Annotated in this window: 59 protein-coding genes and 2 pseudogenes (2 of these 61 only partly in view); 17 read left to right on the forward strand and 44 right to left on the reverse strand. The window is 70.4% G+C overall.

Annotated features, from left to right (window positions below):
• The 3 genes from ACX25U_RS14150 to ACX25U_RS14160 all read left to right on the forward strand — a co-directional run.
• Positions 1 to 22, forward strand: partial view of an MOSC domain-containing protein gene (locus ACX25U_RS14150; protein ID WP_454392113.1) — the end only. 659 nt of this gene lie to the left of the window's left edge; 22 of the gene's 681 nt are visible here — the last part of the coding sequence; its start codon lies off the left edge, out of view; the stop codon is at positions 20 to 22.
• Positions 23 to 120: 98 nt separating this feature from the next.
• Positions 121 to 894 carry an SDR family NAD(P)-dependent oxidoreductase gene (locus ACX25U_RS14155; protein ID WP_454392115.1) on the forward strand — a complete coding sequence of 258 codons (774 nt, stop codon included), beginning with the start codon at positions 121 to 123 and terminating at the stop codon, positions 892 to 894.
• A gap of 117 nt (positions 895 to 1,011) precedes the next feature.
• Positions 1,012 to 1,719 (forward strand): ester cyclase, encoded by a 708-nt coding sequence (locus ACX25U_RS14160; RefSeq protein WP_454392117.1) that lies wholly within the window; start codon positions 1,012 to 1,014, stop codon positions 1,717 to 1,719.
• Positions 1,720 to 1,733: 14 nt separating this feature from the next.
• Here ACX25U_RS14160 and ACX25U_RS14165 read toward each other — a convergent pair whose 3' ends face one another.
• The 5 genes from ACX25U_RS14165 to ACX25U_RS14185 form a co-directional block, all read right to left on the reverse strand.
• A complete protein-coding gene (locus ACX25U_RS14165; protein WP_454392119.1) occupies positions 1,734 to 2,258 on the reverse strand; it encodes a hypothetical protein in 525 nt (174 codons plus the stop codon).
• Between the two features lie 161 nt (positions 2,259 to 2,419).
• On the reverse strand, positions 2,420 to 4,045 hold the full coding sequence (gene groL / locus ACX25U_RS14170) for a chaperonin GroEL (protein ID WP_454392120.1): 1,626 nt from the start codon (positions 4,043 to 4,045) through the stop codon (positions 2,420 to 2,422).
• A 114-nt stretch (positions 4,046 to 4,159) separates the two neighbouring features.
• Entirely contained in the window at positions 4,160 to 4,468 is a 309-nt protein-coding gene (groES, locus tag ACX25U_RS14175; protein ID WP_009190181.1) for a co-chaperone GroES, read from the reverse strand.
• A 386-nt stretch (positions 4,469 to 4,854) separates the two neighbouring features.
• Complete coding sequence (locus ACX25U_RS14180) at positions 4,855 to 5,697, reverse strand: polysaccharide deacetylase family protein (RefSeq protein ID WP_454392122.1); 843 nt, start codon at positions 5,695 to 5,697, stop codon at positions 4,855 to 4,857.
• Positions 5,694 to 6,632, reverse strand: coding sequence for a polysaccharide deacetylase family protein (locus ACX25U_RS14185; RefSeq protein WP_454392124.1), 939 nt, complete (start codon positions 6,630 to 6,632; stop codon positions 5,694 to 5,696). Before ACX25U_RS14185 ends, ACX25U_RS14180 begins: the two co-directional genes overlap by 4 nt.
• A 91-nt stretch (positions 6,633 to 6,723) precedes the next feature.
• Between ACX25U_RS14185 and ACX25U_RS14190 the strand changes: the two genes are divergently transcribed.
• Positions 6,724 to 7,905 (forward strand): THUMP-like domain-containing protein, encoded by a 1,182-nt coding sequence (locus tag ACX25U_RS14190; RefSeq protein WP_454392126.1) that lies wholly within the window; start codon positions 6,724 to 6,726, stop codon positions 7,903 to 7,905.
• A 5-nt stretch (positions 7,906 to 7,910) separates the two neighbouring features.
• Here the strand turns inward: ACX25U_RS14190 and ACX25U_RS14195 are convergent, their stop codons facing one another.
• From ACX25U_RS14195 to ACX25U_RS14205, 3 genes are all read right to left on the reverse strand, one after another.
• Positions 7,911 to 8,546 (reverse strand): Uma2 family endonuclease, encoded by a 636-nt coding sequence (locus ACX25U_RS14195; RefSeq protein ID WP_454392128.1) that lies wholly within the window; start codon positions 8,544 to 8,546, stop codon positions 7,911 to 7,913.
• A 133-nt stretch (positions 8,547 to 8,679) separates the two neighbouring features.
• Positions 8,680 to 9,783, reverse strand: coding sequence for an LCP family protein (locus ACX25U_RS14200; RefSeq protein WP_454392130.1), 1,104 nt, complete (start codon positions 9,781 to 9,783; stop codon positions 8,680 to 8,682).
• Between the two features lie 101 nt (positions 9,784 to 9,884).
• Positions 9,885 to 10,913: a LacI family DNA-binding transcriptional regulator gene (locus ACX25U_RS14205; RefSeq protein WP_454392132.1), complete on the reverse strand. Its 1,029-nt coding sequence runs from the start codon at positions 10,911 to 10,913 to the stop codon at positions 9,885 to 9,887.
• Between the two features lie 186 nt (positions 10,914 to 11,099).
• Between ACX25U_RS14205 and ACX25U_RS14210 the strand changes: the two genes are divergently transcribed.
• From ACX25U_RS14210 to ACX25U_RS14225, 4 genes are all read left to right on the forward strand, one after another.
• Positions 11,100 to 12,419, forward strand: coding sequence for an ABC transporter substrate-binding protein (locus ACX25U_RS14210; protein ID WP_454392134.1), 1,320 nt, complete (start codon positions 11,100 to 11,102; stop codon positions 12,417 to 12,419).
• A gap of 77 nt (positions 12,420 to 12,496) precedes the next feature.
• Complete coding sequence (locus tag ACX25U_RS14215) at positions 12,497 to 13,312, forward strand: carbohydrate ABC transporter permease (protein WP_454394271.1); 816 nt, start codon at positions 12,497 to 12,499, stop codon at positions 13,310 to 13,312.
• 124 nt (positions 13,313 to 13,436) lie between these two features.
• Positions 13,437 to 14,234, forward strand: coding sequence for a carbohydrate ABC transporter permease (locus ACX25U_RS14220; RefSeq protein WP_454394273.1), 798 nt, complete (start codon positions 13,437 to 13,439; stop codon positions 14,232 to 14,234).
• A gap of 35 nt (positions 14,235 to 14,269) precedes the next feature.
• A complete protein-coding gene (locus ACX25U_RS14225; protein WP_454392136.1) occupies positions 14,270 to 16,582 on the forward strand; it encodes a beta-xylosidase/alpha-l-arabinosidase in 2,313 nt (770 codons plus the stop codon).
• Between the two features lie 664 nt (positions 16,583 to 17,246).
• Here the strand turns inward: ACX25U_RS14225 and ACX25U_RS14230 are convergent.
• Genes ACX25U_RS14230 through tsaB form a run of 4 tightly spaced genes read right to left on the reverse strand, consistent with a single transcriptional unit; the run spans position 17,247 to position 19,795 of the window.
• A complete protein-coding gene (locus ACX25U_RS14230; RefSeq protein WP_454392138.1) occupies positions 17,247 to 17,513 on the reverse strand; it encodes a hypothetical protein in 267 nt (88 codons plus the stop codon).
• Positions 17,510 to 18,610 (reverse strand): tRNA (adenosine(37)-N6)-threonylcarbamoyltransferase complex transferase subunit TsaD, encoded by a 1,101-nt coding sequence (gene tsaD, locus ACX25U_RS14235; RefSeq protein ID WP_454392140.1) that lies wholly within the window; start codon positions 18,608 to 18,610, stop codon positions 17,510 to 17,512. The genes ACX25U_RS14230 and tsaD overlap by 4 nt, the downstream gene beginning before the upstream one ends.
• Entirely contained in the window at positions 18,603 to 19,085 is a 483-nt protein-coding gene (gene rimI, locus ACX25U_RS14240) for a ribosomal protein S18-alanine N-acetyltransferase (RefSeq protein WP_454394275.1), read from the reverse strand. Before rimI ends, tsaD begins: the two co-directional genes overlap by 8 nt.
• A 56-nt stretch (positions 19,086 to 19,141) precedes the next feature.
• The gene (gene tsaB / locus ACX25U_RS14245) at positions 19,142 to 19,795 is read right to left on the reverse strand and encodes a tRNA (adenosine(37)-N6)-threonylcarbamoyltransferase complex dimerization subunit type 1 TsaB (RefSeq protein ID WP_073948321.1); all 654 of its coding nucleotides are present in this window, start codon (positions 19,793 to 19,795) and stop codon (positions 19,142 to 19,144) included.
• Between the two features lie 112 nt (positions 19,796 to 19,907).
• On the opposite strand from tsaB, the gene ACX25U_RS14250 reads away from it, so the two are divergent.
• Entirely contained in the window at positions 19,908 to 20,465 is a 558-nt protein-coding gene (locus ACX25U_RS14250) for a hypothetical protein (RefSeq protein ID WP_454392142.1), read from the forward strand.
• Between the two features lie 17 nt (positions 20,466 to 20,482).
• Here ACX25U_RS14250 and ACX25U_RS14255 read toward each other — a convergent pair whose 3' ends face one another.
• The 8 genes from ACX25U_RS14255 to ACX25U_RS14290 form a co-directional block, all read right to left on the reverse strand.
• A complete protein-coding gene (locus ACX25U_RS14255; RefSeq protein WP_454392144.1) occupies positions 20,483 to 20,668 on the reverse strand; it encodes a hypothetical protein in 186 nt (61 codons plus the stop codon).
• A gap of 129 nt (positions 20,669 to 20,797) precedes the next feature.
• Positions 20,798 to 21,322, reverse strand: coding sequence for a tRNA (adenosine(37)-N6)-threonylcarbamoyltransferase complex ATPase subunit type 1 TsaE (gene tsaE, locus ACX25U_RS14260; RefSeq protein ID WP_454392146.1), 525 nt, complete (start codon positions 21,320 to 21,322; stop codon positions 20,798 to 20,800).
• An 88-nt stretch (positions 21,323 to 21,410) separates the two neighbouring features.
• Entirely contained in the window at positions 21,411 to 22,622 is a 1,212-nt protein-coding gene (locus ACX25U_RS14265; protein WP_454392148.1) for an alpha/beta fold hydrolase, read from the reverse strand.
• A gap of 112 nt (positions 22,623 to 22,734) precedes the next feature.
• Entirely contained in the window at positions 22,735 to 23,934 is a 1,200-nt protein-coding gene (alr, locus tag ACX25U_RS14270; protein WP_454392150.1) for an alanine racemase, read from the reverse strand.
• A gap of 85 nt (positions 23,935 to 24,019) precedes the next feature.
• A complete protein-coding gene (locus tag ACX25U_RS14275) occupies positions 24,020 to 25,459 on the reverse strand; it encodes an NAD(P)H-hydrate dehydratase (protein ID WP_454392152.1) in 1,440 nt (479 codons plus the stop codon).
• Between the two features lie 69 nt (positions 25,460 to 25,528).
• A complete protein-coding gene (locus tag ACX25U_RS14280; protein ID WP_454392154.1) occupies positions 25,529 to 25,900 on the reverse strand; it encodes a holo-ACP synthase in 372 nt (123 codons plus the stop codon).
• A 24-nt stretch (positions 25,901 to 25,924) separates the two neighbouring features.
• Entirely contained in the window at positions 25,925 to 26,137 is a 213-nt protein-coding gene (locus tag ACX25U_RS14285; protein ID WP_454392156.1) for a DUF4287 domain-containing protein, read from the reverse strand.
• Between the two features lie 71 nt (positions 26,138 to 26,208).
• The gene (locus ACX25U_RS14290; RefSeq protein ID WP_454392158.1) at positions 26,209 to 26,622 is read right to left on the reverse strand and encodes an ATP-binding protein; all 414 of its coding nucleotides are present in this window, start codon (positions 26,620 to 26,622) and stop codon (positions 26,209 to 26,211) included.
• Positions 26,623 to 26,845: 223 nt separating this feature from the next.
• Here ACX25U_RS14290 and ACX25U_RS14295 point away from each other — a divergent pair, with 223 nt between their 5' ends.
• Genes ACX25U_RS14295 through ACX25U_RS14305 form a run of 3 tightly spaced genes read left to right on the forward strand, consistent with a single transcriptional unit; the run spans position 26,846 to position 28,123 of the window.
• On the forward strand, positions 26,846 to 27,697 hold the full coding sequence (locus tag ACX25U_RS14295) for a helix-turn-helix domain-containing protein (RefSeq protein WP_454392160.1): 852 nt from the start codon (positions 26,846 to 26,848) through the stop codon (positions 27,695 to 27,697).
• A gap of 7 nt (positions 27,698 to 27,704) precedes the next feature.
• Positions 27,705 to 27,908, forward strand: coding sequence for a DUF397 domain-containing protein (locus ACX25U_RS14300; RefSeq protein ID WP_454392162.1), 204 nt, complete (start codon positions 27,705 to 27,707; stop codon positions 27,906 to 27,908).
• On the forward strand, positions 27,905 to 28,123 hold the full coding sequence (locus ACX25U_RS14305; RefSeq protein ID WP_454392163.1) for a DUF397 domain-containing protein: 219 nt from the start codon (positions 27,905 to 27,907) through the stop codon (positions 28,121 to 28,123). Before ACX25U_RS14300 ends, ACX25U_RS14305 begins: the two co-directional genes overlap by 4 nt.
• Here ACX25U_RS14305 and glmS read toward each other — a convergent pair.
• Complete coding sequence (gene glmS, locus ACX25U_RS14310; RefSeq protein WP_454392165.1) at positions 28,084 to 29,931, reverse strand: glutamine--fructose-6-phosphate transaminase (isomerizing); 1,848 nt, start codon at positions 29,929 to 29,931, stop codon at positions 28,084 to 28,086. The two genes, ACX25U_RS14305 and glmS, sit on opposite strands and share 40 nt — an antisense overlap.
• Before the next feature lie 100 nt (positions 29,932 to 30,031).
• Positions 30,032 to 30,823, reverse strand: coding sequence for a hypothetical protein (locus tag ACX25U_RS14315; RefSeq protein WP_454392167.1), 792 nt, complete (start codon positions 30,821 to 30,823; stop codon positions 30,032 to 30,034).
• A gap of 210 nt (positions 30,824 to 31,033) precedes the next feature.
• Between ACX25U_RS14315 and coaA the strand changes: the two genes are divergently transcribed.
• The 4 genes and pseudogenes from coaA to ACX25U_RS14335 all read left to right on the forward strand — a co-directional run bounded on the left by coaA (position 31,034) and on the right by ACX25U_RS14335 (position 37,961).
• Positions 31,034 to 32,002: a type I pantothenate kinase gene (gene coaA / locus ACX25U_RS14320; protein ID WP_454392169.1), complete on the forward strand. Its 969-nt coding sequence runs from the start codon at positions 31,034 to 31,036 to the stop codon at positions 32,000 to 32,002.
• Positions 32,003 to 32,102: 100 nt separating this feature from the next.
• Positions 32,103 to 32,276, forward strand: a pseudogene (locus tag ACX25U_RS14325) (DUF389 domain-containing protein); the annotation flags it as partial.
• Positions 32,277 to 32,973: 697 nt separating this feature from the next.
• Positions 32,974 to 37,221, forward strand: coding sequence for an RICIN domain-containing protein (locus ACX25U_RS14330; RefSeq protein ID WP_454394277.1), 4,248 nt, complete (start codon positions 32,974 to 32,976; stop codon positions 37,219 to 37,221).
• Complete coding sequence (locus tag ACX25U_RS14335; RefSeq protein ID WP_454392170.1) at positions 37,218 to 37,961, forward strand: hypothetical protein; 744 nt, start codon at positions 37,218 to 37,220, stop codon at positions 37,959 to 37,961. Before ACX25U_RS14330 ends, ACX25U_RS14335 begins: the two co-directional genes overlap by 4 nt.
• 166 nt (positions 37,962 to 38,127) lie before the next feature.
• Here the strand turns inward: ACX25U_RS14335 and glmM are convergent, their stop codons facing one another.
• From glmM to rplM, 3 genes are all read right to left on the reverse strand, one after another.
• Positions 38,128 to 39,486 (reverse strand): phosphoglucosamine mutase, encoded by a 1,359-nt coding sequence (gene glmM / locus ACX25U_RS14340; protein WP_454392172.1) that lies wholly within the window; start codon positions 39,484 to 39,486, stop codon positions 38,128 to 38,130.
• Between the two features lie 191 nt (positions 39,487 to 39,677).
• Positions 39,678 to 40,190 carry a 30S ribosomal protein S9 gene (rpsI, locus tag ACX25U_RS14345; RefSeq protein ID WP_454392174.1) on the reverse strand — a complete coding sequence of 171 codons (513 nt, stop codon included), beginning with the start codon at positions 40,188 to 40,190 and terminating at the stop codon, positions 39,678 to 39,680.
• A 42-nt stretch (positions 40,191 to 40,232) separates the two neighbouring features.
• A complete protein-coding gene (gene rplM, locus ACX25U_RS14350; RefSeq protein WP_454392176.1) occupies positions 40,233 to 40,676 on the reverse strand; it encodes a 50S ribosomal protein L13 in 444 nt (147 codons plus the stop codon).
• A 406-nt stretch (positions 40,677 to 41,082) separates the two neighbouring features.
• Here rplM and ACX25U_RS14355 point away from each other — a divergent pair, with 406 nt between their 5' ends.
• Positions 41,083 to 41,958 (forward strand): hypothetical protein, encoded by an 876-nt coding sequence (locus ACX25U_RS14355; protein WP_454392177.1) that lies wholly within the window; start codon positions 41,083 to 41,085, stop codon positions 41,956 to 41,958.
• Between the two features lie 4 nt (positions 41,959 to 41,962).
• Here the strand turns inward: ACX25U_RS14355 and ACX25U_RS14360 are convergent.
• The 19 genes and pseudogenes from ACX25U_RS14360 to rplE all read right to left on the reverse strand — a co-directional run.
• Positions 41,963 to 43,271, reverse strand: a pseudogene (locus ACX25U_RS14360) (UDP-glucose dehydrogenase family protein).
• A gap of 102 nt (positions 43,272 to 43,373) precedes the next feature.
• Positions 43,374 to 44,228, reverse strand: coding sequence for a tRNA pseudouridine(38-40) synthase TruA (truA, locus tag ACX25U_RS14365; RefSeq protein WP_454392179.1), 855 nt, complete (start codon positions 44,226 to 44,228; stop codon positions 43,374 to 43,376).
• Positions 44,229 to 44,321: 93 nt separating this feature from the next.
• Positions 44,322 to 44,864: a 50S ribosomal protein L17 gene (gene rplQ, locus ACX25U_RS14370; RefSeq protein ID WP_454392181.1), complete on the reverse strand. Its 543-nt coding sequence runs from the start codon at positions 44,862 to 44,864 to the stop codon at positions 44,322 to 44,324.
• A gap of 177 nt (positions 44,865 to 45,041) precedes the next feature.
• A complete protein-coding gene (locus ACX25U_RS14375; RefSeq protein ID WP_062640332.1) occupies positions 45,042 to 46,064 on the reverse strand; it encodes a DNA-directed RNA polymerase subunit alpha in 1,023 nt (340 codons plus the stop codon).
• Between the two features lie 253 nt (positions 46,065 to 46,317).
• Positions 46,318 to 46,722, reverse strand: a complete 405-nt coding sequence (gene rpsK / locus ACX25U_RS14380; protein WP_003956432.1) for a 30S ribosomal protein S11 — start codon at positions 46,720 to 46,722, stop codon at positions 46,318 to 46,320.
• A 69-nt stretch (positions 46,723 to 46,791) separates the two neighbouring features.
• Positions 46,792 to 47,172: a 30S ribosomal protein S13 gene (gene rpsM, locus ACX25U_RS14385; protein WP_454392183.1), complete on the reverse strand. Its 381-nt coding sequence runs from the start codon at positions 47,170 to 47,172 to the stop codon at positions 46,792 to 46,794.
• A 200-nt stretch (positions 47,173 to 47,372) separates the two neighbouring features.
• Positions 47,373 to 47,486 carry a 50S ribosomal protein L36 gene (gene rpmJ / locus ACX25U_RS14390; protein ID WP_003998809.1) on the reverse strand — a complete coding sequence of 38 codons (114 nt, stop codon included), beginning with the start codon at positions 47,484 to 47,486 and terminating at the stop codon, positions 47,373 to 47,375.
• A gap of 63 nt (positions 47,487 to 47,549) precedes the next feature.
• Positions 47,550 to 47,771 carry a translation initiation factor IF-1 gene (infA, locus tag ACX25U_RS14395; RefSeq protein ID WP_003948620.1) on the reverse strand — a complete coding sequence of 74 codons (222 nt, stop codon included), beginning with the start codon at positions 47,769 to 47,771 and terminating at the stop codon, positions 47,550 to 47,552.
• 286 nt (positions 47,772 to 48,057) lie between these two features.
• A complete protein-coding gene (gene map, locus ACX25U_RS14400; RefSeq protein WP_454392185.1) occupies positions 48,058 to 48,894 on the reverse strand; it encodes a type I methionyl aminopeptidase in 837 nt (278 codons plus the stop codon).
• A gap of 241 nt (positions 48,895 to 49,135) precedes the next feature.
• Complete coding sequence (locus ACX25U_RS14405; RefSeq protein ID WP_454392187.1) at positions 49,136 to 49,786, reverse strand: adenylate kinase; 651 nt, start codon at positions 49,784 to 49,786, stop codon at positions 49,136 to 49,138.
• Positions 49,786 to 51,099: a preprotein translocase subunit SecY gene (gene secY / locus ACX25U_RS14410; protein ID WP_454392189.1), complete on the reverse strand. Its 1,314-nt coding sequence runs from the start codon at positions 51,097 to 51,099 to the stop codon at positions 49,786 to 49,788. The genes ACX25U_RS14405 and secY overlap by 1 nt, the downstream gene beginning before the upstream one ends.
• A gap of 182 nt (positions 51,100 to 51,281) precedes the next feature.
• The gene (gene rplO / locus ACX25U_RS14415; RefSeq protein WP_073951479.1) at positions 51,282 to 51,737 is read right to left on the reverse strand and encodes a 50S ribosomal protein L15; all 456 of its coding nucleotides are present in this window, start codon (positions 51,735 to 51,737) and stop codon (positions 51,282 to 51,284) included.
• A gap of 2 nt (positions 51,738 to 51,739) precedes the next feature.
• Positions 51,740 to 51,922 (reverse strand): 50S ribosomal protein L30, encoded by a 183-nt coding sequence (rpmD, locus tag ACX25U_RS14420; protein ID WP_073951480.1) that lies wholly within the window; start codon positions 51,920 to 51,922, stop codon positions 51,740 to 51,742.
• Positions 51,923 to 51,924: 2 nt separating this feature from the next.
• Entirely contained in the window at positions 51,925 to 52,530 is a 606-nt protein-coding gene (gene rpsE, locus ACX25U_RS14425; protein WP_073951481.1) for a 30S ribosomal protein S5, read from the reverse strand.
• 40 nt (positions 52,531 to 52,570) lie between these two features.
• Positions 52,571 to 52,954, reverse strand: a complete 384-nt coding sequence (rplR, locus tag ACX25U_RS14430) for a 50S ribosomal protein L18 (RefSeq protein WP_454392192.1) — start codon at positions 52,952 to 52,954, stop codon at positions 52,571 to 52,573.
• A 3-nt stretch (positions 52,955 to 52,957) separates the two neighbouring features.
• Positions 52,958 to 53,497: a 50S ribosomal protein L6 gene (gene rplF, locus ACX25U_RS14435; protein WP_454392194.1), complete on the reverse strand. Its 540-nt coding sequence runs from the start codon at positions 53,495 to 53,497 to the stop codon at positions 52,958 to 52,960.
• 24 nt (positions 53,498 to 53,521) lie between these two features.
• On the reverse strand, positions 53,522 to 53,920 hold the full coding sequence (rpsH, locus tag ACX25U_RS14440; RefSeq protein WP_073951484.1) for a 30S ribosomal protein S8: 399 nt from the start codon (positions 53,918 to 53,920) through the stop codon (positions 53,522 to 53,524).
• Between the two features lie 211 nt (positions 53,921 to 54,131).
• Entirely contained in the window at positions 54,132 to 54,317 is a 186-nt protein-coding gene (locus ACX25U_RS14445) for a type Z 30S ribosomal protein S14 (RefSeq protein WP_003948630.1), read from the reverse strand.
• 5 nt (positions 54,318 to 54,322) lie between these two features.
• Positions 54,323 to 54,358 carry the 3' portion of a 50S ribosomal protein L5 gene (rplE, locus tag ACX25U_RS14450; protein WP_030745251.1) on the reverse strand. 522 nt of this gene lie beyond the right edge of the window, so only the last 36 of its 558 coding nucleotides appear in the window; its start codon lies beyond the right edge, outside the window; the stop codon is at positions 54,323 to 54,325.

The raw sequence follows: 54,358 nt of genomic DNA on the forward strand, positions 1-54,358 counted from the left end.
CACGCGCGCGTACACGGGCTGACCGCGCGTCACGGCCGCCGTCCTCCATCTGTCCGTCACCCGCCGGAAGGACCCGTGCGGAAATCGGAGCCGGACGCTCCGGACCACTAATCTTTCGGCATGACAACAGCTCTGATCACGGGATCGACCGCGGGCATCGGCGCCGCGTTCGCGCGGCGGCTGGCGGCCGACGGGCACAACCTCGTCCTGGTGGCGCGCGACACCAAGCGCCTGACGGAACAGGCGACCGAACTGCACGACCGGCACGGCATCGAGGCGGAGGTGCTGACGGCCGACCTGGCGACGGACGACGGCATCGACGCGGTCGCCGCCCGGCTGCGCAACCGCACGAACCCCGTGGACCTGCTGATCAACAACGCGGGCTTCGGCAACAAGGGCCGCTACCTCGACGTACCGATGAGCGACGAGCTCAGGATGATCAAGGTGCACATCGAGGCGGTGCTGCGGCTGACGTCGGCGGCGACGGAGGCGATGCGCGAGCGCGGCCGGGGCGGGGTGGTGAACGTGGCCTCGGTGGCGGCCTTCGTGCCGCGCGGCACCTACGGGGCGTCGAAGGCGTGGGTCGTGCAGTTCACCCAGGGTGTGGCGCGCGACCTGGCCGACAGCGGCGTACGGCTGATGGCGCTGTGCCCGGGTTTCGTCCGCACCGAGTTCCACCAGCGGGCCAGCATGGGCACGGACAACATCCCGAACTGGATGTGGCTGGACGCGGACAAACTGGTCGCGGCGGCGCTGGCGGACCTGGCCCGCGGCAAGACCCTGTCCATCCCGGACCCTCGCTACAAGGCGCTGATGGGCCTGGCGAAGGTGACGCCCCGCGGCCTGCTGGGCGGCGTCACGTCGAAGACGGGCCGCAAGTACGGCCCGCAGTGACCGTACGACCAGGCCGACGGTACGGAGGTGACGAAGGCGCCCCGGTGGGAAAATGGCCGTGACGGACAACCCCGACGGAAAACCGGACCGGGCAGGCCGGGGGACCGGAGGCGTGTCATGACCTTCGTACAGCTCATCGAGTGCAGGACGAGCCGGTTCGACGAGATGAACCGGCTGCTGGACACCTGGGTCGAGCAGACCGGGGGCAGGCGGACGGCGACGCACGCGGTCGTCGGCAAGGACCGGTCGGACGAAGCACACATCGTCGAGCTGGTGGAATTCCCGTCCTACGAGGAGGCGATGCGGAACTCGAACCTGCCGGAGACCGACGAGATCTTCCGAGGCCTGGTCGCCCTCTGCGACGAGATGCCCACCTTCACCGACCTGGACGTCGTACGCGACGAGCAGCTCCACGACGCCGTCGTACGCCGCTTCTACGACGCCCTGACGGCACCCGGCGAACTGTCCCCGCTCAACGGTCTGATCGACGAGGACTGCCACAGCCATGACCCCGTCAACCCCCAGGTCACCATCGGCCTGGACGCCGTCCGCCGCGACTTCCGCATGTGGCGCGACGCCTTCGACGCCACCTTCACCCTCGAGGACCTGATCCCCCAGGGCAACCGGGCCTGCACCCGCTGGACCTGGACGGCCACGCACCGGGGCGAGTTCCTCGGCATCGCCCCCACCGGCAAGCAGGTCACGATGACCGGCATGACCCTCTTCCACTTCGGCGACAACGGCAAAATAACGGAACTGTGGTGGCAGCACGACCAGTTGGGCCTGCTGCAACAGCTGGGAGCGCTGGAGGAGCTGGAGAGCTAGACCGGCGCCCTGCCTCACGGTGCCGGGCAGGTGCCGTCCGTGACGGAGATGGTCACCGAGTCGTAGCGCGTCGCCGTTTCGCGCTTCATGGCGTGGACGTGGACGCAGAAGGCGGCGTCCGTGCCCTCGGCCGTGACGGTGTAGTCGCCCTGTTCCGAACTACCGTTCGACAGGGCGGACTTCGGCTGCTTCGAGGCCGGGGTGACCGACAGCCCGTCCTGCACGCCGCGACCGTGCGCGACGATGCTGTCCCGCAGGACGTATTCGAAAGGGAGGAGGCTCCCCGGGCCGAACGTCGCTTCATGCGAGAGCTCGGCACTCGCCTCGGTGACGGCGGAACGCAGTTCGTCGCGGCCCCATGCCCCGGAGTCGGAGTTCTGGCCCTGGCGGTGGAGCCAGTACACGCCGCCGAAGGCCAGCAGCAGTGAGCCGACGATGAGGGCACGGCCCACGGGGTTGTGCGGGTTGTAGACGTAGCGGTTGGTGCCCCATCTGCTGCGGACGAACACGCGGTCCGCGTCGTCGCGGTCGTTGGTCATGCTCCCCGCCGGGAGTACACGTCCATGCCCATACCCGTGTTCATGTCCATGCCCATGCCGGTGTTCATGGAGGAAGTCAACCAGACGTCAGGTACGCCGACGCACCGGTGCCCGGCGCCCCGAGGGGGTGCCGGGCACCGTCGCTCAGCTCAGCGCGGCGATCAGTGGGCGTGGCCGTGGCCGTGGCCCGCTGCGGCCGGCTCTTCCTCTTCCTTCTTCTCGACGACCAGGGTCTCGGTCGTCAGCAGGAGGGAGGCGATGGAGGCGGCGTTCTCCAGGGCGGAGCGGGTGACCTTCACCGGGTCGATGACGCCGGCCTTGACCAGGTCGCCGTACTCGCCGGTGGCGGCGTTGTAGCCGCTGCCCTTCTCCAGCTCCGCCACCTTGGAGACGATGACGTAGCCCTCGAGGCCGGCGTTCTCGGCGATCCAGCGCAGCGGCTCGACGGCGGCGCGGCGGACGACCGCGACACCCGTGGCCTCGTCGCCGGTCTTGCCGAGGTTGCCCTCCAGGACCTTCACGGCGTGGACGAGCGCGGAGCCACCACCGGAGACGATGCCCTCCTCGACCGCGGCGCGGGTCGCGGAGATGGCGTCCTCCAGACGGTGCTTCTTCTCCTTCAGCTCCACCTCGGTGGCGGCGCCGACCTTGATCACGCACACGCCGCCGGCCAGCTTCGCGAGGCGCTCCTGGAGCTTCTCGCGGTCCCAGTCGGAGTCGGTGCTCTCGATCTCGGCCTTGATCTGCGCGACGCGGCCCTCCACGTCCTCCTTCTTGCCGGCGCCGTCGACGATCGTGGTGTCGTCCTTGGTGACGGTGACGCGACGGGCGGAGCCGAGGACGTCCAGACCGGCCTGGTCGAGCTTGAGGCCGACCTCCTCGGAGATGACGGTGGCGCCGGTGAGGACCGCCATGTCCTGCAGCATCGCCTTGCGGCGGTCGCCGAAGCCGGGAGCCTTGACCGCGGTGGCGTTGAACGTGCCGCGGATCTTGTTCACGACCAGGGTCGACAGGGCCTCGCCCTCGACGTCCTCGGCGATGATCAGCAGCGGCTTCGAGGCGTTCGCCTGGATGATCTTCTCGAGGAGCGGGAGCATGTCCGCGATGGCGGAGATCTTGCCCTGGTGGATCAGGATGTACGGGTCGTCGAGGACGGCCTCCATACGCTCCTGGTCCGTCACGAAGTACGGCGACAGGTAGCCCTTGTCGAAGGCCATGCCCTCGGTGAAGTCCAGCTCCAGACCGAAGGTGTTGGACTCCTCGACGGTGATGACACCGTCCTTGCCGACCTTGTCCATCGCCTCGGCGATGAGCTCGCCGACCTGCTGGTCCTGGGCGGACAGCGCGGCGACGGCGGCGATGTCGGACTTCTCGTCGATCGGGCGCGCCGAGGCGTGCAGGTCGTCGGAGACGGCCTTGACCGCGGCGTCGATGCCCTTCTTCAGGGCGGCCGGGGAGGCACCGGCGGCGACGTTCTTCAGGCCCTCGCGCACCAGCGCCTGGGCGAGCACGGTGGCGGTGGTGGTGCCGTCACCCGCGATGTCGTTGGTCTTGGTCGCCACCTCCTTCACCAGCTGGGCGCCGAGGTTCTCGTACGGGTCCTCGATCTCGACCTCGCGGGCGATGGTGACGCCGTCGTTGGTGATGGTGGGGGCGCCGAACTTCTTGTCGATGACGACGTTGCGGCCCTTGGGGCCGATCGTCACCTTGACCGTGTCGGCGAGCTTGTTGACGCCGCGCTCGAGGGCGCGACGGGCGTCCTCGTCGAACTTCAGGATCTTCGCCATGGCAGCGGGAGCCCTCTCGGAAATCTGGTGGAAAGACACTGCGCCCCGGGCGCCCGGCCTGTTATCGGTCGCGGGGGCCAGGGGCGCAGCTCATGGCAGGAATGCTGAGGTGACTTACTTCTCGATGATCGCGAGCACGTCGCGAGCCGAGAGAACGAGGTACTCCTCGTTGTTGTACTTCACCTCGGTGCCGCCGTACTTGCTGTAGAGCACGACGTCGCCGACCTTGACGTCGAGCGGAAGGCGGTTGCCGTCCTCGAAGCGGCCCGGGCCCACGGCCAGGACGACGCCCTCCTGGGGCTTCTCCTTGGCGGTGTCCGGGATGACCAGGCCAGAGGCCGTGGTCTGCTCGGCGTCCAGCGGCTGGACCACGATGCGGTCCTCGAGCGGCTTGATGGCAACCTTGGAGCTGGCGGTCGTCACGATCCGACCTCCCCCTTCGGAGATCTCACGGGGTTAACTGTCTGAGGTGGCGACCAGGTCGATCCGTCGTCGCGGGTGCCGGACCTGCCCGTCGCTTTGTTGGCACTCTCCAGGGGGGAGTGCCAGAGCCGAGACTATGACCGCGGTTAGCACTCGGTCAAGCGGAGTGCCAATTGCCTCGTGGCGCGTCGGCCGAGGGTTCGTTCTGATGTACGTCTGTGCAAGGTGCCGTTTCTTGCGGTGACCGTCCCTGGGGGCTGCGCCCCCAGACCCCCGCTTCGGCCTGGACGGCCTCGTCCTCAAGCTCCCCCGAGCTCTTCGAGCAGGGGGACCCCCAGGACGGGCTGGTTCTGCCGGCCTCGGCTGCAATGCGCCCGTAAGCCGGCTCAGAGGTAGTCCTGCAGGCGGCCCACCGTCAGACCCTCGCTCTGGATCTCGCGGAGCAAGCGCGTCGTGCGTTCGCGCAGCGACGGGCCCACGAGGTCGTCGTCCGAGGCGACCAGGAGGATGTCGCCGCGGCGCAGCTCGTGGGGGCCGTGGGTGAAGCGCAGGCCGGTGTCGGTCGTGGCGGCGCGCCACAGGACCACGGCCGAGACCCCGCAGTCGGCGGCGGCGCGCAGGGTCGTCGTGTCGTATCTGCCGTAGGGCGGCCGGAAGAGGCGGGGGCGGATGCCGAAGCGGGAGCGGAGTTTGTCGCGCTGACCGCAGATCTCGGCGCGCTGGCCGGCGTAGGGCAGGCCGCGCAGCGAGGGGTGGTCGAGGGTGTGGTTCTGCAGGTCCGCGCCGACCGACATCAGGTGCGCGAAGTGCCCGTACCCCGGCCCGACGATGCTGTCCGTGAGGAACATGCTGACCGGCAGCCGCAGTTCACGGACCATGTCGACGAACCGCGGATCCCTCTCCGCCCCGTCGTCGTAGGTGAGGAAGACGACCGGGTCGGACGTCCTGACGCGGTCCACGACCAGGGGCGGGCCGAGGGCCCGGGCGGTACCGGCGGTCCGCCGCGGACGGGCCGGCGGACTCGGCGGCGCGGGCAGCGGAGCCGCCAGGCCCCAGCGGCGGTACGGCGGCTCCGCCGCCGGACTGTGCGGCCGTACTCCCTGTGCCGCCTTCCGGCCGAGCCGCTCGATGGGGTCGACGGAGGTGGCACAGCCGGTCAGGCCGGCCAGCAGCGAGGCCGTGAGCAGGACCGCGGCCAGGCGGCCCGGCCGTACGGGCCGCAGCGTCACAGGTAGTCCTCCAGCCGGGCCACCGCGAACCCCTTGGCCGTCACATGGTTGAGGAACCGGCGCATGTCGTCGACCATCGTGCCGTTCCACTCGTTGCGGCCCCGGAAATGGGTGAGGACGATGTCCCCGGGGCGCAGCCGCTGGTCGTCCTCGCGGAACTCCCAGTGATCGACGTAGACCTCCTCGTTCCAGATCGGCGCGTACTCGATGCCGCAGGACTTGGCGGCGCGCAGGGTGTCCTGGTTGTAGTTGCCGTAGGGCGGGCGGAACACCTTCGGGCGCTTGCCGAACTCCTTCCGCATGACGTCCTGCATGCCGCAGATCTCGCGCCTCTGCTCCTCGTAGGACAGGCCCGGCAGGTACGGGTGGCGCAGGGTGTGGTTGTTGAGGGTGATCCCGGAGGCCTGCATCCTCCGGAAGTAGTCGTAGTCGTCCTCGATGAGGTAGTTGCTGAGGAACGCCGTGTACGGGACCTTCAGGTCGTTCATCATGCGCAGGAACGCGGGGTCCTTCTCCGAGCCGTCGTCGATGGTGAGGAAGACGACCTTGTCCTTGGTGGGGATCGTGGTGAAGACCGGGGGCAGGCCCCAGTCCTTCTGGTGGCCCACCTCGAAGCCCGGGCGGGCGGTGATCCTCGGTTTCGTGGCGGGCGGTGGCGGAGGCGTCAGCGGGACCTGCTCCAGGCCCCAGCGCTTGGCGGCCGCCGCCCGCTGCTCGTAGGAGGTGTGCAGGCGGTTGGCATAGGAGTCCAGGGCGCGGGCCGGGGGCGCCGGGAGGCGCTGCTGGCCGGGGGCCGGACTCACCTGTGTGCTCGACCGGGCACAGCCCGAGGTCAGGGCGGCGACGGCGAGAACCGCGAGCACGCCGCGGATCCCCGCCCTGCGAGACAAAGGCCCCCTGGGGCTCTTTTTGTCATTTTGTACTACTGGTCCCATGGCGCCGGATCCTCGCAGGCCGACGCCCGGAACCCGGGACGACACCGCGGCCTTGAGGCACACCATCCACCGGCCGGCCCACAATGAGCCGGTGAACGACCACCTCCACACCTTCGCCTCGCTGCTCACCCCCGAGGGCCGCGCCCTCCTGGACGAGGTGCGCGGCACCGACCCCGCCGACGAACTCGCCGTCGCCACCCGGCTGCGCCGCGAGCACCCCGCCGAGCTGGTGTCGGCGGCGCTCGGTCAGGCCCGGCTGCGGCAGCGGGCGGTGGCGAAGTTCGGGGCCGAGGACGCGGGGCGGATGTTCTTCACGCCGAACGGGGTGGAGCAGTCGACGCGGGCGAGCGTGGCGGCGTACCGGGCGGAACGGATGCGCGAACTGGGCGTGACCTCCGTCGCCGACCTGTGCTGCGGGATCGGCGGCGACGCGATCGCGCTGGCCCGCGCGGGGATCCGGGTCCTCGCCGTGGACCGGGACCCGCTGACGGTGGCCACGGCGCGGGCGAACGCGGAGGCCCTGGGACTCGCGGGCCTGATCGAGGTACTGGAGGCGGACGTGACGGAGGTGGACCCGTCGCCGTACGACGCCGTCTTCGTGGACCCGGCCCGCAGAGGCGGACGCGGCCGTATCTTCGACCCGGAGGCGTACTCGCCCCCGCTCTCCTGGGCCGTCGACACGGCCCTCGAAGCACCGCGCGCCGCCCTGAAGATCGCCCCCGGCATCCCGCACGAGGCGATCCCCCCGCAGGCCGAGGCCGAGTGGATCTCCGACGGCGGGGACGTGAAGGAGGCGGTGCTGTGGTTCGGCACCGAGCCGGGCCTGATCCGGGCCACCTTGCTCCCCGGCCCGCGCACCCTGCGCGCCCGCGGCCTGCCCGACCCCCGAGTCCGCACCCCGGGCCGCTACTTGTACGAACCGGACGGTGCGGTCATCCGCGCCCATCTCGTGGCCGAGGTCGCCGCGGACCTCGGCGGCGGCCTTCTCGACCCGTCCATCGCGTACATCACCGCCGACGAACTCCACCCCACCCCGTACGCCACCGCCTACGAGATCACCGACCAGCTCCCCTTCAACGCCAAGAAACTGAAGGCCCTGCTGCGCGAACGCGAGATCGGCACACTGACCGTGAAGAAGCGGGGCTCGGCGGTCGAACCGGAGGAACTGCGCCGCAAGGTCCTCCCCAAGCCGCAGGGAAGGAACACGGCAACCGTGTTCCTCACCCGCGTCGCGGGGGCGCCGACGATGCTGCTCGGGCACCCGGCGCGCTGACGCCCTCAGGCCGCGACGACGGCCTTGCCGATGGCGAAGCCCTTGGCCGGTCCCTCCGGGATCACCGCGTCGGTGCCGTAAGGAACGCGGTGCTCGTCGGTGTACTTCGCCTTCTTCGGGTCGGGGGACGTCAGAACGAGGACGGCCCCCTCGTCGTCGAAGTCGTCGACGATCACATATACCGGGATCCCCGCCCGGGCGTACTCACGACGCTTGCGGACACGGTCACGCTGGAGGTTCCGGTGTCCCGGCGAGGTGACCTCGATGACCATCCTCACCCCGGCGGCGTCGACGCCGAGGCCTTCCTCGTCGGGGATCTCGTCGAGATCGAGGGGGGCGACGAAGAGGTCGGGGATCCAGGGTTTGTGGCGGTGGATGACGTTGACGTCCTGGTGAGCTGCATACCCGCTGCGTGACAGATGGGCGTCGAGCGCCCGCCGAAGGCGGTTGATGAGCACGCCATGACGACGGCGACCGGTAGGCGACACCTCGATGGCCCCCTCGATGATCTCGGCGCGGTAGCCCTCGGGGAGATCCAGGGCCTTCCACGCCTGCCACAGGACCTCGTCCAGATCTGAACCCGGCTCGGGAACCGGCTCGTCTGCCACCACCGGGGCCACCTCTTCTGCGAGAGCGGTCATCGTTGAAGCACCTCCTCCTTCAAGTGTGGGCGGGAGCGCCACTACGGCACAAGCGACAGCCGTGACGCTACGGACGCGCAGCCCGCTGCGTGTCCTCATCCGTGCTGATCATCCGAACGGGTGGTGGGAGCGGTCACCGCAGCGACTCCCACAGTTCGCCCGCCTCCGGTTCCTGCGGCACCACCCGGTTGGGGTCGTACGGGGCCGTCACCACCGGCAGGGTCACCGTTTCCACGTTCTCGGCCGTCAGGCCCTTCAGGCTCCGGGCGAGGGTCGTCAGCTCGGCGAGCGAGTCCAGGCCGGTGTCCGTGGTCAGGCTGCCGGTGACCGCGTCGGCGACACGGTAGAGCCGGGCGGGGTCGTCCAGGAGGTCGGTGGAGGTGATCTCCTCCAGCATGGCCCTGATCAGCATCTGCTGCAGGCCTATGCGGCCGAGGTCGCTGCCGTCGCCTATGCCGTGCCGGGTGCGGGCGAGGGCGAGGGCCTGGGTGCCGTCCAGGTGGTGGGTGCCGGCCTCGAGGTGCAGGTGGCTCTTGTCGTCGTCGATGTCCTGCTCGGTGGTGACGGTGACCCCGCCGAGCGCGTCCACCAGCTTCGCGAAGCCGGAGAAGTCGATCTCGACGTAGTGGTCCATGCGGACGTCGGTGAGCGACTCGGCCGTCTTGACCGCGCACACCGGTCCGCCCACCGAGTAGGCGCTGTTGAACATCGCGCTGTACGCCGCCGCCGTCGAACCGCCGGAGGCCAGCGGGCAGGACGGGCGCGTCACCAGCGTGTCGCGCGGGATGCTCACCACGGTGGCCGAGGACCGGCCCGCGTCGATGTGCACGACCATCGCGGTGTCGGAGCGCGCGCCCTCGCTGTCGCCGCCGCCGAGCTCCTTGTTCTCCGTGCCGCTGCGCGAGTCCGAGCCCAGTACCAGGATGTTGAGGGCGCCGCTGGGCAGGGCGGATGCCTCGGCCGAGGGCGTCGTCCACGACCCGGGCGGGCGGTTGTCGCCGAGCGCGTTGTTGATGTCGACACCCTTGATGTTCCGGTTCAGGTGCCAGTACGCCCAGCCCGTCGCCGCGATGCCCAGCACCAGGGCGCCGGCCAGGGTCAGACCCACGGCCTTCAGCACCCCCGAGCGCGCCGGGCGCCCCGGGTCCGCCGGTCTGCCGGCCTCCCCGTTGTCCTCATGTCCCCTGTTGTTTCCCCTGTTGTGTCCCCTGTTGTGTCCCCTCACGGAGAGGAACATACGTCCGGGTCATGAGGAGCTCGTCAGGGGGAGGGCGACACAAGGCTTTTCTTCGGAAAATCTCATCTCCGAAAGTTTCGGCGCGACTTGGCGCCACGGCCTCACACCGCCGGCGCCGCCGTACTGCTGCGCACCACCAGGCTCGTGGCCAGCTCCACCCGGGTCGCCACCGGCGACTCCTCCTCGCGCCCGAGGTCCAGCACCAGCTTCGCCGCCGCCTCCGCCATCTCCGTCAGCGGCTGCCGTACGGTCGTCAGCGGCGGTCCCACCCAGCGCGCCACCGGCAGGTCGTCGAAGCCGACCACGCTCAGGTCCTCCGGAATGCGCAGCCCCAGCTCGCGTGCCGCCTCGTACAGGCCGAGCGCCTGCAGGTCGTTGCCCGCGAAGACGGCGGTCGGCCGGTCCTCCCGGCCCAGCAGCTTCAGGCCCAGCCGGTAGCCGGCCTCGTGATGGAAGTCGCCGGTCACGATCAGCGACGGGTCCACCGGCAGCTCCGCCGTCTCCAGCGCCGCCCGGTAGCCGTCGACCCGGGCGCGGCTGCACATCATCCGTGACGGCCCGCTGATCGCGCCGATACGAGTGTGCCCGAGCTCCACCAGATGCCGGGTCGCGGCCAGCCCGCCCTGCCAGTTGGTCGCGCCGATCGACGGAACGTCGGCACCCGGGTCACCGGCCGGGTCCATCACCACGAACGGGATGGAGCGGCTGGTCAGCAGCGCCCGCTGGGACTCGTCGAGCCCCGACAGCACCAGGATCACGCCGTGCGGGCGGCGGGCGGCGACCTGGTCGGCCCAGGTCCGCCCGGGGGTGAGCCGGCCCGCGCTCTCGGAGAGCACGACGCTCAGCCCCGCGTCCCGCGCCACGTTCTCCACACCCCGGATGACTTCCATCGCCCAGGCGCTCTCCAACTCGTGGAAGACCAGGTCGATCAGCGGCGAGCGGGTCGCCTCGGCCCGCCGACGCCGGTAGCCGTGGGCCCGCAGCAGCTCCTCGACACGGCTGCGGGTCGTCGGGGCGACATCGGCCCGCCCGTTGAGGACCTTCGAAACAGTCGGAGCCGACACACCGGCCTCGCGGGCGATCTCGGCGAGCGTGGCGGTCTGTGTTTCTGCGGGCTTCGGAGACTTCATGCGGGCGATCGTATCTCTGCGCGACCCCTTGACGAACCCCCTTGCCCGCCATAAGTTCCCGGAACATTCGAAGAGCCATACGAAACATTCGGCCATACGCGTCTTTCGGCCACCCGCACCGCGGCCACACGCACACACCGGTCGGACGAACATTCGGAAACACGACATCGTGAGAGGTGCCGTCACATGGAGTCCTACAGCAGGCGCTGGTTCCTCGGCGCCGGCGCCACCACCCTCGTCTCGGCCGCCGGACTCACCGCCTGCGGTTCCGGCAGCGGCTCCGGCGGCTCCGGCGGTTCGGGCGGCACCATCACGGCGATGGTGTACGGCGACGACGCGGTGAAGGTGCAGGCCAAGGCCGTCGACCGGTTCAACGCCTCGGCCGCGGCCAAGAAGGCCGACGGCAAGGTCGAGCTGGAAAAAGTACCCGGCTCCGACTACCCCGCCAAGCTGCGCACCGCGATGGGCTCGCCCCACGCCCCCGACGTGTTCTTCAACTGGGGCGGCGGCTCGATCAAGGCGTACAAGGACGCGAACCAGCTCGTCGACCTCACCGACACCATCAAGTCCGACCCCGTCCTCAAGGACGGCTTCCTGCCCTCCGTCCTCGCCGCCGGCGCGCTCGGCGGCCGCAACTACGGCATCCCGATGCGCGGCATGCAGCCGGTGATCCTCTTCTACAACAAGGCGGTCTTCGCCGAGCACAAGCTCCAGCCGCCCACCACCTGGGACCAGCTGCTCGACATCAACGCCAAGCTGAAGAAGGCGAACATCACCCCGTTCGCGCTCGGCGGCGCCGACGTCTGGCCCGAACTGATGTGGCTGGAGTACCTGGTCGACCGTATCGGCGGCCCCGAGGTCTTCGACCGGATCAAGAACGGCGACTCCTCCGGCTGGGGCGACCCGGCCGTCCTCAAGGCCGCCGAGACGGTCAAGCAGCTCATCGACGACGGCGCCTTCGGCAAGGGCTTCAGCTCGGTGGCGTACACCAACGGCGGCGCCCCCGCGGTCTTCGCCAAGGGCAAGGCGGCCATGCACCTGATGGGCTCGTGGGAGTACTCCACGCAGCTCGGCAAGTTCCCGGACTTCGCCAGGAAGAACCTGGGCTGGTGCCCGTTCCCGAAGTTCGAGGGCGGCTCCGGCGACATCCGCAACGTCGTCGGCAACCCCACCAACTACTGGTCCGTGAACGCCCGTACGTCCAACAAGGACGCGGCGATCGCCTTCCTGAAGGACTGCGCCTCCGAGGCGTACGCCAAGGAGCTGATCGCCAACGGTGACATCCCGACCACCTCCAACGCGGCCAAGCTGCTCGACGCCTCCCCCAACCCCGAGTTCGCCAAGTTCCAGTACGAGATGGTGGAGCAGGCGCCCGCGTTCACCCTGAGCTGGGACCAGGCGGTCGACCCGAGCATCCAGACGCCGATGCTCACCGAGATCAACAAGCTGTTCGTGGGCAAGTCCACACCGAGCCGGTTCGTGTCCGCGCTCAAGGGGCTGAAGTGAGCTCGATCGCTCCCACCAGGGCGAAGGGCAGGCCCGGGAAGGGCGTGCGGGCCGGGCGCCCGCACGCCGCCTGGGTCCTGCCCGGCGTCCTGTTCTTCGCCTTCTTCGCCGTCGCCCCCATGGTCCTGGCCCTCTACCTGTCCTTCACGAAGTGGAACGGCCTGGGCGACCCCGAGCCGGTGGGCCTGGCGAACTGGCGGAAACTGATCGACGACCCGCGCCTGACCCAGTCCCTGACGGTGACCGTGCTGCTCACCGTCGTCAGCTGGGCCTTCCAGACCGTCGTATCGCTGCTGCTGGGCGTCTGGGCGGCGGGCCGCCAACGCAACCGCGCCGTCCTGTCCGCGATCTTCTTCGTGCCGTTCCTGCTGTCCTCGACGGCGATCTCGCTGCTCTTCTACGCCCTGCTCGACCCCAACTTCGGCATCGTCCGGGGCGACACCCTCGGCACCACCTCCGGTGCCTTCCTCGCGATCGTCTTCGTCGGCGGCTGGCAGTTCATCCCCTTCCACACCCTGATCTACCAGGGCGGGGCACGGCAGATCCCCGAAGTCCTCTACCAGGCCGCGGCGATCGACGGCGCCGGCCGCTACCGCCAGTTCTTCTCGATCACCCTGCCGCAGCTGCGCAACACGGCGACCACGTCGACCGTGCTGATGATCGTCGGCTCGCTGACGTACTTCGAGACCGTGCTGATCCTGACCCAGGGCGGCCCCGGCACGGACACCGCGATCCTGCCGTACCTGATGTACGAGGCGGGCTTCAAGAGCTACGACTTCGGCTACGCGAGCGCCGTCGCGACCTTCCTCGTCGTGGCCGCCACCGCGCTGTCGCTGCTGCTGGTCCGGCTGACCGGCTTCGGCACCATGCGCAGCACCAGGGAAGGAATGTGACGAAGTGTCATACCGTACGTCACACGACACGCTGCCACGCCGTCCCGTACGGACACCGCCGAAGCCGCCGGTGACCGGGGGCCCCGTCCACCACCGCCGCCACTGGACCAGGCGCCCGAACCCGCTGGCCGGCCTCGGCTCGGTCATCTGGCTGGCCGTCGTGATCATCCCCATCTACGCGATGATCACCACGTCGCTGACCCGCCAGGACGAGGCGCTGGGCCACAACGCCCTCAAGCCGCCCACCGACCCGACCCTCGAGAACTACAACACCGTCCTGCACAGCGGCTTCGGTCACTTCCTCGCCAACACGGTGATCGTCGCGGCGGCGGTCGTGGCGATCGTCCTCGTGCTGTGCGTCCCGCTCGCCTACGTCGCCGTACGCACCCGCGGCATCTGGTCGGGCGCGGCCTTCCGCCTGTTCCTGCTGGGTGTCGCCATCCCCGCGCAGGCGGTCGTCGTCCCGCTGTACCTGATGATCGCCAAGCTGAACCTCTACGACAGCCTGCTCGCGATCATCCTGCCGACCGCGGCCTTCGCGATGCCGGTGTCGGTGCTCGTCCTCACCGGCACCCTGCGGGACATCTCCGAGGAGCTGTACGAGGCGATGGCCCTGGACGGCGCCTCCCCCACGCGGATGCTCTTCCAGCTGGTCATCCCGATGACCAAGGGCGGCATCAGCACGGTCGTCATCTACTCCGCCCTGCAGGCCTGGAACGGCTTCCTCTTCCCGCTGATCTTCACCCAGTCCGACGGCCCGCGCGTGCTGACCCTCGGCCTGTTCAACTACGTCAGCCAGTTCGGCGTGAACATTCCCGCCCTGCTCGCCTCCGTCGTCCTCTCCGGCACCCCGATCTTCGCCGTCTACCTGGTGGCCCGGCGCGCCCTCGTGGGCGGTCTGATGGGCGTGGGCGGCAAGTGAACCCACCCTCTCCCGACGTCTTCGACAGGAGCTCCATGACCACCGCCCCCTGGCGCGACCCCGCCCTGCCCGCCGCCGCCCGCGTCGACGACCTGCTCTCCCGGATGACGCTGGAGGAGAAGACCGCCCAACTGTACGGCGTATGGGTGGGCGCCGCCACGGACGGCGACGGTGTCGCCCCGCATCAGCAGGCGATGAACACGGACTACGACTGGGAGGAGCTGATCGCTCTCGGCCTCGGCCAGCTCACCCGCTCCTTCGGCACCGCCCCCGTGGACCCGACCCTTGCCGCACAGGCACTGGCCCGCGCACAACGGCGTATCGCCGAGGCCGGCCGCTTCGGCATCCCGGCGATCGCCCACGAGGAGTGCCTGGCCGGCTTCACGGCCTGGGGCGCGACGGCGTACCCGGTGCCGCCGGCCTGGGGTGCCACCTTCGACCCGGCCCTGGTGGAGGAGATGGCCGGCCGTATCGGCCGGGACCTGCGCTCGGTGGGCGTGCACCAGGGCCTGGCCCCGGTCCTGGACGTGATCCGCGACCCGCGCTGGGGCCGGGTCGAGGAGACCATCGGCGAGGACCCGTACCTGGTCGGCACGATCGGCGCCGCCTACGTGCGGGGCCTGGAGTCGGCGGGGATCGTCGCCACGCTGAAGCACTTCGCCGGGTACGCCTCCTCCGCGGGCGCCCGCAACCTGGCCCCGGTGCGGGCCGGCACCCGGGAGTTCGCCGACATCACGCTCCCGCCCTTCGAGATGGCGCTGCGCGAGGCCGGCGCGCGGTCGGTGATGGCGGCGTACACGGAGACGGACGGCGTACCGGCCTCCGCGGACCCGCACCTGCTCACCGAACTCCTGCGCGAGCAGTGGGGTTTCACGGGAACGGTGGTCGCCGACTACTTCGGCGTCGACTTCCTGCAGACCCTGCACAGGGTCGCCGGCACCCCGGCCGAGTCCGCCCATCTGGCCCTGACCGCCGGTGTCGATGTCGAACTGCCGACGGTGAAGTGCTACGGCAAGGACCTGGTGGCGGCGGTACGGGAGGGCACGGTCCCGGAGTCCCTGGTGGACCGCGCGGCCCGCCGGGTCCTGCTGCAGAAGTGCGAACTGGGCCTGCTGGACGAGGACTGGAGCGCCGACGCGCCCGCGGAGCCGGTCGACCTGGACTCGGCGGGCAACCGGGCCGTGGCCCGCCGCCTGGCCGAGGAGTCGGTGGTGCTGCTGACCAACCCGGACGGCGTGCTGCCGTTGTCGCCGGACACCCGGATCGCGGTGGTCGGCCCTCGTGCGGCGGACGCCCTGGCGATGCTGGGCTGCTACTCCTTCCCCTCCCACGTGGGCACCCAGCACCCCGAGGTGCCCATGGGCATCGAGATCCCCACGCTGCTGGACGCGCTGCGTACGGAACTGCCCGACGCGAAGGTGACGTTCACGGAGGGCTGCGGCGTGTCCGACCCGGACACCTCCGGCTTCGAGGAGGCGGTCGCCCGGGCGCGGGAGGCGGACGTGTGCGTGGCGGTCCTGGGCGACCGCTCGGGCCTGTTCGGCCGGGGCACGTCGGGCGAGGGCTGCGACGTGGCGGACCTGAGCCTGCCCGGCGTCCAGGGCGAGCTGCTGGACGCGCTGGTGGGAACGGGCGTGCCGGTGGTGCTGGTCCTGCTGACCGGCCGCCCCTACGCCCTGGGCCGCTGGGACGGCCGCCTGGGCGCCGCAGTCCAGGCGTTCTTCCCGGGCGAGGAGGGCGGGTCCGCGGTCGCGGGCGTCCTGTCGGGCCGGGTGAACCCCTCGGGCCGGCTCCCGGTGAGCGTTCCGCGCGGGGCGGGGGGCCAGCCGTGGACGTATCTCCAGCCGCCGCTGGGTCTGGCGGGGGAGGCGAGCAGCCTGGACCCGACGCCGCTGTACCCGTTCGGGCACGGGGTGTCGTACACGACGTTCGAGTGGTCCGGCTTCCAGGGCAACGATGTCACCGAGATCGGCACGGACGGCTCGTACGACGTCTCGCTGACCGTCCGCAACACCGGTGATCGGGCCGGTGCGGAGGTCGTGCAGCTGTACCTGCACGACCCGGTGGCGTCGGTGACCCGCCCGAACGTGCGCCTGATCGGCTACGAGCGGCTGGAGCTGGCTGCCGGCGAGTCCCGCCGGCTGACCTTCCACTTCCACGCGGACGTCTCGGCGTTCACCGACCGCGAGGGCCGCCGGGTGGTGGAGCCGGGCGCCCTGGAACTGCGCCTGGCCGCCTCGTCGTCGGACATCCGCCACACGGCCCACCTGACCCTGACGGGCCCGGTGAGGGAACTGGGCCCGGACCGGCGGCTGCGCTGCGAGACGGAGACCACGGAGGCGCCCTGACCTGCCCCCACGTGGGTTTCCTCGCCCCCGCCGCCCCTACCGTCGCGTCCCTGGGGGCTGCGCCCCCAGACCCCCGCTTTCGGCCTTGACGGCCTCGTCCTCAAACTCCCCCGAGCTCTTCGAGCAGGGGGTACCCCCAGACGGGCCGACTTTCTCCAGCCGCCCGGCGATGGAGGCGCGGGCCTTGGGCCCGAGGGGCTGCGGGAGAAGGCCCAGAGCCCCGAGAGTGGAGGGGGCGGAGCCCCGGAGACGGGACGCCTCCCCCCACCGAGACGGGCGGGCGTGTGGGAAACCGGGGGCGCAGGGGGCGGAGCCCCCGCCGGGGTCCGGGGCGGAGCCCCAGGGCGGGGATCTCTCTCCTCACCGAGACGGGCGGGCCGGGTGGGCAAAGCCGGGGCGGAGCCCCGGGGGACGGGGCCCCTCCCCCCACCGAGACGGCCGGGTGGGCAAAGCCGGGGCCCACCCCCGGCGGTGGCCGAACGCAAAGATCCCGCCCCCGGTCGAACCGGGGACGGGATCCTGTCGAGCGCCGGGCAGGCCTTGCACCTGCATCTCCCCGCAGGAAGCGGGACGTCTTTCCTTGGACCACCAACGCACTGCTCGCGGGCCTTTGTCGGCCGCTTGCGTGTGATGATCATAGCGCATCCGGCGGGCGGCCGACCAATCAGGCGTCCGGCCCCTCACCGACCGACTCGAACCGCCACCGGTGCACCGCCCGGGTGACCAGGTCTCCGGCGGGATCAGGGAGTTCAGGCAGGTCCGCCCCGTACTCCGCATCCCACCACGTGATGACCAGCACCCGGTCCTGCGGAGCCCGGAAGGCCTCCCGGCGCAGAGGTTCCCGCGCGAGCCGCTGCCGCCGCGCCCAGGCGAGGAGTTCCTCCCCCCGGCCCTCGACCGCCCGGGCCTCCCACATCAGCGCCACCGTCACGAGTACAAGTTCTCCTCGCCGACCTCGTGCACATGATCATGGTCGTGCCCCGGCACATGCGGATCCGTCACCGGCAGGGACGAATCCGCCGACAGATCCCAACTGGAAGCGGCCCGCCCCCGGCTGACCATCTCCGCACCCAGCGCCGCCACCATCGCACCGTTGTCGGTGCACAGCTTGGGCCGCGGCACCCGCAGCCGAATACCGGCCGCCTCGCAGCGCTCCTGGGCCAGAGCCCGCAGCCGCGAGTTCGCGGCCACGCCGCCGCCGATCATCAGATGGTCGACGCCCGCGTCACGACAGGCCCGTACGGCCTTGCGGGTCAGCACGTCCACCACCGCCTCCTGGAAGGAGGCCGCCACGTCACGGACCGGGACCTCCTCCCCGGCCGCCCGCTTGGCCTCGATCCAGCGGGCCACCGCCGTCTTCAGACCGGAGAAGGAGAAGTCGTACGCCGGGTCGCGCGGCCCGGTCAGTCCGCGCGGGAAGGCGATCGCCTCCGGGTCGCCCTCCCTCGCATACCGGTCGATCACCGGCCCGCCCGGAAAGCCCAGGTCCAGCACGCGCGCGATCTTGTCGAAGGCCTCGCCCGCCGCGTCGTCGATCGTCGCGCCCATGGGCCGTACGTCCGAGGTGATGTCCGTGGACAGCAGAAGCGAGGAGTGGCCGCCGGACACCAGCAGCGCCATCGTCGGCTCCGGCAGCGGACCGTGCTCCAGCTGGTCCACGCAGATGTGCGAGGCGAGGTGGTTGACGCCGTACAGCGGCTTGCCCAGGGCGTAGGCGTACGCCTTCGCCGCCGAGACGCCCACGAGCAGCGCGCCCGCGAGGCCCGGCCCGGCGGTCACCGCGATGCCGTCCAGGTCCTTCGCGCTCACCCCCGCCTGCTGCAGCGCGCGGTTGATGGTCGGCACCATCGCCTCCAGGTGGGCCCTGGACGCCACCTCCGGGACGACACCGCCGAAACGGGCGTGCTCGTCGACGCTGGAGGCGACGGCATCAGCCAGGAGCGTGGTGCCGCGGACGACGCCGACGCCGGTCTCGTCGCAGGAGGTCTCGATGCCGAGGACGAGCGGCTCGTCCCTCATGTCAGTCATGAGTCTCGGTTCCTTGTTCACCGTCGAGGGAGATGGAAGGATCGGACAGGCGCATCACCAGGGCGTCCACGTTCCCCGGCTGGTAGTAGCCGCGCCGGACGCCGATGGGTTCGAAGCCGAAGCGCTCGTAGAGCTTCCGGGCGCGCGCGTTGTCCACCCGGCACTCGAGCATCACCTCGGCGCACTCGAACGCGGTCGCCGCCCGCAGCAGCTCGGTCAGCAGCCGGGAGCCGAGCCCGGTGCCCCAGTGGTCCCGGGCGACGGCGATGGTCTGCACGTCCCCCTGATCACCGGAGGCGACCAGCCCGGCGTACCCGACGATCCGGCCGCTCTCCTCGGCGACCACGTACCGCCGGGTCGCCTCCGGGCCCCGGGAGTGCGCCAGCTCGGACCAGAACATGCCCCGGGACCAGGCGTCCTCCGGGAACAGGTCCTTCTCCAGCTCCACCACCGGCTCGATGTCCCACCAGCGCATCTCGCGCAGTGCGCAGTCCGTGGTCCCGTCCGTCTTCCGTTCCGTCGCTCGTCCCGTCACTTCGGGGTGACCACCTTGTAGTTCTTGGGCACCTGGGCGTCCGGCCGGCGCAGATACAGCGGCCGGGGCGCGGGCAGCTCCTCGCCGGCTGCCAGCCGCTCGGCGGCCAGCGAGGCGAGGGCGGCGGCCGACACGTGCTCGGGCTCGTGCGCCTGCGGGAACGTGTCGGGGTACAGCAGCGCGCCCGCGCCGACCGCGGGCAGGCCGCCCACCTCGTCGGCGATGTCGGCGGGCCGGTCGACGGCCGGGTCGGTGACGCGGGTGCGGGAGTCGGCGTAGCGGGCCCAGTAGACCTCCTTGCGGCGCGCGTCGGTCGCCACGACGAAGGGACCGGGGACGTCGGCGGCGTAGGCGAGGCCGTCGAGCGTGCACACGCCGTACACGGGGACGCCGAGCGCGAGCCCGAAGGTGTCGGCGGTCATCAGCCCGACGCGCAGCCCGGTGTACGGGCCCGGGCCGACGCCGACCACGATGCCCGTGACGGCGTCCAGCTTGAGCCCGGCCTCGGCGAGCACCCGGTCGACGGCCGGCAGCAGAAGCTCTCCGTGCCGGCGCGCGTCCACCTGGCTGGAGGAGGCGATGACGGCCGTACCGTCGTGCAGCGCGACGGTGACGGCGGGGGTGGCGGTATCCAGAGCGAGCAAGAGCACGCAAACAGCCTACGGCTCCGGCGGGCCCCGCACCGCCGCCCCGGGGGGACGGTTTCCGGCTGCTAACGTCGCCGCAAAGCAGCTCGTACGACCGACGCGGAGGTGGACGACCGTGGCAAGGAGCAGCTCGGGATTCGTGGCCGGGCTCACCGCCGCCGCCGTCGCCACGGTCGGCTTCCTCGCCCACCAGGCGCAGGCGAACGTTCCGCGGAGCCTGCGCGGCGGTCCCGGCGCCACGGCGACGCCCGCGGCGAGCGCCGCCAAGGCGCTCCGGGACAAGCGGCACCCGACCGCTCTGCCCGACGGCTCCGGCACCGGCGAGCGGGTCGTGTACTCGGTGGACGACGACCGGGTGTGGCTGGTCGGTCCGGACAACAAGGTCCGGAACACCTTCGGGGTCAACCCCGGCAGCGTCGATCCGACGCCGGGGACCTACGCCGTCGTGTCCCGTTCGAAGGCGATCACCGGAACCGACGGCGTCCCCGTCGAGCACGTCGTGCGCTTCACCGACGTGGGCGGGGTCGTGATCGGCTTCAGCGCGGCGGTGGACGGCTCCGCGCCGACGCCCGACCCGGCGGTGAAGACCGGTGGCATCCGGGAGTCGCGGGCGGACGGCGAGGCGATGTGGATGTTCGCGACGGTCGGGCAGAAGGTCGTCGTCATCCGGTAGCGCGTCATCCGATGGAGTTACGCCGCTTGACGGTGCTCCTCCACCGTCCGGGGGGCCGCCGGCTCCGGAGCGCGCGGCGGCCGGGAGACCGCCTCCGCGGCGGCGCAGGAGGCCAGCAGGTCCCGCATGGACACACCACCGGCCGCATACGGCCGCGGCTCCGGCTGCCGACGCTGCTGCTCGTTGTTCTCCATGGCCGACATGGACGCCTCCTCGGGCCGGGGGCGGACGTAGTTAGGTACACCTAACTACGAGCTGGATACCATGTGACCACGCCGGACGCGCCCGGCGCAAGGATTTGCCGACGTGCTGTCGGAAAGTTCACGCGGCGCTCAGGCGGTCAGAACGCCCAGGTCGACGGAGGCCCACCGGTCCCCGATCCCGGTCACCGTCACGTGCCGCACCTCGTCCGTGGTGTCGCCGACGGCCCGGTGGATCAGGACCTGCAGCCGCTCGTCGGTCAGCCCCTCCACCTTGCCCTCGCCCCACTCCACGACGATCACCGAGTCCGGCAGCGACACGTCGAGGTCGAGGTCCTCCATCTCGTCCAGCCCGCCGGACAGCCGGTAGGCGTCGGCGTGGACGAGCGGCGGACCGTCCCCGAGGGACGGGTGCACGCGGGCGATCACGAAGGTCGGGGAGGTGACGGCGCCGCGTACGTCCATGCCCTCGCCGAGCCCGCGGGTCAGCGTGGTCTTGCCCGCGCCGAGCTCCCCGCTGAGCATCACCAGGTCGCCGGCGCGCAGCAGCTTGGCGAGACGGCGGCCGAGCTCCCGCATCTGCTCGGGGGAGTTGACGGTGATCTGAACAGCGACGCCAGCGGGCGCCCCGGCATGCGATGCTGTGGTTTCTTTCATCGTCACTCACTTACAGTAGTACACTGGTCACGTTCCGCGAGGGGCCGGTCCGGGCCGGACCGCAGCCGAAGGCTGGAAGCCACCTCCGTCAGGAGGAGGCGGAGTCACAACTGCCCACGGTAGTGGTCGGTACCGCCCCAGCGCGGGCGAGCAGGTCGGCGAGGCGATCGCCGACAAGCTCCGGGTGCTCCAGGATCACCAGGTGCCCGGCGTCCGGGACCAGCACCAGCTCCGCGTCCGGGAGCAGGTCGGCGATCGCCTCGCTGTGCTCGCTGGGCGTGACCAGGTCCTGCACCCCGGCCAGGACGAGCACCGGCATGTCCTGGAACAGGGCCAGCGCCTCGGTCTTGTCGTGGTCGGTGAAGGCCGGGTAGAACTCGGCGACCACGTCGATCGGCGTGCTCTCGATCATCCGCTCGGCGAACCGGGCGATCGCCGGGTCGATGTCACGGCCGGCGAACGAGTACCGCTTGATGACCCCGGCGAACAGGTCCGCGGTGGCCCGCCGCCCCCTCTCCACCAGCTCGGCCCGCTGACCGAGCGCCTTCAGCACCCCGGGGAGGACTCGGCGCACCGCGTTGACGCCGGCCACCGGCAGCCCGAAGTTGACCTCGCCGAGCCGCCCGGAGGACGTACCGACGAAGGCGGTGGCTACGACCCGCTCGCGGATCAGCTCGGGGTACTGGGCGGCGAAGGCCATCATGGTCATGCCGCCCATGGAGTGTCCGACCAGCACGATCGGCCCCTCGGGCGCGGCGGCGTCGATCACGGCCTTCAGGTCGCGGCCCAGCTGGTCGATGTTCAGCGGCACGCCGTCGCGCGTCTGGGCGACGCTCCGCCCCGAGCGGCCGTGACTGCGCTGGTCCCAGTGCACGGTCCGTACGACACCGCGCAGCGCCGCGCGCTGGAAGTGCCAGGAGTCCTGGCTGAGGCAGTAGCCGTGGCTGAAGACGACGGTGACGGGGGCGGGGGCCTTGCGGCCGAAGAGCCGGCGGCGGCGCGGGCCGAGGTTCACGGCCGCGTCGAGGTCGATGTCGTCGACCTCGTAGTAGAGCTCGGTGCCGTCGTCGGCCAGGGCCCGGCCGGGGGTGCCGCGCAGGGCGCCGTAGGGGCCCGCCGCGTCCAGGGCGAGCCGGGCCTTCCTGCGCATGCCGCGGCCGACGGTCATCCGCTCGATGGCGACGCCGGCTGCCGCGCCCGCCGCCACCACGCCTATCGCGGCGCCCGCGACGCCGGTCGCCCTGCGCCAGCCGCCGGCCGCCCCCGCGGTGGCCTTCGCGACCGCGCTGCTCTCGCTCACGTACCGCTCCTCTGTGTGCCGTACTGCTGTTCGCTCGGTGAGGTGAAAGGTGGTGCCGATTCGGTGGTGCCTGCTCCGGGGTCGCGGTGGCCGGGCTTCCACGCGCGCCGTCCTACGCGCCTTGCTCCCCGTCGCGTTCCCGGTCCGTTCCCTCGTTCACATAGACGCGGGGGACGCGCGTTCCGATGCGCGTGACGATCTCGTACGCGATGGTGCCGGCGGCCTGGGCCCAGTCCTCGGCGGTGGGCTCGCCGCGGTCGCCGGGTCCGAAGAGCACGGCCTCGGAGCCGATCTCGGGCTCGTCGCCGCCCAGGTCGACCACGAACTGGTCCATGGCGACCCGGCCCGCGACCGTGCGCCACTTGCCGCCGATCAGGACCGGCCCGGAGCCGGAGGCGTGGCGCGGGATGCCGTCCGCGTAGCCGACGGGCACGAGTCCGAGGGTGGTCTCGCCGGGGGTGACGTAGTGGTGCCCGTAGCTGACGCCGTGCCCCCCGGGTACGTGCTTGACCAGGGCCAGTGAGGCGGACAGGGTCATGGCGGGGCGCAGCCCGAAGTCGGCCGGGGTGCCGATCTCGGCGCTGGGCGAGACTCCGTAGAGGGCGATTCCGGCGCGTACGAGGTCGAAGTGGGTCTCGGGCAGGGTGAGCGCGGCGGGCGAGTTGGCGATGTGCCGCACCTCGGGGCGCACGCCCCGCTGTTCGGCGTGGGCGACCATCTCGCGGAAGCGGTCGAGCTGGGCGGCGATGGAGGGGTGCCCGGGCTCGTCGGCGCAGGCGAAGTGGGACCACAGCCCGGTGACGCGGACCAGCCCCTCGGCCTCGGCGCGCAGGGCCTCGGCGACGAGGCCGGGCCAGTCGGCGGGCTGGCAGCCGCTGCGTCCGAGGCCGGTGTCGGCCTTCAACTGCACGCGTGCCGGGCGGCCGGCGCGGCGAGCGGCCTCCCGGACCTCCGCCAGCGCCCACATCCCGCTCACGGACACGTCGAGGTCGGCCTCGACGGCCTCCCGCCAGGGCCCGCCGGGCGTCCACAGCCAGCACATGATCCGCACCCGCTCGGGCGACAGCCCGGCCGCCCGCAGGGCGAAGGCCTCCTCCGGCGTGGCGGTGCCGAGCCAGGTCGCCCCGGCGGCGACGGCCGCACGGGCGCACGGAACGGCGCCGTGACCGTACGCGTCGGACTTCACCACGGCCATGAGGGCCGCGCCGGACACCCGGTCGCGAAGTGCCCGCGCATTGGCCCGCACCGCGGCCAGATCGATCTCGGCGCGGGCGCGCAGCGGTGCCGTCCGCGGATGTGCTGTCTCGTTCATCGCGCCCCAGTGTCTCAGAGGGGCCCCACGGCCCTTCCGCACCGGGGCGCGTAGCGGACGCGCTGCCTGTCCGGAACAGGGAGGTTCAGTCGCGCACGTCCCGCCACGCCTCCGGGATGGCCTCCGCCACGTCGTGGGCGCCGATCGGGGCGCCGTGGGCGGCGAAGCGGCCGGCGAGGCCGTGCAGGTAGGCGGCCACGCTGCCGGCGTCGCTGGCGGCCAGGCCGGCCGCCAGCAGGGAGCCGGCCAGGCCCGACAGGACGTCACCGCTGCCGGCCGTGGCGAGCCACGGGGTGCCGGTCGGGTTGACGCGTACGGGGCCGCCGTCCGGGTCGGCGACGAGGGTGGTCGAGCCCTTGAGGAGGACGGTCGCCCGGTAGCGGGCGGCGAGTTCGCGCACGGAGGACAGCCGTGCGCCCTCGACCTGCTCGCGGGCCACGCCGAGCAGGGCGGCGGCCTCTCCGGCGTGCGGGGTCATCAGGGTGGGGGCGGTACGGGCCCGTACGGCGTCGCGGTCGGCGAGGCGCAGGCCGTCCGCGTCGATCAGTACGGGTACGTCCGTGTCCAGCACCTCCGCGACGGTCGCCGCGTCGTCCCCGGCGCCCGGTCCCACCACCCACGCCTGCACGCGCCCCGCCTTGTGCGGCCCCTGGTCGGAGACCAGCGTCTCCGGGAAGCGGGCGATCACGGCCTGCCCGGCCGGACCGACGTACCGCACCGCGCCCGCCCCGCCGCGCAGCGCGCCCGACACGGCCAGCACGGCCGCGCCCGGGTAGCGGGCCGAGCCCGCGGCGATGCCGACGACGCCGCGCCGGTACTTGTCGCTCTCGGAGGCCGGCAGCGGCAGCAGACCGGCCACGTCGGCGTGCTGCAGCGCCTCCAACTCGGGCTCGGCGGGCAGTTCGGGACCCAGACCGATGTCGACGAGCCGGACCGTGCCGGCGTAGTCGCGCGCCGGGTCGATGAGCAACCCCGGCTTGTGCGTGCCGAAGGTGACGGTCAGGTCGGCGCGTACGGCGGCGCCCAGCACCTCGCCGGAGTCCGCCTCGACCCCGCTCGGCAGGTCCACGGCGACCACGGCCGCCCGCGAGCGCGCCGCACGCTCGGCCGGCGGCGCGGCGTCGGCACGCAGACCGCCCTTGCCGCCGATGCCGACGATGCCGTCGACGACCAGGTCGGCCCGGTCGATCGCGGCCTCCGCTGCGCCGCCCGCCCGGACTGCGCTCCCGCCCGCCCGGCGCAGCGCGGCGAGGCCGCCGGGGTGTGTACGGTCGGGCGCCAGCAGCACGGCGACCACCCCGGCCCCACGCCGCGCCAGCCGCGCCCCGGCGTACAGCGCGTCACCCCCGTTGTCCCCGCTGCCGACCAGCAGCACCACCCGCCGCCCGTACACCCGCCCGAGCAAGTCCGCGCACGCGGCGGCGAGTCCGGCCGCCGCCCGCTGCATCAGCGCCCCCTCGGGAAGCCGCGCCATGAGCGCACGTTCCGCCGACCTGACCGTCTCCACGCTGTACCCGGTACGCATGCGGTCGAGTCTGCCCCGAACGACGGCGGAACCGCACCCGGACTCGCGGCCGCAGTGCGGGGCCCGGCGCTATCCCTCGGCCACCACGACTGCCGACGCCACCCCCGCGTCATGGCTCAAGGACACGTGCCAGGACCGGACCCCGAGCTCCGCCGCCCGCGCCGCCACGGTCCCCGTCACCCTCAGCCGAGGCCGCCCGCTGTCCTCGACGTACACCTCGGCGTCCGTCCAGAGCAGTCCGGCCGGCGCACCGAGGGCCTTGGCGAGCGCCTCCTTCGCGGCGAACCGCACGGCGAGCGAGGCCATACCCCGCCGCTCCCCGCTGGGCAGCAGCAACTCGCTCTCCAGGAAAAGCCGTTGTGCCAGGCTGGGCGTCCGCTCCAGCGACGCCGCGAACCGATCGATCTCGGCCACGTCGATACCGACCCCGATGATGCTCATGCCGAGCACCCTACGGGCCGCACCTCACCTGCCGCCGTCCTCACGAAGGGTGTGTGCCACCAGGGCGTTGGCATGCCCGTGCCCCAGGCCGTGCTCGGCCTTGAGCCAGTTCACCAGCTCCATGTGCCTGGTCAGGGGCGAGGAGCGGATGAGGTCCTGCCACTCGGCGATCGGCCGGCCGTACTTCTCCTCGATGGAGGGGAAATAGCTGGCGGGACCCTTGGCTGTCGCGGTCATGGTGGATGCGGTTCCTTCCCGTGTCGCACGTCGTTGCTTGTACGACCGGGGTGGAACGGGAAACTCATCGATCAGACAGCGGCGAGTTCGCACCACACGACTTTCCCCCGGTTGCCCTCTCTGGCGAGCGGCTGCCACCCCCACAGGTCGGCGCAGGCCTTGACCAGCGCCAGTCCGCGCCCCTCCTCCGACTCGCCCACACGCTCCAACGGAACCGGCGGCTCCGGGGGCGCGGGGTCGGCGTCCCACGCGCCGATCCGCAGCACGCCGGCGGCCCACCGTACGCGCAGGGCGGCGGGCCCCTTGGTGTGACGTACGGCGTTGGAGACCAGCTCGGTCGCGAGGAGTTCGGCGGTGTCGACGAGGCGGATCAGACCGTGCATGGTGAGGATCAGACGGAGGGTACGGCGGCTCACGGTGACGGCGCGGGGGTCGTTGGGGATGTACAGGCAGTACTCCCAGGGTTCGCCTTCGTTTTCGGGCATGGCTGAACTCCGTTCGGTCGATGAGGTGTTGTGGCTCAACGGGCGGTGGCATTGCCGCAGCCGTCATGGCAGGACGGAGCGGTGCGCTTCCGGCACCCCGGGATTCCACAGTGTGTGCGTCGCGTCACCGACGGTAGACCTACATGTTTAAGTCTTGCAAGCCGATCGCGTAGTCTGATCCCCGAAAGAGTCGCGTCCACAGGCACGTTGGAAGGAGCACACGATGGCGTTGAGGCGCGACCCAACGGCACGTCAGTTGCGGTTGGCAGTCGAGCTGCGCAGACTCCGCGATGCGGCGGGGCTCACAGCCCGCGAGGCAGCGACGTTGCTCGGGGTGAGCCCTGCGCAGATCAGCCAAATCGAGGCTGCTCTCGCGGGCGTGAGTGAGAAGCGGCTGCGCCGCCTTGCGGCTCACTACGCCTGCACGGACGAGGAATTGATCGACGCCCTGGTCGCAATGGCGACCGACCGCACGCGTGGCTGGTGGGAGGAATACCGAGGATCGCTTCCTACACCGTTCCTCGACCTTGCCGAGCTGGAGCACCATGCCACGTTCCTGCGGGAGCTCCAGTTTCTGTACATCCCCGGCCCTCTGCAGACGGAGGACTACGCCCGCGCCATCTTCTCCGACAGAGTTCCCGAACTCCCGAATGAAGAGCTTGAGTTGCGTGTCCGACACCGAATGCAACGCAAGGTGATCCTGCAAGGCCCCGCTCCTACACCGTACGAAGCGGTCATCCACGAGGCTGCGCTTCGGCTCAGGGTCAGTGACCGAACAGCCTCACGAGCTCAACTCACCCATATCCTCGAGGTGTCCGAAGCAGATCACGTCACCGTACGCGTCATCCCCTTCGATCTGGACGGCTTCGGCGGGTCCTGGACGGCCATGATGCTGGCAGGCGGCGCCGTGCCCAAGCTGGACACAGCCGTTGGCGACGCACCCCACGCCGCGACGTTCATCGATTCCGAAGCCCAACTGAGCGTGTTTCGAACACTTTTCCATAGAGTGGAAGCTGTGACACTCGGTCCCGACCGGTCGCGCGACCTGATCCACAAGCTGGCCAAGGAGCTGTGAGACCCCCATGGACGCCCTCGACAACTGGCAGAAGTCGTCTTACTCCGGCGCCGGCGACGGCAACTCCTGCGTCGAGATCGCCAACCGCGGCACCCGCATAGCCGTCCGCGATTCGAAGACCCCGGCCAGGGCCACCCTCACCTTCCCGGCCGGAGCCTTCACCACCTTCCTCGAAGCCCTGAAGGTCCACTCCGCCACGAGGCCGGCATGACTACCCCCGCCCACTGGCGGAAGTCCTCCTACTCCGGCCCCGGCGACGGCAACGACTGCGTGGAGATCGCCGACTCCCCAACCCGCATAGCCGTCCGCAACTCGAAAGCCCCGGCCAGGGCCACCCTCACCTTCCCGGCCGGGGCCTTCGTCACGTTCGTCGATGCGGTGAAGGGTCACTCCACCGTCACGGACTTCGCCAGGTTCCGCGGCTGATCCACCTCGTTGCCGCGCGCCGTCGCCAGCTCGCAGGCGAAGACCTGGAGCGGCACCGTGGCGACCAGGGGCTGGAGCAGCGTCGGGGTGGCCGGGATGCGGATGAGGTGGTCGGCGTACGGGGCGACCGCCTCGTCGCCCTCCTCCGCGATCACGATCGTGCGCGCGCCCCTCGCGCGGATCTCCTGGATGTTGGAGACGATCTTGTCGTGGAGGGTGGACCGCCCGCGCGGCGACGGCACCACCACGACCACCGGCAGGTCCTCCTCGATCAACGCGATCGGACCGTGCTTCAGCTCGCCCGCCGCGAAGCCCTCGGCGTGCATGTACGCCAACTCCTTGAGCTTCAGGGCGCCTTCGAGGGCGACCGGATAGCCGACGTGCCGCCCCAGGAACAGCACCGTGTTCTTGTCGGCCAGCGAGCGCGCCAGTTCCCGTACCGGCTCCATCGTCTCCAGGACGCGCTCCACCGCACCGGCGATCCGTGACAGGTCACGGATCACCGCCTGGATCTCGTCGCCCCACTTGGTGCCCCGCACCTGTCCCAGGTACAGCGCCACCAGGTAGCACGCGACCAACTGCGTCAGGAACGCCTTCGTCGACGCGACCGCGACCTCCGGGCCGGCGTGGGTGTAGAGGACCGCGTCGGACTCGCGCGGGATGGTGGAGCCGTTGGTGTTGCAGATGGCCAGCACCTTGGAGCCCTGCTCGCGGGCGTGGCGCAGCGCCATCAGCGTGTCCATCGTCTCGCCCGACTGGGAGATGGCGATGACGAGGGTCTGCGCGTCCAGGATCGGGTCCCGGTAGCGGAACTCGCTCGCCAGTTCCACCTCGCACGGGATCCGCGTCCAGTGCTCGATGGCGTACTTGGCGATCAGGCCCGCGTGGAAGGCCGTACCGCAGGCGACGATGACGACCTTGTCCATCTCGCGGAGTTCCGAGGCGCTGATCCGCACCTCGTCCAGCGTCAGGTTGCCGGCCCCGTCGATGCGGCCCAGCAGCGTGTCGGCGACCGCCTTGGGCTGCTCGGCGATCTCCTTGAGCATGAAGTAGTCGTAGCCGCCCTTCTCGGCGGCGGCGGCGTCCCAGTCGACGTTGTAGGACCGCACGTCGGCGGGCCGGCCGTCGAACCCGGTGACCGTCACCCCGTCCCGCCGCAGCTCCACGACCTGGTCCTGCCCCAGCTCGATCGCCGAGCGCGTGTGGGCGATGAACGCGGCGACGTCGGAGGCGAGGAAGGCCTCGCCCTCGCCGACGCCCACGACCAGCGGGGAGTTGCGGCGGGCGCCCACGACGACGTCGGGCTCGTCGGCGTGCACGGCGACCAGCGTGAACGCGCCCTCCAGGCGCCGGCACACCAGCCGCATGGCCTCCGCGAGGTCGGCGCAGGAGGAGAACTCCTCGGCGAGCAGGTGCGCGACGACCTCGGTGTCGGTCTCGGAGGACAGCTCGTGCCCCCGCTCCTCCAACTCGGCCCGCAGCGCGGCGAAGTTCTCGATGATGCCGTTGTGGACGACGGCGACCCGCCCGGCGTTGTCGAGGTGCGGGTGGGCGTTGGCGTCCGTGGGCCCGCCGTGGGTGGCCCACCGGGTGTGGCCGATGCCCGTGGAACCGGTCGGCAGCGGCCGCTCCACGAGTTCCTTCTCCAGGTTGACCAGCTTCCCGGCCCGCTTCGCCGCCGCCAGCCCGCCGTCGGCGAGCACGGCGACGCCGGCCGAGTCGTAGCCCCGGTACTCCAGCCGCTTCAGCCCGGCCATCACGACCTCGAGCGCCGATTGCGGCCCCACGTATCCCACGATTCCGCACATGGGCGGCAGCCTACGGGCCGACGCCCGGCGAAAGTGGCGACTTCGTGCCCGAAACCGGAAATTCCCACCGGGACAGGGGCCGCCCCGGCGGGACTGCGGATCACTTCAGCTTGGCGAGCTGGGCGTCGACGATCTCCGTGGGGAAGTCGAAGTCCTTGCCGCTGGCGGCCGAGGCGAGGTTGAAGGCGGGGAAGTAGGCCAGGGTGGCGCCCTTGCGGACGACGACGCCCTTGACCGGGGCCTTGACGCCCTCGGCGTCCATCGTCGTGGTCACGGCCAGTGCCTCGTCGGCGCCCTGCGGCGCGTCGGCGGTGGCGACCTTGACGATCTTGACCTTGTCGCTGCCCACGGTGTAGGAGAAGCCGCCGGCGCACTTGGTCGCGGCCGTGTTCAGGTCCTTCATCGCCTGCTCGGCGCCGCCGTCCTCGTAGGAGGCCAGCGTGACCACGGCCTTCGCCCGGTCCAGGGCGGCCAGCATGGCGTCCTCGGGCTTCGCGCCGGCCTTGGGCTTCTGCGCGTCGCCCAGCCAGGACCGCTTCAGGGTGGCCGACGGCTTGCCGACGTAGCTGCCGGCCTGGAGGTACGCGAGCGGGGCGCACGCCGCGTCGTCCGTCTTCACCTTGTCCTGCGCGACGTCGTCCGCCGCCGGAACCTTGGTGGTGACCTTGCCGCTCTTGACGTCCGCCTGGGTGAGCGCGGCCTTCTCCAGCTCGTCGGCGGTCAGGGCCTTGGCGGGGGCCGCGGAGGGGGTCTTGTCCGCCTGGGCGGTCTTGCCGTCACCGGCCTTGTCCGCGCTGTCGCTGTCGGACGAACCACCGCAGGCGGTGGCGAGCAGGGCCAGAGCGGCAGCGGACGCGGCAAGGGCCGTACGACGGACCAGGAGGGATCTCACGAGGGCACTCTTTTCTCTTCCGACCGGCGGAACATCTCCGCATCGGCTCCGGCGCAGCCTACGCACGGCGGCCGCATAAACGATCATGGACTCTTCATCCGGTACCCGAACGTGACGCCGACGTGATCTCCCCTCCCCACGTGACACAGCCCACCCTGCGCCCCGTTCAAACTCCGTTAACAATGGACTGTGATCTCTCCGGTCTCCCCGATGCCCCGGAGCGCCCACCGGTCCCGGCCGGAGGCGACTCCCTACGTCGACCTCACCCGCGCCGAGTGGAGCGCGCTGCGCGCCAAGACGCCGCTGCCGCTGTCCGCCGAGGAGGTCGAGCGGTTGCGCGGTCTGGGTGACGTCATCGACCTCGACGAGGTGCGGGACATCTACCTTCCGCTGTCGCGGCTGCTCAACCTCTACATCGGCGCCACGGACAAGCTGCGCGGCGCGCTGAACACGTTCCTCGGCGAGCAGGGGTCCCAGTCCGGTACGCCCTTCGTCATAGGGGTGGCGGGGTCGGTCGCCGTCGGGAAGTCGACCGTGGCCCGGCTGCTGCAGGCGCTGCTGTCCCGCTGGCCGGAGCATCCGCGGGTCGAGCTGGTCACCACCGACGGGTTCCTGCTGCCGACACGGGAGCTTCAGGCGCGGGGCCTGATGTCGCGCAAAGGCTTCCCGGAGTCGTACGACCGCAGGGCCCTGACCCGGTTCGTCGCCGACATCAAGGCCGGCAAGGACGAGGTGACCGCCCCCGTCTACTCCCACCTCATCTACGACATCGTCCCCGGCGAGAAGCTGACCGTACGGCGCCCCGACATCCTCGTCGTCGAGGGGCTGAACGTCCTGCAGCCCGCCCTGCCCGGCAAGGACGGCCGCACCCGGGTCGGGCTCGCCGACTACTTCGACTTCAGCGTGTACGTCGACGCGCGCACCGAGGACATCGAGCGGTGGTACCTGAACCGGTTCCGCCAGCTGCGCCGGACGGCCTTCCAGGACCCGTCCTCGTACTTCCGCAGGTACACGCAGGTGTCCGAGGAGGAGGCCCTCGACTACGCCCGCACCATGTGGCGGACCATCAACAAGCCGAACCTCGTGGAGAACATCGCGCCCACCCGCGGCCGGGCCACCCTCGTCGTGCGCAAGGGTCCGGACCACAAGGTGCAGCGCCTCAGCCTGCGCAAGCTCTGAGCACCGGTCCCCGTCCGGCCACCTGCCACCTGCCACCTGCCACCTGCCACCTGCGCCACGGTCGCCGCCGCCCGGTCCCCGCACGGCTACGCATGCCGTCATGCTGCACCTGCGCCTGATCACGCCGGCCGGGAAGACGGACGACGTGGTCCGGCTGATCGAGGGGACGATCGGCACCGCGCACCCGTGCGTGCTCCCGGGCGCCGCGCGCGATCCCGCCGGGGACGTCGTGCTGTGCGACGTGGCCCGGGAGGCGGGCGACGAACTCCTCGGGCGGCCACCGTGTCCGGTCCGCGATCGACACCCCGTCAGTTATCGGCCAACTTCGACGGATGCCCGACCACTTCCGCCCTCACCTGAACACCAGAACTTCACAAGCGTCCCTTGCGGTGTGAAGAATCAGTGAACCAGGACGGCTACCGACCAGTAGTAAAGATCCCGCCAACCGTCTCCGGCGGAGGGAACCTGCCTCCCTTCCCCGCGCCTGGGCTTCTGTCTAGTGTTACGCCCCGCGCAGCCGGACCCGACCAGTCCGTCCTCACGCACATCCATCAGCGACCGGGGGAACAGCGCCGCCACGGGGGGACGCGTCGCATGCCACACCATCCGCCATCCGTGCATCTCGTACCGGACGCCTTTCGCCGTTCCTGACGCCGCGGGAGCCGAGGGCCTCACGCCCCTCTCGCACTCACCGGCGCAATCCCGGTCGTTTCCCTCCTCATGAAACCCCATGAAAAGGAGATGCACCCTTGCGTTCCAGACCGCCGTGGCCCGTCGGGCACGGACCACGTCGACTCGGGCTCCTCGCCCGCATCCTTCCCGTCTCCCTCGGTCTCGCGATCGTCGCGGGCCTCACCGCTCATCCACAGGCGCTCGGCCGGGTCACCGCGGACGACGCCGTTCCCACGGGTGGCTCCCACGACTGGTACGAGGTCACGGCCGCCGAGCAACTGCGGCAGGACCAGTGCCTGATGACCGACGTACTGCGGCTGGGCGGACCGTCCATGGTGCAGACGGCACAGGCCGGCCTCAACCAGCCCCCGGACAGGCTGCGTGAGCTGGCCGACCGCGAGTACTGGCAGGGCACGCCCCTCGCCACCGCGTACACCAAGGACCGGGACGCGGCGAGCAAGGAGCTGGACGCCCTCCACGCCCTCAGGGACAACTGGAAGAAGCCCCTCGACGGGCTGACGACCCCGGCCGGCTTCACCGAGACCGAGTTCCACTGGCCGCCCGGCAGCAACGACGGCAAGCAGGACTTCTACGAACAGACGGGCCTGACCCGGTGGGCCGCCGACCGGTTCTGGAAGGACGAGGACGACTTCTACGCCGACCCCACCCCGCTGGCCGACGCGCAGACGGCCGAGGCCGTCAAGAAGCTGGGCGCTCCGCTGTACGGACCGGACCCGGACCCCACCCTGCCCTCGGACGAGTGGAACCGCGCGCTCGCCGAACGGGACGCCTTCGGGTACCTGACCGACTGGTCGCTGGAACCCATGGGCGCCGACAACGCCCGCATCTTCCTCGCCTCCGGCGGTTTCCCGCGCACGGCACCGCAGCCGGGCACGGCGGAGTTCCGCATCGCGGTCGAGGACCTGAAGACCCGGTTCGCCGCGTGCGCGTGGCGCGACCCCATGGATCCCGCCAAGGCACTGGGCATCGTCTCCGCCACCGCGGCCGACGAGTGGCAGCAGGAGATCGCCTCCCAGGCCACGCAGCGCAACACGATCCTGAACGCGAACACCGACGCGACGAAGGCCCTCGCCTCCGGTGCCAAGGCGCTCGGTGACCTGCTGGGCCACTCGTGGACCGCCGACCACCTCGCGCGCTGGCAGGACTACTGGTCCCCCGGTGGGGTCGGCGCCATCGGCGACAAGCCGACTGTGATCGAGGTCACGGCCGCGAAGGGCAAGTGCCTCGACGTCGAGGGGACGAAGAAGGACAACGGCACTCCGGTCCAGGTCAACACCTGCAACGGTTCCGCCACGCAGAAGTGGGAGGTCTACGGCGACAGCAAGGGCCTGCACCTGCGCAACACCCACTCCTTGAAGTGCCTGGACGTGTCGGGCACCAACCCGGCGAACGGCACGAAGATCCAGATCTGGACGTGCAGCAGCTCCCCGGCACAGACGTGGGAGTACGACGTGCGCGCGACCACGAGCCTGAAGAACGTGGGCACGGGCAAGTGCCTGGACCTGCCGAAGTACGACAACAGCCAGAACGCGCGGCTGTGGACGTGCACCGGCGCCGACCCGCAGAAATTCACCGTCAAGCCGTCCGGCAGCAACGGCACGGTCCCGCCGAAGGCGCAGTTCGACAAGGCGAAGACGGGCATCACGAACGCCCAGGCTGCGGCGAAGAAGCAGCTCGGTGTACTCAAGGCGCAGGCGGCGGCGGCGAAGACCGCCGCCGCCACCAGTGACACCGCCGAGCAGGCCGCCCACGCCGTCGCGGACCAGCGCGGTGCGCCGCGTGGCCGCGGCCTTCTGGTCGGTCAGCAGAAGGCGCAGGTCACCAAGGGCGCCGCGGCGGCGCTGGACGCGATGGTGAAGGCCGGCGAGACCGCCGAGGCCGCCACCCGCGCGTCCGCCGGCGACAGCGCGACCATCATGCAGCGGGCGCTGGCCCAGGCGGCACAGGCGAAGGCGGAGTTCCGCAAGGAGGCCGCACGCGTCGCCGAGCTACAGGCGAAGGCCGCCTCGGACGCGGCGAAGATCCACCGGGACAACGCCAAGAAGGACAAGGAGACCGCGGAGGCCAAGCTCGCCGAGGCGGTGAAGGCCGAGGGCGAGGCCAAGGCGGCCGCCGCCGAGGCCCACGCCAAGCGCCTGTCCGCCGAGGCCGAGGAGAAGACGGCCAAGGCGGAGAAGGAGAAGGCCGCCGCCAAGAAGGCCGAGGCGGCCGAGCACCGGAGGACCGCCGAGGCCCAGGCGACGAAGGCCAAGGACGCCAAGAACAAGGCCGAGGCGGCCGAGGGCACGGCGGTCGACAAGAGGGACGCCGCGGTCAGGGCCCGGGACAAGGCCCGTGACCTGCGCGACGACGCCTGGGACGCCGAGCAGAAGGCCGACGCCGCACGCGCCAAGGCCGACGCGAAGGAGGCGTACGCCCAGGCCCACGAGTCCGACAGCAACGCCCAGGAGGCGAGGGCCGCGGCCGACGAGGCCGCCCGGCACGCCGGCGACGCCGAAACCGCCGCGACGAAGGCCCGTGCCGCGGCCGACGCGGCGACGAAGGCGGCCGCCGACGCGGACGCCGCGGCGACCCGCGCCGAGGCCGCCGCCAAGCGCGCCCGTGCCGACGCGGACGCCGCGCAGGCGGCGAAGTTGAGGGCCGACGCCGCGGTGAAGACCGCGACCAGTGCCGCGGCGGACGCCATCCAGGCCGCGAAGCACGCCGCGTCCGAGGCGAAGACGGCCGTCAAACTGGCCGACGAGGCGGAGAAGCAGGCCAAGACCGCCAAGGCCCACGCGGACGAGGCGGCCAAGGAGGCCGGCAAGGCGCTGGCGGCCTCGGCGAAGGCCGCCGGGTTCGCCTACGTCACCGCGCAGGCGGCGGCCGACGCGCACGCCGCCGCCGCTCAGGTCGCCAAGCCGGCCAACGACGCCATCCAGATCGGCTCGCCGTACGTCGACACCGACTCGGCGGCCTCCCTGGTCGTGCTGACCGGGCAGGCGTCGAAGTCGATCGCCGAGCAGCAGAAGGCCGTCGCCGACGCGCACGCCAAGAACGCGCAGGCGGAGGCCGCCGCCGCGAAGTCCCTCGCCGACCAGGCGCAGGGCGACGCGAAGCAGGCGTACGTCCACGCCGCGAACGCCGCCGCACACGCGGCGACCGCGCGCGGCTACGCCAAGGAGGCCCTCGGCTACGCTGCCGACGCCGCCCTCGCCGCGTCCAAGGCCGCCGCCTCACTGGCCCGCACGGTCGAGTACGGCCGCCAGGCCGCCGAGGACGCGGCAGCCGCCGACCGGGCGGCGGGTCGCGCCGAGAGCCACGCCAAGGACGCCCGCGACTCCGCCGACGACGCGGCCCTCGAAGCGGATGCCGCCCGCAGGGCCGCCTCGGAGGCCGAGGAGGCAGCCAGGGACGCCCGAGCGGCGGCCGACCGCGCGGACGCCGCCGCCACCGAGGCGGAGGAGGCCGCGAAGGACGCCCAGAAGTACGCGGACGAGGCCCAGGCCGCCGCGGAGTCCGCCGAACGCAAGAAGGCCAACCAGCAGGTCTCCTCGGGCGCCGGCACCGGTGTCGACAGCACCTTCTACGTCGTCGACAAGGTCGCCGAGGCGGGACCGGCCAAGCAGCTCAACGACTGCGTCTACACGCTCCAGGGCTGCACGGTCACCTACGAGCTGCGCCTCGACATCACGGTCAGCTACTACTACTGCCTCAACCCCGACGTCCCCGCCACCGAGAGCGGCTGCCCGAAGCAGGACACGCTGTACCTCGGCACGGAGACGCTGAAGAACCAGACCAACAACTGGACCCACCACTTCACCTTCGAGGAGATCACCAGGATCGGCTGGCAGAACCTCTTCGGGGAGAAGGCCGGCGCGGTTCTGTACGAGTTGGTCCTGGGTGATGCCTTCCGGTGCTACCACGGCGACAAGTCCAGCTGTGCCTGGGCCGCCACCATCCTCGTACCGACGTCGGTCGCCACCAAGCTCGCCGAGGCCGCCAAGCTCGCCGTGCGGGTCGAGAAGGCCGTCAAGACCGGTGAGAACGCCGCGGAGGTGCTCAAGGACCTGAAGAAGATCTACGGGGAGAAGGGCGCCGCCCAGGTCGGTGACGCCACGAGTGCGGCGGGCATGGGGCTGCGCGTCGCGGTCGGTGTGGCAGAACGGGCCAAGATCCACCGTGGCACCCTCGACCCGAAGCTGCTGGACAGACTCAAGGACGCCGGCGCGAAGATCAACAGGGCGGACACGATCTGGGTGATCGAGTACGCCAAACCCGGTTTGCCCATCGCCTGGCTCGAGAAGGGCAATGTCAACGCGGGCCTGACCCACATCCTCTTCCGTCACGCGGGAGAATTCGCGGACGCGGGAGTCCGGGTGGACGACATCCCCGCCCTCGTGAAGACCGCCCTGACCGAAGGCACCAGGGTCGGCACCCAGGGAGCCGGGAGACCGGTCTTCGAGGTCGCCTTCCAGGGTAAGACCCAGCGCTTGGCCATCAGCGTGGGCGACAACGGATACGTGATCGGAGCGAACATCGCATGACCCTCGAAGAACCGCGGCACGTGCTGGTGCACGCCCGGGGCGAGCCGTCCCCGCTGTACGAACCGCGGGACGCCGGTGCCCACGACGACCTCGGCGCCTTCACCCGTGAGGTCCTGCTGGACGACGACCGGCTGGGCCTGCCCGGGGACCTGGCCGACGCGCTGCGCTCCTGGTCCCTGTCCCGTCCTGCCGGGGGCTTCGCCTCCCGACAGGACCAGCGCAAGCACGCCCGGCAGGGCCTGGCGATCGCCCAGCGGCTGGCCCGGCACCTTGGGCCGTCGTGGGTGGTGCGCTACCGGGACGAGCGTCACCGGACGGCGACCTGGGTGTGCTGGGGCTGTGACCGCCTGCACTGGGAACGCGACGACCACAGCGCACCGCCGCACCCCGTCCACATCACGGTCGAGGGCGAGTACAAGTTCGGTCCGCTCCGCTCGGACGGCTTCGGAGACTTCTTCCCCGACGACCCCGCTGCGGCCCTGGACCTGTCCGACGAGCTCGTCTCCGCGCTCCGCGTATGGGCGGACGAGATCGACACCACCTTGAACCTGGACCTGCGGGACCGGGAGGAGGGGAAGTACGACGCCGAGTGGCAGCGGCTGTTCCACCGGGGGACGGAGCTGGCGAAGCAGGTCGCACACGAGCTCGGCCCCGCCCGGACGGTGACCTACAAGGGCTTGGCCCACGGAGGCCTGGCTGCCATGACGTCGGTCACCTGGCAAGGGGATCAGCAGGTCTAGTCAAGGACTGAACCCGGCCGGTGGGGCGGGGAGGGGCCCGTCTCCCCGCTCTCGCCGGCCGGTGGGGCGGGGAGACGGGACGTGGCCCGGGCCTGTCTCCTCCCCCGCTCGAAACAGCGGGGGAGGAGACAGGCCCGGGCCACACATCCAAAAACTCCCGCGGCGCCTACCCCAGCGCCGACTTCACCACGTCCGCCAGCCGGCCCGCCACCGAGCGGGCCTGGTCGATGTCCGCGGCCTCCACCATCACCCGCACCAGCGGTTCCGTGCCCGAGGGGCGGAGCAGGACGCGCCCGGTCTCCCCCAGTTCCCGCTCGGCCTCGGTGACGGCCGTCGCGAGTTCGGCGGAGGTCTTCACCCGGGACTTGTCGACGTCCGGCACGTTGACGAGCACCTGCGGCAGCCGCTCCATCACCGACGCCAGCTCCCGCAGCGGACGCCCGGTCCCGGCGACCCGTGCCGCGAGCAGCAGGCCGGTCAGCGTGCCGTCGCCCGTCGTGGCGTGGTCGAGGACGATGACGTGGCCGGACTGCTCGCCGCCGAGGGCGTAGCCCTTCTCCTTCATCTGCTCCAGCACGTACCGGTCGCCGACCGCGGTCTGCACCAGCCGGATGCCCTCGCGCTCCATGGCGAGCTTGAAGCCCAGGTTGGACATCACGGTCGCGACGACGGTGTCGGAGCGCAGTGCGGAACGCTCCCGCATCGCCAGCGCGAGCACGGCGAGGATCTGGTCCCCGTCGACCTCCTCGCCGGTGTGGTCCACGGCCAGGCACCGGTCGGCGTCGCCGTCGTGCGCGATACCGAGGTCGGCCCCGTGCTCGACGACGGCGGCCTTCAGACGGTCCAGGTGGGTCGAGCCGCAGCCGTCGTTGATGTTGAGCCCGTCGGGTTCGGCGCCGATGGTGACGACCTCGGCCCCGGCCCGCGTGAACGCCTCCGGCGATACTTTGGCGGCGGCGCCGTGCGCCTCGTCGAGGACGATCCGCAGGCCGTCCAGCCGGTTCGGGAGGACGCCGACGAGGTGGGCGACGTACTGGTCGAACCCTTCCCCGTGGTCCCGCACCCGGCCGACGCCGGCACCGGTCGGGCGGTTCCAGGGGGCGCCGGTGCGGTGCTCCTCGTACACGGACTCGATCCGGTCCTCCAGCTCGTCGGCGAGCTTGTGGCCGCCGCGGGCGAAGAACTTGATGCCGTTGTCCGGCATGGCGTTGTGGCTGGCGGAGAGCATCACGCCGAGGTCGGCACCGAGCGCGCCGGTGAGGTACGCCACCGCCGGCGTCGGCAGGACGCCGACCCGCAGGACGTCCACGCCCGCGCTCGCCAGACCCGCGACCACGGCGGCCTCCAGGAACTCCCCGGACGCACGCGGGTCCCGCCCGACCACCGCGGTCGGCCTGTGGCCCTCGAAGGTGCCCGCCTCGGCCAGCACGTGCGCCGCGGCGACGGAGAGGCCGAGCGCCAGCTCGGCGGTCAGGTCCGCGTTGGCGACGCCACGCACGCCGTCCGTGCCGAAGAGTCGTCCCACTTGTCCTCCTGGAGAAGCATCGTTTCGAAGAGGTGCTGGATTATGACACTCGACGCCCCGGGCATCCGATCGCACCAGCCTTTGAACGGCTTGTGCCGTTATACGCCCAAGCTCTGCGATAAACGAACGCCCCGGAGGCACAGTGGCGTGCCGCCGGGGCGTTCGGAGTACGTGCAGGGGCGCCGCTGGGATCAGCGCTTGCTGTACTGCGGAGCCTTGCGGGCCTTCTTCAGACCGGCCTTCTTGCGCTCGACCGCACGGTCGTCGCGGCGGAGGAAGCCGGCCTTCTTCAGCGGACCGCGGTTGTTGTCGACGTCGGCCTCGTTCAGCGCACGGGCGACACCGAGGCGGAGGGCACCGGCCTGGCCGGAGACACCGCCACCGGCGATGCGGGCGATGATGTCGTAGCGGCCCTCGAGCTCCAGCACCTTGAAGGGCTCGTTGACCTCCTGCTGGTGCACCTTGTTCGGGAAGTAGTCCTCGAGGGTGCGACCGTTGATCTTCCACTTGCCGGAGCCCGGAACGATCCGGACGCGGGCGATGGCGTTCTTGCGGCGGCCCAGGCCGGCAGCCGGCTGCGGCTCGCCGAAGCGGGAGGCCAGGGACTCCGAGGTGTACTCGCCCTCGACGGGGACCTCGGACTCGGTGGTGTAGCTGTCGATGTCAAGCTCTTCGAGCGGCTGCTCTGCAGTGGTCTCGGCCACGATTCTCCTCAGATTCTCTTCGGTCTTAGGGGGTGGCCGGACTTACTGCGCGACCTGGGTGATCTCGAACGGCACCGGCTGCTGCGCGGCGTGCGGGTGCTGGTCACCCTTGTAGACCTTCAGCTTCGAGAGCATCTGACGGCCCAGGGAGTTCTTGGGGAGCATGCCCTTGACGGCCTTCTCGACGGCCTTCTCCGGGTTCTTCTCGAGCAGCTCGTCGTAGCGGACGGAGCGCAGACCGCCCGGGTAGCCGGAGTGGCGGTACGCCATCTTCTGGGTCCGCTTGTTGCCGGAGAGGTGCACCTTGTCGGCGTTGATGATGATGACGAAGTCACCAGCGTCGACGTGCGGCGCGTAGATCGGCTTGTGCTTGCCCCGCAGAAGGGTGGCGGCGGTGGACGCCAGGCGGCCCAGGACGACGTCCTGGGCGTCAATGACATGCCACTGGCGCGTGATGTCGCCGGGCTTGGGGCTGTACGTACGCACGGTTCGTAGCCTTCGCTTCTTCAGTGAGTGGTCCTGACAAGGTCACCGAAGACGATCACGACAGCCTTGGCCGCACCACGGTGACGCAAACCGCGTGCTGGTCGCTGGTCATCGGCCCGGTGGACCGGTGTAAGGGCCCGTCCCGTGAGAATGAGCAAGCCAATACACAACGAAATCGCAGGATACCCGCGGCGCCCTACGGGGGTCAAAACGGGGGCGCCGGTGCGGATCCTGCGTGTTCCACACCCAGTGTACGGCGCCCGCCCGGCTGCCGCCCCGCACCGACCCACGACATCTCGGCCGGGCCGAAACGGGGGGCCGCTTTGTACCGGCCTGTGCCGAAGGCCCGTCGCAGGCCCTCAGCAGGCGCACCAGCACCCCCCAACCCCCGTCTAAGATGCGCCCCATGAGTTATGGGCAGGGGGGCTCGCAGTCCCAGTGGGATCCCTGGAAACCGAATTCTCAGCAGCCGTGGAACAGCGGCAGCGACGGCCGGACTCCGGACTGGGCCGCGCTCGCCGAGGCCTCGGAGACGCGGCACAAGAGGCGCCGGGTGCTGTTCATCGGCGGTGGCGTGCTGGCCATCGCCGGGGTCGCCACGGCCGTCGCCATGGGCATGGTGTCGGCCGACAGCGACAACAACGCCTCGGGTCGGACGGCCTCCCGGCTGCCCACCGCCCTGCCGAGCGAGTCCGCCACGGCGCCCTCCTTCGCCCCCACCAGCGCCCCGCCCCCGCTGGACCCGAAGGAATTCATATCCAGCGCGCAGAAGGACACGGCCCCGCTCAGCGCCGACACGCTCTTCCCCGGCACCCAGCTGACCATGGGCGAGAGCGTGTACAAGAAGGGCCCGACGGACGACGCCAAGAACTGCGTCACCGCCGCCCAGGGCACGCTCCCCAAGGCCCTCACCGACAACGGCTGCACCCGCCTGCTGCGCGTCACCTACAGCCAGGACGGCATCGCGGTGACCGTCGGCATCGCCGTCTTCGGCACCGAGGCGCAGGCGGCCAAGGCCAGGGGCGAGACCGACAAGAAGAGCATCGTCAAGCCGCTTCCCGGCGGCGGTGTCAAGGCCTTCTGCAACGGCGCGGTCTGCCGCTCCACGACCAACTCCCTGGGCCGCTACGCCTACTTCACCCTCACCGGCTTCACCGACGGCAAGAGCGTCACGGCCAAGGACACCAAGGTCTTCCGGGCCGGCGACGACCTCGCCCAGTTCGCGTTCCAGCAGATCCGCCGCCGCGGCGAGGCCCAGGCGTCGGCGGCGGCCGGCCAGTAAGCCGTCACCCTCCCCGCCCCTCCCCCGCCGGCGCGGGTCTGCCCAGCGCCCTGAACTGCCAGCCCGCCGCCGTCCAGCGGTCCTCGTCGAGCACGCCCCGGCCGTCCACGATCCGTGGACGGCACACCAGTGACACGGCCCGCTCCGGGTCGAGCGCCCTGAACTGCGGCCACTCGGTCAGGTGCAGCACGAGCTCGGCCCCGCGCAGCGCCTCCTCGACCGACATCGCATACCCCAGAAGCGGAAACGCCTTGCGCGCGTTGTCCATCGCCGCGGGGTCGTAGACCGTCACGTCCGCCCCGTCCAGATCGAGCCGCGCGGCCACGTTCAGCGCGGGCGAGTCCCGGACGTCGTCCGAGTCCGGCTTGAACGCCGCACCCAGGACCGCCACCCGCGCCCCGAGGACCGTACCCCCGCACAGCTGCCGGGCCAGCTCGACCACCCGGTCCCGGCGCCGCATGTTGATCGCGTCCACCGCGCGCAGAAGCCCCAGATCGACGCCCAGCTCGGCGGCGCGGTGCGCGAAGGCCCGGATGTCCTTGGGAAGACAGCCCCCGCCGAACCCGACCCCGGCCCGCAGGAACTTCTGGCCGATCCGCTCGTCGTGCCCCAGTGCCTCGGAGAGCTTGCCCACATCGCCGCCCGCGGCCTCGCACACCTCCGCCATCGCGTTGATGAAGGAGATCTTCGTGGCGAGAAAGGAGTTCGCGGCCGTCTTGACCAGCTCCGCGGTGGCGAAGTCGGTCACGACCAGCGGTGTGCCGGCGGCGAGAACAGGGGCGTAGACCGACCGCAGCAGCCGCTCCGCACGCGCCGTGCGCACCCCGAACACCAGCCGGTCCGGCCGCAGCGTGTCCTCGGCGGCGAAGCCCTCCCGCAGGAACTCCGGGTTCCACGCGATCTCGGCCCGGTGCCTGCCGGCGAGCCGGGCCGCCGTGCCGACCGGCACGGTCGACTTGCCCACCTGCAACGCGCCCTTGCGCGCATGCCGGGCGATCCCGTCGAACGCCGACTCCACATACGTCAGGTCGGCGCCGTCACAGTCCGTCCGCTGCGGGGTGCCCACGCACACGAAGTGCACCTGGCCGAAGGCCCCGGCCTCCTCGTACGACGTGGTGAACCGCAGCCGCCCGCTCGCCGTGTGCCGGGCGACCATCCCGGCCAGGTGCGGCTCGTGGAACGGCACCCGGCCCGCGCAGCGCGGCGACCTTGCCGGCGTCGGCGTCGACCCCGACCACCTCGTGCCCCAGCTCCGCCATGCAGGCGGCATGCGCGGCACCGAGATAGCCGGTGCCGATGACGGTGAGCCGCATGGGTCCGCCCTTCCCGCCGTACGACAGCAAGTAAGCAGAGCGAGTTCCCGCCGGGCCGGATCCGTACCGTCACGTACGGTAACCCGAGCCCCCTCGGCCCCCTCAGCAGCAGACCGCTCCCGGCAGCGACCGCTTGTTGCGCGCCTCCCGGCTCCGCGCGGCCAGCAGCTCGTCGGCCGGGTAACCGACCTCCTCCAGGGTCAGCCCGTGCGGCCGTACGACGTGCACGGCGGAGTCCCGTACCCCCGCGGCCAGGACCTTCCCGGGCCAGTCGGGCGCGCGATGCCCGTCCCCCACGAACAGCAGCGCGCCGATGAGCGAGCGCACCATGTTGTGACAGAACGCGTCGGCCCGGACGGTGGCGGTGATGATCCCGTCGTCCCCGCGTCGAAGGCTCAGCTCCTGGAGCGTACGGATCGTGGTCGCGCCCTCGCGCTTCTTGCAGTACGCGGCGAAGTCGTGCTCGCCCAGAAGCCGCTGCGCGGCCTCGTTCATGGCGTCGACGTCGAGCGGCCAGTCGTGCCACAGCACATGCCCCCGCAGCAGCGGGTCGACGCCGCCGGGGTTGTCGGTGACGCGGTAGGCGTAGCGGCGCCAGACGGCGGAGAAGCGGGCGTTGAAGCCACTGGGCGCGGGGCGCAGGGCCCAGACGCGCACGTCCCGGGGCAGCCGCCCGGCGAGCCGCTTCAGCAGCTTCTCGTGGTGCTCGCGCCACACCTGCTCGGGCAGATCCACGTGGGCCACCTGACCCCGCGCGTGCACCCCGGCGTCGGTGCGCCCTGCCACGGTCAGCTCGTACGTCTCCGTCGACCGCGTGACCGTACGCAGCGCGTCCTCGATCTCCCCCTGCACGGTCCGCCGGCCGCCGGCCTGCTTGGCCCAGCCGTGGAAGTCGGTGCCGTCGTACGACAGGTCGAGACGGACGCGGACGTAACCGGGCTGTGCTTCGTCACTCACGTACAGATCCTCTCAGGCGCGCGTACACGCGCGTACACGAAAGCGGGTCCGCCCCGCAGGGGGCGGACCCGCTCAAGCACGAGGGCGTACCGCTCAGGCGTCCTTGGACTCCTCGGCAGCGGCCTCCTCGGCCTTGGCGTCCTCGACCGGGGCGTCCTCGGCCTTGGTCTCCTCGGCCTTGGTCTCCTCGGCCTTCGGCTCCTCCGCCTTGGTCTCGGCCTCCTTGACCGCGCGCTTGGTGGCGGCCTCGGCCTCACCCACGGCCTTCTGCTGCACCGTCAGTGCCTCGACCAGCTCGATGACGGCCATGGGCGCGTTGTCGCCACGGCGGTTGCCGATCTTGGTGATACGGGTGTAGCCACCCGGACGGTTCTCGTACCGCGGGCCGATCTCGGTGAAGAGCGTGTGGACGATGCCCTTGTCCGTGATGACCTGGAGCACCTGACGGCGGTTGTGAAGGTCGCCCTTCTTCGCCTTGGTGATCAGACGCTCGGCGTACGGCCGCAGACGGCGGGCCTTCGCCTCGGTGGTGGTGATACGGCCGTGCTCGAACAGCGCCTTCGCGAGGTTCGCGAGGAGCAGCTTCTCGTGCGCGGCGCTGCCGCCCAGACGGGCACCCTTGGCGGGCTTCGGCATGGTTCTTCTCCTGTGTGTCTGCCCCGGCCGTACCAGGTACCGGAGTCAGTATCCGAGCAGGCGGTCGCCTGTCGGAGATCCAGATGCCCCCGAAGGGGCATCTGGAAGGGGCGCGGGGAACTGCGCGATCAAGCACAGCGCACCCGCGCCCGAAAACGGACCGTCGGTCCCGAGCTCTTAGTACTGCTCGGTCTCGACGAACCCGGCGTCCGCGTCGTCGTCCGCGCCGAACGCGTCCGCGGCGGCGGTCGGGTCGAATCCGGGCGGGCTGTCCTTCAGGGCCAGACCCATCCCGGCCAGCTTCGCCTTGACCTCGTCGATGGACTTCGCACCGAAGTTGCGGATGTCCAGCAGGTCGGCCTCGGAACGCGCGACGAGCTCACCCACGGAGTGGATGCCCTCACGCTTGAGGCAGTTGTAGGAGCGGACCGTCAGCTCGAGCTCCTCGATCGGCAGCGCGAGGTCGGCGGCCAGCGCGGCGTCCGTCGGGGACGGACCCATGTCGATGCCCTCGGCGTCGATGTTCAGCTCGCGGGCGAGGCCGAACAGCTCCACCAGGGTCTTGCCGGCGGAGGCCATGGCGTCACGCGGACGCATCGCCTGCTTGGTCTCGACGTCGACGATCAGCTTGTCGAAGTCGGTGCGCTGCTCGACACGGGTCGCCTCGACCTTGTACGTGACCTTCAGCACCGGCGAGTAGATCGAGTCGACCGGGACACGGCCGATCTCCTGACCCACCTGCTTGTTCTGCACGGCGGAGACGTAGCCGCGACCGCGCTCGACGGTCAGCTCCATCTCCAGCTTGCCCTTGCCGTTGAGCGTGGCGAGGACCAGGTCGGGGTTGTGCACCTCGACACCGGCCGGGGGCGCGATGTCGGCGGCGGTGACCAGCCCCGGGCCCTGCTTGCGCAGGTACATCACCACGGGCTCGTCGTGCTCGGAGGAGACGACCAGCTGCTTGATGTTGAGGATCAGGTCGGTGACGTCCTCCTTGACGCCCGGCACGGTGGTGAACTCGTGCAGGACGCCGTCGATGCGGATGGACGTGACCGCCGCACCCGGGATCGAGGAGAGGAGCGTACGGCGCAGAGAGTTGCCGAGGGTGTAGCCGAAGCCCGGCTCCAGCGGCTCGATCACGAACCGGGAGCGGAACTCGTCGACGACCTCTTCGGTCAACGAGGGTCGCTGAGCGATCAGCATGTGTGGATCAGATCCTTCAGTCGTGGGCGCCCGCTATATGACGCCCGACCAGGCCGCACCGGACATGGTGCGGGTACTGCAAGGGTACGGGCGGTACGGCCCGTATACGGGCCGTACCGCCCGGACACCCACTGCCGTGAAGCGGCGAACGCGTCAGACGCGGCGGCGCTTCGGCGGACGGCAGCCGTGCTGCGAAAGTGTGGGGGCCGACCCCCACACCCCCAGCCGGAGGCCGGACCGCCGAGGCCGAATATCAGACGCGGCGGCGCTTCGGCGGACGGCAGCCGTTGTGCGGGGTCGGGGTGACGTCCTGGATGGAGCCGACCTCGAGACCGGTCGCCTGAAGCGAACGGATGGCGGTCTCACGACCGGAGCCCGGGCCCTTGACGAACACGTCGACCTTGCGCATGCCGTGCTCCTGGGCGCGGCGGGCGGCCGACTCGGCGGCCATCTGCGCGGCGAACGGCGTGGACTTCCGGGAGCCCTTGAAGCCGACGTGGCCGGCGGAGGCCCAGGAGATCACGTTGCCGGACGGGTCGGTGATCGAAACGATGGTGTTGTTGAACGTGCTCTTGATGTGCGCGTGGCCGTGAGCGACGTTCTTCTTTTCCTTGCGGCGCACCTTCTTGGCAGCGCCCTGACGTCCCTTGGGGGGCATGTCGAAAACTCCTACGGGAGGTGGTCGGTCCTACAGCGAAGACCGCTGGACGGCGAGTGTCGCTGCGGACTACTTCTTGCCCGGCTTCTTCTTGCCGGCGATGGCGCGACGCGGGCCCTTGCGGGTACGGGCGTTGGTGCTGGTGCGCTGACCGCGGACGGGCAGACCGCGGCGGTGCCGCAGACCCTGGTAGCAGCCGATCTCGACCTTGCGGCGGATGTCGGCCTGGATCTCGCGACGGAGGTCACCCTCGGTCTTGATGTTGTTGTCGACGTACTCGCGGATCGCGACGAGCTGCTCCTCGGAGAGGTCGCGAACGCGGGTGTTCGGGTCGATGCCGGTGGCGGCCAGCGTCTGCTGGGCGAGGGTCCGGCCGATGCCGAACACGTAGGTGAGGGCGACCTCCACGCGCTTTTCGCGCGGGATGTCAACACCGGAAACGCGTGCCATTCAATGGCTCCAGTTGATCTTCGGAGGTCTTCCACAGGACCGGCTCCCAGCCCGCCGTACCAGGTACGGACCGGGTCCCCGGCCTCCGAACCGGGGGTGTCGAGCGGACGATCTCCGCTCGGGCCCTGCGTATGAACATATTCAGCTCGCGTCGCGCGAATCTCTGCGATAGCGGTGCAGAGGGTGCGGTCGGTCGTGCGTCAGCCCTGGCGCTGCTTGTGGCGCGGGTTCTCGCAGATGACCATGACCCGGCCGTGACGGCGGATCACCCTGCACTTGTCGCAGATCTTCTTGACGCTCGGCTTGACCTTCATGGGGTGAGGTTCTCCGGGTCAGTTGCCGACGGCCCCGCGTGAGACACGGGGCGTGGGCAAGATCTACTTGTACCGGTAGACGATCCGGCCACGCGTCAGGTCGTACGGAGACAGCTCCACCACGACCCGGTCGTCAGGGAGGATGCGGATGTAGTGCATGCGCATCTTGCCGCTGATGTGTGCCAGGACCTGGTGGCCGTTCTGGAGCTCGACCTTGAACATGGCGTTCGGCAGAGACTCGACGACAGTGCCCTCGATCTCGATGGCACCTTGCTTCTTGGCCACGCTTCGCCCTTCGAATCGACTACCTTGATCGACTCTCGCTGCACCGTGGCCTGCGCGCAGGCATGCGGATACACAAGAGCCGACGAGTCAGTCTACGTCAGCGCCCCACGAAACACGAATCGAGAAAGCCTGCCCCACGCCGGAGATCATCATGCAGGCGGGTCCGGTGCCGCCGTGATGCCGACCCATCCTTGACGCCGCTCCCGCGGGCTCGGCGCCGGGGGCGCCTCACGAGTTTCGAGCGGCTGCGCCGGCCTCCGACCGGCGGTCGCGGCCCGGGGCGCCGTCAAGCCAGGGGGTCCGGTGCCGCCGTGATGCCGTACTCGGCCAGCTTCGCCTTGCCCCCGTCGGGCGCCGTCAGGACCAAAGGCCCCTGGGGCGTCAGGGCGACCGAGTGCTCCCAGTGGGAGGACCAGGTGCCGTCCGTGGTGATGACCGTCCAGTCGTCCTCGAGGACCTGGGTCTTCGGGGTGCCGAGGGAGACCATCGGCTCGATGGCGAGGCAGAAGCCGGGGACCAGCTTGGGGCCCTTGCCGCGGCGGCGGTCGACGTAGTTCAGCAGGTGCGGGTCCATGTGCATCTCGGTGCCGATGCCGTGGCCGCCGTAGTCCTCGATGATCCCGTAACGGCCGCCGCCCGGCTTCGGCTGGCGGCGGATGTACGTCTCGACGGCCCGCGAGATGTCGACAAGGCGGTTGCCCTGCTTCATCGCCGCGATGCCGGCCCACATCGACTCCTCGGTCACCCGGGAGAGCTCGACCAGCTCCGGGGCGTGGCCGGACCCCACGAAGGCGGTGTAGGCCGCGTCGCCGTGCCAGCCGTCGACGATCGCGCCGCAGTCGATGGAGATGATGTCGCCGTCCTTGAGGACGACGTCGTCGGAGGGGATGCCGTGGACGACGACCTCGTTCACGGAGGTGCAGATCGTCGCAGGAAAGCCGCCGTAGCCGAGGAAGTTCGGCTTGGCGTTGTGCTCCGCGAGCACCTTGCGCGCCACCTGGTCCAGGTCCTTGGTGGTCGCCCCGGGCACGGCCGCCTCCCGGGTGGCCGCGTGAATGGCGGCGACGACCAGCCCCGCCGCACGCATCTTGGCGATCTGCTCGGGGGACTTGATCTGCACCATGGGGACTACGGCCTTTCTCGGACCGGGGAAAGGACGGACACTTTCAACAATACGGGCCGGCATCATCCAGCCCGTTGGGGTCCCCCTGCTCGAAGAGCTTGGGGGAGTTTGAGGGCGGGGCCGTTCAGAACGATGTGGGGATCCGGGGGTGCGACCCCCCGGGGACGGCCGCACCAATCCGCACCGACACCGCGCACACGTCGGCCGCGGCCCCATGAGGAACCGCGGCCGAGCAGCGCGGCTAGTCGCGCTGCAGCGCGCCCAGCGCCCGCCGCGTGATCTCGTCCACCGGCCCCAGCGAGGAGATCGTCACGACCAGCCCCTGCGCCTTGTAGTAGTCGATGATCGGCTCGGTCTGCGTGTGGTAGACCTCCAGCCTCTTGCGGACGGTCTCCTCCGAGTCGTCGTCCCGCTGGTACAGCTCCCCGCCGCAGACGTCGCAGACGCCCTCCTCCTTCGGCGGGCTGTACGTCACGTGGAAGACGTGCGCCGAGTCCTTGCGGCAGATCCGCCGTCCGGCGATCCGCTTGACGACCTCCTCCTCGGGCACCTCGAGGTCGAGCACCGCGTCCAGCTCGATGCCCTCGGTCCGCAGCAGCTCGTCCAGCGCCTCGGCCTGCGAGACATTGCGCGGGAAGCCGTCCAGCAGGAAACCGCCCTCGGCGTCGGGCTGCTCCATGCGGTCCTTGGCCATGGCGATGGTGACCTCGTCGGGCACCAGGTTGCCGGCGTCCATGTAGGACTTCGCGAGCTTGCCGAGCTCCGTCTGCCGGCTGATGTTGGCACGGAACAGGTCGCCCGTGGAGATGTGCGGAATGCGCAGCTTCTCGGCTAGACGTGCGGCCTGTGTTCCTTTGCCGGCACCCGGCGGTCCGACGAGGACGATTCGCATCAGCGGAGGAACCCTTCGTAATTGCGCTGCTGGAGTTGGCTCTCGATCTGCTTCACCGTCTCGAGACCGACACCCACGATGATCAGGATGCTGGTCCCGCCGAAGGGGAAGTTCTGGTTTGCGCCGAACCCGACCAACGCCATTGTCGGTACGAGAGCGATCAGTCCCAGATACAGCGAACCCGGCCAGGTGATCCGGTTGAGTACGTACGAGAGGTACTCGGCGGTCGGCCGGCCAGCCCGGATGCCCGGGATGAAGCCACCATACTTCTTCATGTTGTCCGCGACTTCTTCGGGGTTGAAGGAGATCGCCACGTAGAAGAACGCGAAGAACACGATGAGCAAGAAGTACAGAGTGATGTAAATCGGGTGATCACCCTTCACCAGGTTCTGCTGGATCCAGGTCTTCCACCCCGAGTTGCCTCCGGAGAACTGGGCGACCAGTGCCGGAATGTAGAGCAGCGAAGAGGCGAAGATGACGGGAATCACACCCGCCTGGTTCACCTTGAGCGGGATGTACGTCGACGTACCACCGTAGGAACGGCGGCCGATCATGCGCTTGGCGTACTGCACCGGAATGCGGCGCTGGGCCTGCTCGACGAAGACGACCAGGCCGACCATGACCAGACCGACGAGAATGACCGTGCCGAATTCGATCCAGCCGTCGGCGAGCTTGCCCTGCTTCTTGATGGCCCACAGCGCGGACGGGAAGGTCGCGGCGATCGAGATGAACATCAGGATCGACATGCCGTTGCCGATACCGCGGTCGGTGACGAGCTCGCCCAGCCACATGACCACGGCCGTACCGGTGGTCATCACGATCACCATGACGATCGTGTTGTAGATCGACTGGTCCGGGACGATGTTGCCCGCGGCCGTGCACCCGGAGAACAGGGCGCCGCTGCGGGCGGTGGCCACCAGGCCGGTGCCCTGCAGGACGGCGAGCGCCACCGTCAGGTAACGGGTGTACTGGGTGATCTTCGCCGTACCGGCCTGGCCCTCCTTCTTGAGGGCCTCCAGCCGCGGGATCACCACGGTCAGCAGCTGCAGAATGATGCTCGCCGTGATGTACGGCATGATGCCCAGCGCGAAGACCGTGATCTGCAGCAATGCGCCGCCGCTGAACATGTTCACCAGGCCGAAGAGACCCTGGTTGCCCGAGGCCTCCTTCACACACTGCTGGACGGCCTGGTAGTTGACGCCGGGAATCGGGATGTGGGTACCGACTCGGTACACCACGATGATGCCGAGCGTGAAGAGCAGCTTCTTGCGCAGGTCGGGCGTCCTGAACGCCCGGGCGAAGCCGGTGAGCACGGTGCCTCCTGCGACCCCCCACGCAAGTGCGTCAAGGGTGACGGTCTTGAGGTTCGACGAAAAAGAACAGTGCAGGCCACCTTACCGGCGACACTGCCCCCCTTGGAACGACCAACCGGGGATACCTCATTGTGAGGTATCCCCGGTTGGGATCGTTCATGTCATCGAGACGTCCGCGGATGTCAGACGAGCTCGGTGACGGTACCGCCGGCGGCGGTGATCTTCTCCTTGGCGGAGCCGGAGACGGCGTCGACCGTCACCTGCAGCGCCACGGAGACCTCGCCCTGGCCGAGGACCTTGACGAGGCTGTTCTTGCGAACGGCACCCTTGGCCACCAGGTCCTCGACCGTGACCTCGCCGCCCTCGGGGTAGAGCGCGGCCAGCTTGTCGAGGTTCACGACCTGGTACTCGGTCTTGAACGGGTTCTTGAAGCCCTTCAGCTTCGGGAGACGCATGTGCAGCGGCATCTGGCCGCCCTCGAAGCTCTCCGGAACCTGGTAGCGGGCCTTGGTGCCCTTGGTACCACGACCGGCCGTCTTACCCTTCGACGCCTCACCACGACCGACACGGGTCTTGGCGGTCTTGGCGCCGGGGGCGGGACGGAGGTTGTGGATCTTCAGCGGGTTCTGCTCCGCCATGATCAGTCGACCTCCTCGACCGTCACGAGGTGGCGGACGGTGTGCACCATGCCGCGGAACTCGGGACGGTCCTCCTTGACGACCACGTCGCCGAGCTTCTTGAGCCCGAGCGTACGCAGGGTGTCACGGTGGTTCTGCTTGCTGCCGATGTAGGACTTGACCTGCGTGATCTTGAGCTGCGCCATGACTACGCACCCGCCCCGGCACGCGCACGCAGCAGGGCCGCGGGGGCCACGTCCTCCAGCGGCAGACCACGGCGGGCCGCGATCGCCTCGGGACGCTGCAGGCCCTTGAGGGCCTCCACGGTGGCGTGCACGATGTTGATCTGGTTGTCGGAGCCGAGCGACTTCGACAGCACGTCGTGGATACCGGCGCACTCGAGCACGGCACGCACCGGACCACCGGCGATAACGCCGGTACCCGGGGAGGCGGGCTTGAGCAGCACGACGCCGGCAGCCTTCTCACCCTGGATCGGGTGCGGGATGGTGCCCTGGATCCGGGGGACCTTGAAGAAGTGCTTCTTGGCCTCCTCCACACCCTTGGCGATGGCGGCCGGCACCTCCTTCGCCTTGCCGTACCCGACACCCACGGTGCCGTCACCGTCGCCCACCACGACCAGCGCGGTGAAGCTGAAGCGACGACCACCCTTCACAACCTTGGCGACGCGGTTGATCGCGACGACGCGCTCAACGTACGCGGTCTTCTCGGCGGCAGCTGCGCCACCGTCACGGCCCTTCCGGTCCCGCCGCTCGCCGCCACCGGCACCGCCACCGCGGCGCTGGGGTCCAGCCATTGGAATTACCTCTCTCTGTTTCCGCTAGCTCGGAACCGGCTCAGAACTTCAGGCCGGCTTCGCGGGCGGCGTCCGCCAGGACGGCGATGCGCCCGGCGTACTGGTTGCCACCACGGTCGAACACGACGGCCTCGACACCGGCGGCCTTGGCACGCTCGGCGACCAGGGCGCCGACCTGCTTGGCCTGCGCGGACTTGTCGCCCTCGCCACCGCGGATCGACGTGTCCAGCGTGGACGCCGACGCCAGGGTGTGGCCCTTCAGGTCGTCGATCACCTGCGCCACGATGTGGCGGTTGGAGCGGGTCACGACCAGACGGGGACGCTCCGCCGTACCGGACACCTTCTTGCGGATCCGGATGTGACGGCGCTTGATCGCGGCGCGCTTGTAGGCGTCGCCCTTGAGGATCTTCTGCCCGTATGCCATGGCTTACTTACCCGCCTTTCCGACCTTGCGGCGGATGACTTCGCCCTCGTACTTGACGCCCTTGGCCTTGTACGGGTCGGGCTTGCGCAGCTTGCGGATGTTGGCCGCGATCTCGCCGACCTTCTGCTTGTCGATGCCCTCGACCGAGAAGCGGGTCGGGGTCTCCACCTTGAAGGTGATGCCCTCGGGCGCCTCGACGGTGATCGGGTGGCTGTAGCCGAGCGCGAACTCCAGGTTCGAGCCCTTGGCCGTCACTCGGTAACCGACACCGCTGATCTCGAGCTTCTTCACGTAACCCTGGGTCACGCCGGTGATCATGTTCGCCACCAGCGTGCGGGACAGGCCGTGCAGGGCCTTGTTCTGACGCTCGTCGTTGGGGCGGGTCACCTGCAGGGTGCCGTCCTCGCCCTTGACGATCTCGATCGGCGCGACGACGGTGTGGGTCAGCTCGCCCTTGGGGCCCTTGACCGAGACCGTGCGGCCATCGATGGTGACGTCCACGCCGGCGGGAACCGCGATGGGGAGCTTGCCGATGCGCGACATAGCTGTTTCCTCCGTTCCCTTCCGTTACCAGACGTAGGCGAGGACTTCCCCACCCACGCCCTTCTTGCCGGCCTGCTTGTCGGTGAGGAGCCCGTGGGACGTGGAGATGATCGCCACGCCGAGGCCGCCGAGCACCTTCGGCAGGTTGGTGGACTTCGCGTACACCCGGAGACCGGGCTTGGAGATCCGCTTGATGCCCGCGATGGAGCGCTCACGGTTCGGGCCGTACTTCAGCTCGAGGACGAGGTTCTTGCCGACCTCGGCGTCCTCGGTCTTCCAGCCCGTGATGAAGCCCTCCTGCTGGAGGATCTCCGCGATGTGCGACTTGATCTTCGATGCCGGCATCGTCACGGTGTCGTGGTATGCCGAGTTCGCGTTCCGCAGACGCGTGAGCATGTCTGCGATCGGATCAGTCATGGTCATGAATTGGCCTTCGGCCTCTCTCGCCGGGGTTTCCTGGTGCGCCATCCCTCTCCCCGATCCGAGACGGGACGGGTGCGGCGCGGTGGACCTACGGCGTAGTAAGTCGTATGGCACGGCAGGTGCCCAACCCCGCAAGCCTAAGGCATGCGGAGTGGGCCCCCTGCCGTCCCAGTTGCTTACCGAGAGCCCTGGGAGTCCGGAACGACCCGGATTACCAGGAGCTCTTGGTCACGCCCGGCAGCTCGCCACGGTGAGCCATCTCACGAAGGCACACGCGGCACAGGCCGAACTTGCGGTACACGGAGTGCGGACGGCCGCAGCGCTGGCAGCGGGTGTAGCCACGCACACCGAACTTGGGCTTGCGAGCAGCCTTCGCGATGAGAGCCTTCTTCGCCATCTCGCTCACGCCTCCTTGAACGGGAAGCCGAGGTGACGAAG

Source organism: Streptomyces sp. JNUCC 63 (genome assembly GCF_054366325.1).

Coding starts and splice junctions, on each gene's coding strand:
- ACX25U_RS14155 (WP_454392115.1), top strand. CDS start 121: ATGACAACAGCTCTGATCACGGGATCGACCGCGGGCATCGGCGCCGCG.
- ACX25U_RS14160 (WP_454392117.1), top strand. CDS start 1,012: ATGACCTTCGTACAGCTCATCGAGTGCAGGACGAGCCGGTTCGACGAG.
- ACX25U_RS14165 (WP_454392119.1), bottom strand. CDS start 2,258: ATGACCAACGACCGCGACGACGCGGACCGCGTGTTCGTCCGCAGCAGA.
- groL (WP_454392120.1), bottom strand. CDS start 4,045: ATGGCGAAGATCCTGAAGTTCGACGAGGACGCCCGTCGCGCCCTCGAG.
- ACX25U_RS14185 (WP_454392124.1), bottom strand. CDS start 6,632: ATGGGACCAGTAGTACAAAATGACAAAAAGAGCCCCAGGGGGCCTTTG.
- ACX25U_RS14195 (WP_454392128.1), bottom strand. CDS start 8,546: ATGACCGCTCTCGCAGAAGAGGTGGCCCCGGTGGTGGCAGACGAGCCG.
- ACX25U_RS14200 (WP_454392130.1), bottom strand. CDS start 9,783: ATGTTCCTCTCCGTGAGGGGACACAACAGGGGACACAACAGGGGAAAC.
- ACX25U_RS14205 (WP_454392132.1), bottom strand. CDS start 10,913: ATGAAGTCTCCGAAGCCCGCAGAAACACAGACCGCCACGCTCGCCGAG.
- ACX25U_RS14210 (WP_454392134.1), top strand. CDS start 11,100: ATGGAGTCCTACAGCAGGCGCTGGTTCCTCGGCGCCGGCGCCACCACC.
- ACX25U_RS14225 (WP_454392136.1), top strand. CDS start 14,270: ATGACCACCGCCCCCTGGCGCGACCCCGCCCTGCCCGCCGCCGCCCGC.
- tsaD (WP_454392140.1), bottom strand. CDS start 18,610: ATGACTGACATGAGGGACGAGCCGCTCGTCCTCGGCATCGAGACCTCC.
- rimI (WP_454394275.1), bottom strand. CDS start 19,085: ATGCGCTGGTGGGACATCGAGCCGGTGGTGGAGCTGGAGAAGGACCTG.
- ACX25U_RS14255 (WP_454392144.1), bottom strand. CDS start 20,668: ATGTCGGCCATGGAGAACAACGAGCAGCAGCGTCGGCAGCCGGAGCCG.
- tsaE (WP_454392146.1), bottom strand. CDS start 21,322: ATGAAAGAAACCACAGCATCGCATGCCGGGGCGCCCGCTGGCGTCGCT.
- alr (WP_454392150.1), bottom strand. CDS start 23,934: ATGAACGAGACAGCACATCCGCGGACGGCACCGCTGCGCGCCCGCGCC.
- ACX25U_RS14275 (WP_454392152.1), bottom strand. CDS start 25,459: ATGCGTACCGGGTACAGCGTGGAGACGGTCAGGTCGGCGGAACGTGCG.
- ACX25U_RS14280 (WP_454392154.1), bottom strand. CDS start 25,900: ATGAGCATCATCGGGGTCGGTATCGACGTGGCCGAGATCGATCGGTTC.
- ACX25U_RS14285 (WP_454392156.1), bottom strand. CDS start 26,137: ATGACCGCGACAGCCAAGGGTCCCGCCAGCTATTTCCCCTCCATCGAG.
- ACX25U_RS14290 (WP_454392158.1), bottom strand. CDS start 26,622: ATGCCCGAAAACGAAGGCGAACCCTGGGAGTACTGCCTGTACATCCCC.
- ACX25U_RS14295 (WP_454392160.1), top strand. CDS start 26,846: ATGGCGTTGAGGCGCGACCCAACGGCACGTCAGTTGCGGTTGGCAGTC.
- ACX25U_RS14300 (WP_454392162.1), top strand. CDS start 27,705: ATGGACGCCCTCGACAACTGGCAGAAGTCGTCTTACTCCGGCGCCGGC.
- ACX25U_RS14305 (WP_454392163.1), top strand. CDS start 27,905: ATGACTACCCCCGCCCACTGGCGGAAGTCCTCCTACTCCGGCCCCGGC.
- glmS (WP_454392165.1), bottom strand. CDS start 29,931: ATGTGCGGAATCGTGGGATACGTGGGGCCGCAATCGGCGCTCGAGGTC.
- coaA (WP_454392169.1), top strand. CDS start 31,034: ATGCCCCGGAGCGCCCACCGGTCCCGGCCGGAGGCGACTCCCTACGTC.
- ACX25U_RS14330 (WP_454394277.1), top strand. CDS start 32,974: ATGACCGACGTACTGCGGCTGGGCGGACCGTCCATGGTGCAGACGGCA.
- ACX25U_RS14335 (WP_454392170.1), top strand. CDS start 37,218: ATGACCCTCGAAGAACCGCGGCACGTGCTGGTGCACGCCCGGGGCGAG.
- ACX25U_RS14355 (WP_454392177.1), top strand. CDS start 41,083: ATGAGTTATGGGCAGGGGGGCTCGCAGTCCCAGTGGGATCCCTGGAAA.
- rplQ (WP_454392181.1), bottom strand. CDS start 44,864: ATGCCGAAGCCCGCCAAGGGTGCCCGTCTGGGCGGCAGCGCCGCGCAC.
- ACX25U_RS14375 (WP_062640332.1), bottom strand. CDS start 46,064: ATGCTGATCGCTCAGCGACCCTCGTTGACCGAAGAGGTCGTCGACGAG.
- rpsK (WP_003956432.1), bottom strand. CDS start 46,722: ATGCCCCCCAAGGGACGTCAGGGCGCTGCCAAGAAGGTGCGCCGCAAG.
- rpsM (WP_454392183.1), bottom strand. CDS start 47,172: ATGGCACGCGTTTCCGGTGTTGACATCCCGCGCGAAAAGCGCGTGGAG.
- rpmJ (WP_003998809.1), bottom strand. CDS start 47,486: ATGAAGGTCAAGCCGAGCGTCAAGAAGATCTGCGACAAGTGCAGGGTG.
- map (WP_454392185.1), bottom strand. CDS start 48,894: ATGGTGCAGATCAAGTCCCCCGAGCAGATCGCCAAGATGCGTGCGGCG.
- ACX25U_RS14405 (WP_454392187.1), bottom strand. CDS start 49,786: ATGCGAATCGTCCTCGTCGGACCGCCGGGTGCCGGCAAAGGAACACAG.
- rplO (WP_073951479.1), bottom strand. CDS start 51,737: ATGGCGGAGCAGAACCCGCTGAAGATCCACAACCTCCGTCCCGCCCCC.
- rpmD (WP_073951480.1), bottom strand. CDS start 51,922: ATGGCGCAGCTCAAGATCACGCAGGTCAAGTCCTACATCGGCAGCAAG.
- rpsE (WP_073951481.1), bottom strand. CDS start 52,530: ATGGCTGGACCCCAGCGCCGCGGTGGCGGTGCCGGTGGCGGCGAGCGG.
- rplR (WP_454392192.1), bottom strand. CDS start 52,954: ATGGCATACGGGCAGAAGATCCTCAAGGGCGACGCCTACAAGCGCGCC.
- rplF (WP_454392194.1), bottom strand. CDS start 53,497: ATGTCGCGCATCGGCAAGCTCCCCATCGCGGTTCCCGCCGGCGTGGAC.
- rpsH (WP_073951484.1), bottom strand. CDS start 53,920: ATGACCATGACTGATCCGATCGCAGACATGCTCACGCGTCTGCGGAAC.
- ACX25U_RS14445 (WP_003948630.1), bottom strand. CDS start 54,317: ATGGCGAAGAAGGCTCTCATCGCGAAGGCTGCTCGCAAGCCCAAGTTC.